The organism is Streptomyces sp. NPDC052301, assembly GCF_044593395.1.
Lineage (GTDB): Bacteria > Actinomycetota > Actinomycetes > Streptomycetales > Streptomycetaceae > Streptomyces.
This window is the reverse complement of the sequence record NZ_JBIUBE010000004.1, coordinates 371,245-428,915: the sequence shown is the minus strand read 5'-3', so window position 1 is coordinate 428,915 and position 57,671 is coordinate 371,245. Positions and strand designations below refer to the sequence as shown.

General features: G+C 71.4%; 49 protein-coding genes (1 of these 49 running past the window's edge). 17 read left to right on the top strand and 32 right to left on the bottom strand.

Annotated elements, in window-relative coordinates:
• From ACIHEJ_RS12925 to ACIHEJ_RS12915, 3 genes are all read right to left on the bottom strand, one after another.
• A protein-coding gene (locus ACIHEJ_RS12925; RefSeq protein WP_400134773.1) for an ABC transporter permease crosses the window boundary here: on the bottom strand, positions 1 to 656 show its 5' portion. It extends 166 nt beyond the left edge of the window; 656 of the gene's 822 nt are visible here — the first part of the coding sequence; the start codon lies at positions 654 to 656; its stop codon lies beyond the left edge, outside the window.
• Between the two features lie 76 nt (positions 657 to 732).
• Positions 733 to 1,746: an ABC transporter ATP-binding protein gene (locus tag ACIHEJ_RS12920; RefSeq protein ID WP_400134771.1), complete on the bottom strand. Its 1,014-nt coding sequence runs from the start codon at positions 1,744 to 1,746 to the stop codon at positions 733 to 735.
• A 73-nt stretch (positions 1,747 to 1,819) separates the two neighbouring features.
• Entirely contained in the window at positions 1,820 to 3,034 is a 1,215-nt protein-coding gene (locus tag ACIHEJ_RS12915; RefSeq protein ID WP_400134769.1) for an NYN domain-containing protein, read from the bottom strand.
• 225 nt (positions 3,035 to 3,259) lie between these two features.
• Between ACIHEJ_RS12915 and ACIHEJ_RS12910 the strand changes: the two genes are divergently transcribed.
• Positions 3,260 to 3,433 carry a hypothetical protein gene (locus ACIHEJ_RS12910; protein WP_400134767.1) on the top strand — a complete coding sequence of 58 codons (174 nt, stop codon included), beginning with the start codon at positions 3,260 to 3,262 and terminating at the stop codon, positions 3,431 to 3,433.
• A gap of 91 nt (positions 3,434 to 3,524) precedes the next feature.
• On the opposite strand, the gene dnaE is transcribed toward ACIHEJ_RS12910, so the two are convergent.
• Positions 3,525 to 7,064, bottom strand: a complete 3,540-nt coding sequence (gene dnaE, locus ACIHEJ_RS12905; RefSeq protein WP_400134765.1) for a DNA polymerase III subunit alpha — start codon at positions 7,062 to 7,064, stop codon at positions 3,525 to 3,527.
• A gap of 170 nt (positions 7,065 to 7,234) precedes the next feature.
• On the opposite strand from dnaE, the gene ACIHEJ_RS12900 reads away from it, so the two are divergent.
• The 5 genes from ACIHEJ_RS12900 to ACIHEJ_RS12880 all read left to right on the top strand — a co-directional run bounded on the left by ACIHEJ_RS12900 (position 7,235) and on the right by ACIHEJ_RS12880 (position 12,425).
• Positions 7,235 to 8,560 (top strand): DUF2252 domain-containing protein, encoded by a 1,326-nt coding sequence (locus ACIHEJ_RS12900; RefSeq protein WP_400134763.1) that lies wholly within the window; start codon positions 7,235 to 7,237, stop codon positions 8,558 to 8,560.
• Between the two features lie 67 nt (positions 8,561 to 8,627).
• Positions 8,628 to 9,317 carry a hypothetical protein gene (locus ACIHEJ_RS12895; protein WP_400134761.1) on the top strand — a complete coding sequence of 230 codons (690 nt, stop codon included), beginning with the start codon at positions 8,628 to 8,630 and terminating at the stop codon, positions 9,315 to 9,317.
• Between the two features lie 80 nt (positions 9,318 to 9,397).
• A complete protein-coding gene (locus tag ACIHEJ_RS12890; protein ID WP_400134759.1) occupies positions 9,398 to 10,210 on the top strand; it encodes a DsbA family protein in 813 nt (270 codons plus the stop codon).
• A 93-nt stretch (positions 10,211 to 10,303) separates the two neighbouring features.
• Positions 10,304 to 11,974, top strand: a complete 1,671-nt coding sequence (locus ACIHEJ_RS12885; RefSeq protein ID WP_400134757.1) for an alkaline phosphatase D family protein — start codon at positions 10,304 to 10,306, stop codon at positions 11,972 to 11,974.
• Between the two features lie 121 nt (positions 11,975 to 12,095).
• Positions 12,096 to 12,425 (top strand): hypothetical protein, encoded by a 330-nt coding sequence (locus ACIHEJ_RS12880; RefSeq protein ID WP_400134755.1) that lies wholly within the window; start codon positions 12,096 to 12,098, stop codon positions 12,423 to 12,425.
• Between the two features lie 18 nt (positions 12,426 to 12,443).
• Here ACIHEJ_RS12880 and ACIHEJ_RS12875 read toward each other — a convergent pair whose 3' ends face one another.
• Positions 12,444 to 13,022, bottom strand: a complete 579-nt coding sequence (locus ACIHEJ_RS12875) for a dienelactone hydrolase family protein (protein ID WP_400134753.1) — start codon at positions 13,020 to 13,022, stop codon at positions 12,444 to 12,446.
• 105 nt (positions 13,023 to 13,127) lie between these two features.
• Here ACIHEJ_RS12875 and ACIHEJ_RS12870 point away from each other — a divergent pair, with 105 nt between their 5' ends.
• The gene (locus ACIHEJ_RS12870) at positions 13,128 to 14,234 is read left to right on the top strand and encodes a mechanosensitive ion channel family protein (protein ID WP_400134751.1); all 1,107 of its coding nucleotides are present in this window, start codon (positions 13,128 to 13,130) and stop codon (positions 14,232 to 14,234) included.
• A 19-nt stretch (positions 14,235 to 14,253) separates the two neighbouring features.
• Here ACIHEJ_RS12870 and ACIHEJ_RS12865 read toward each other — a convergent pair whose 3' ends face one another.
• The 5 genes from ACIHEJ_RS12865 to ACIHEJ_RS12845 form a co-directional block, all read right to left on the bottom strand.
• Positions 14,254 to 15,840 carry a Na+/H+ antiporter gene (locus tag ACIHEJ_RS12865; RefSeq protein ID WP_400134749.1) on the bottom strand — a complete coding sequence of 529 codons (1,587 nt, stop codon included), beginning with the start codon at positions 15,838 to 15,840 and terminating at the stop codon, positions 14,254 to 14,256.
• Positions 15,841 to 15,913: 73 nt separating this feature from the next.
• Complete coding sequence (locus tag ACIHEJ_RS12860) at positions 15,914 to 16,381, bottom strand: GNAT family N-acetyltransferase (RefSeq protein ID WP_400134747.1); 468 nt, start codon at positions 16,379 to 16,381, stop codon at positions 15,914 to 15,916.
• Complete coding sequence (locus tag ACIHEJ_RS12855; protein ID WP_400134745.1) at positions 16,378 to 17,322, bottom strand: RluA family pseudouridine synthase; 945 nt, start codon at positions 17,320 to 17,322, stop codon at positions 16,378 to 16,380. The genes ACIHEJ_RS12860 and ACIHEJ_RS12855 overlap by 4 nt, the downstream gene beginning before the upstream one ends.
• Positions 17,323 to 17,385: 63 nt before the next feature.
• Positions 17,386 to 17,958 (bottom strand): signal peptidase II, encoded by a 573-nt coding sequence (lspA, locus tag ACIHEJ_RS12850; protein ID WP_400134743.1) that lies wholly within the window; start codon positions 17,956 to 17,958, stop codon positions 17,386 to 17,388.
• A gap of 67 nt (positions 17,959 to 18,025) precedes the next feature.
• Positions 18,026 to 19,033: a TraR/DksA family transcriptional regulator gene (locus tag ACIHEJ_RS12845; protein ID WP_400134741.1), complete on the bottom strand. Its 1,008-nt coding sequence runs from the start codon at positions 19,031 to 19,033 to the stop codon at positions 18,026 to 18,028.
• A gap of 13 nt (positions 19,034 to 19,046) precedes the next feature.
• On the opposite strand from ACIHEJ_RS12845, the gene ACIHEJ_RS12840 reads away from it, so the two are divergent.
• Complete coding sequence (locus ACIHEJ_RS12840; RefSeq protein ID WP_400134739.1) at positions 19,047 to 19,340, top strand: hypothetical protein; 294 nt, start codon at positions 19,047 to 19,049, stop codon at positions 19,338 to 19,340.
• Between the two features lie 549 nt (positions 19,341 to 19,889).
• Positions 19,890 to 23,033 (top strand): isoleucine--tRNA ligase, encoded by a 3,144-nt coding sequence (ileS, locus tag ACIHEJ_RS12835; protein WP_400134737.1) that lies wholly within the window; start codon positions 19,890 to 19,892, stop codon positions 23,031 to 23,033.
• Between the two features lie 155 nt (positions 23,034 to 23,188).
• Here ileS and ACIHEJ_RS12830 read toward each other — a convergent pair whose 3' ends face one another.
• From ACIHEJ_RS12830 to rsmH, 16 genes are all read right to left on the bottom strand, one after another.
• Positions 23,189 to 24,310, bottom strand: a complete 1,122-nt coding sequence (locus ACIHEJ_RS12830) for a DivIVA domain-containing protein (RefSeq protein ID WP_400134735.1) — start codon at positions 24,308 to 24,310, stop codon at positions 23,189 to 23,191.
• 52 nt (positions 24,311 to 24,362) lie between these two features.
• Positions 24,363 to 24,653 (bottom strand): YggT family protein, encoded by a 291-nt coding sequence (locus tag ACIHEJ_RS12825; protein WP_400134733.1) that lies wholly within the window; start codon positions 24,651 to 24,653, stop codon positions 24,363 to 24,365.
• A gap of 62 nt (positions 24,654 to 24,715) precedes the next feature.
• A complete protein-coding gene (locus ACIHEJ_RS12820; protein ID WP_400134731.1) occupies positions 24,716 to 25,357 on the bottom strand; it encodes a cell division protein SepF in 642 nt (213 codons plus the stop codon).
• A 128-nt stretch (positions 25,358 to 25,485) separates the two neighbouring features.
• Entirely contained in the window at positions 25,486 to 26,205 is a 720-nt protein-coding gene (locus ACIHEJ_RS12815; protein ID WP_400134729.1) for a YggS family pyridoxal phosphate-dependent enzyme, read from the bottom strand.
• 6 nt (positions 26,206 to 26,211) lie between these two features.
• A complete protein-coding gene (pgeF, locus tag ACIHEJ_RS12810; RefSeq protein WP_400134727.1) occupies positions 26,212 to 26,940 on the bottom strand; it encodes a peptidoglycan editing factor PgeF in 729 nt (242 codons plus the stop codon).
• Positions 26,937 to 28,142: a cell division protein FtsZ gene (gene ftsZ, locus ACIHEJ_RS12805; RefSeq protein ID WP_400134725.1), complete on the bottom strand. Its 1,206-nt coding sequence runs from the start codon at positions 28,140 to 28,142 to the stop codon at positions 26,937 to 26,939. The genes pgeF and ftsZ overlap by 4 nt, the downstream gene beginning before the upstream one ends.
• 279 nt (positions 28,143 to 28,421) lie before the next feature.
• Positions 28,422 to 29,216 (bottom strand): cell division protein FtsQ/DivIB, encoded by a 795-nt coding sequence (locus ACIHEJ_RS12800; RefSeq protein WP_400134722.1) that lies wholly within the window; start codon positions 29,214 to 29,216, stop codon positions 28,422 to 28,424.
• A 26-nt stretch (positions 29,217 to 29,242) separates the two neighbouring features.
• Positions 29,243 to 30,331, bottom strand: coding sequence for an undecaprenyldiphospho-muramoylpentapeptide beta-N-acetylglucosaminyltransferase (gene murG / locus ACIHEJ_RS12795; protein ID WP_400134720.1), 1,089 nt, complete (start codon positions 30,329 to 30,331; stop codon positions 29,243 to 29,245).
• A 6-nt stretch (positions 30,332 to 30,337) separates the two neighbouring features.
• Positions 30,338 to 31,699, bottom strand: a complete 1,362-nt coding sequence (gene ftsW / locus ACIHEJ_RS12790; RefSeq protein ID WP_400134718.1) for a putative lipid II flippase FtsW — start codon at positions 31,697 to 31,699, stop codon at positions 30,338 to 30,340.
• Positions 31,700 to 31,767: 68 nt separating this feature from the next.
• Positions 31,768 to 33,204, bottom strand: a complete 1,437-nt coding sequence (murD, locus tag ACIHEJ_RS12785; RefSeq protein ID WP_400134716.1) for a UDP-N-acetylmuramoyl-L-alanine--D-glutamate ligase — start codon at positions 33,202 to 33,204, stop codon at positions 31,768 to 31,770.
• Positions 33,186 to 34,259 (bottom strand): phospho-N-acetylmuramoyl-pentapeptide-transferase, encoded by a 1,074-nt coding sequence (gene mraY, locus ACIHEJ_RS12780; protein WP_400134713.1) that lies wholly within the window; start codon positions 34,257 to 34,259, stop codon positions 33,186 to 33,188. Before mraY ends, murD begins: the two co-directional genes overlap by 19 nt.
• A complete protein-coding gene (gene murF, locus ACIHEJ_RS12775; protein ID WP_400134711.1) occupies positions 34,256 to 35,662 on the bottom strand; it encodes a UDP-N-acetylmuramoyl-tripeptide--D-alanyl-D-alanine ligase in 1,407 nt (468 codons plus the stop codon). Before murF ends, mraY begins: the two co-directional genes overlap by 4 nt.
• A gap of 28 nt (positions 35,663 to 35,690) precedes the next feature.
• On the bottom strand, positions 35,691 to 37,211 hold the full coding sequence (locus tag ACIHEJ_RS12770; protein ID WP_400134709.1) for a UDP-N-acetylmuramoyl-L-alanyl-D-glutamate--2,6-diaminopimelate ligase: 1,521 nt from the start codon (positions 37,209 to 37,211) through the stop codon (positions 35,691 to 35,693).
• 165 nt (positions 37,212 to 37,376) lie between these two features.
• Positions 37,377 to 39,341, bottom strand: coding sequence for a peptidoglycan D,D-transpeptidase FtsI family protein (locus tag ACIHEJ_RS12765; protein ID WP_400134707.1), 1,965 nt, complete (start codon positions 39,339 to 39,341; stop codon positions 37,377 to 37,379).
• A 5-nt stretch (positions 39,342 to 39,346) separates the two neighbouring features.
• Complete coding sequence (locus ACIHEJ_RS12760) at positions 39,347 to 39,931, bottom strand: septum formation initiator family protein (RefSeq protein ID WP_400134705.1); 585 nt, start codon at positions 39,929 to 39,931, stop codon at positions 39,347 to 39,349.
• Between the two features lie 42 nt (positions 39,932 to 39,973).
• Positions 39,974 to 40,930, bottom strand: coding sequence for a 16S rRNA (cytosine(1402)-N(4))-methyltransferase RsmH (gene rsmH / locus ACIHEJ_RS12755; protein ID WP_400134704.1), 957 nt, complete (start codon positions 40,928 to 40,930; stop codon positions 39,974 to 39,976).
• 415 nt (positions 40,931 to 41,345) lie between these two features.
• On the opposite strand from rsmH, the gene ACIHEJ_RS12750 reads away from it, so the two are divergent.
• From ACIHEJ_RS12750 to ACIHEJ_RS12735, 4 genes are all read left to right on the top strand, one after another.
• Positions 41,346 to 41,894, top strand: a complete 549-nt coding sequence (locus ACIHEJ_RS12750) for a beta-class carbonic anhydrase (RefSeq protein ID WP_400134703.1) — start codon at positions 41,346 to 41,348, stop codon at positions 41,892 to 41,894.
• 257 nt (positions 41,895 to 42,151) lie between these two features.
• The gene (locus ACIHEJ_RS12745; protein WP_400134702.1) at positions 42,152 to 43,192 is read left to right on the top strand and encodes an AAA family ATPase; all 1,041 of its coding nucleotides are present in this window, start codon (positions 42,152 to 42,154) and stop codon (positions 43,190 to 43,192) included.
• The gene (locus ACIHEJ_RS12740) at positions 43,192 to 44,553 is read left to right on the top strand and encodes a DUF58 domain-containing protein (protein WP_400134700.1); all 1,362 of its coding nucleotides are present in this window, start codon (positions 43,192 to 43,194) and stop codon (positions 44,551 to 44,553) included. The genes ACIHEJ_RS12745 and ACIHEJ_RS12740 overlap by 1 nt, the downstream gene beginning before the upstream one ends.
• On the top strand, positions 44,550 to 46,937 hold the full coding sequence (locus ACIHEJ_RS12735) for a DUF3488 and DUF4129 domain-containing transglutaminase family protein (protein ID WP_400134698.1): 2,388 nt from the start codon (positions 44,550 to 44,552) through the stop codon (positions 46,935 to 46,937). Before ACIHEJ_RS12740 ends, ACIHEJ_RS12735 begins: the two co-directional genes overlap by 4 nt.
• Before the next feature lie 110 nt (positions 46,938 to 47,047).
• On the opposite strand, the gene ACIHEJ_RS12730 is transcribed toward ACIHEJ_RS12735, so the two are convergent.
• From ACIHEJ_RS12730 to ACIHEJ_RS12720, 3 genes are all read right to left on the bottom strand, one after another.
• Complete coding sequence (locus ACIHEJ_RS12730; protein WP_400134696.1) at positions 47,048 to 47,431, bottom strand: DUF3040 domain-containing protein; 384 nt, start codon at positions 47,429 to 47,431, stop codon at positions 47,048 to 47,050.
• A gap of 277 nt (positions 47,432 to 47,708) precedes the next feature.
• On the bottom strand, positions 47,709 to 48,479 hold the full coding sequence (locus ACIHEJ_RS12725) for a class I SAM-dependent methyltransferase (protein WP_400134694.1): 771 nt from the start codon (positions 48,477 to 48,479) through the stop codon (positions 47,709 to 47,711).
• Positions 48,480 to 48,604: 125 nt separating this feature from the next.
• Positions 48,605 to 49,168, bottom strand: coding sequence for an SAV_6107 family HEPN domain-containing protein (locus ACIHEJ_RS12720; protein WP_400134692.1), 564 nt, complete (start codon positions 49,166 to 49,168; stop codon positions 48,605 to 48,607).
• 166 nt (positions 49,169 to 49,334) lie between these two features.
• Here ACIHEJ_RS12720 and ACIHEJ_RS12715 point away from each other — a divergent pair, with 166 nt between their 5' ends.
• From ACIHEJ_RS12715 to ACIHEJ_RS12700, 4 genes are all read left to right on the top strand, one after another.
• On the top strand, positions 49,335 to 50,144 hold the full coding sequence (locus ACIHEJ_RS12715; RefSeq protein ID WP_400134691.1) for an ATP-binding cassette domain-containing protein: 810 nt from the start codon (positions 49,335 to 49,337) through the stop codon (positions 50,142 to 50,144).
• Complete coding sequence (locus ACIHEJ_RS12710) at positions 50,116 to 52,200, top strand: YhgE/Pip family protein (protein WP_400134689.1); 2,085 nt, start codon at positions 50,116 to 50,118, stop codon at positions 52,198 to 52,200. Before ACIHEJ_RS12715 ends, ACIHEJ_RS12710 begins: the two co-directional genes overlap by 29 nt.
• 47 nt (positions 52,201 to 52,247) lie before the next feature.
• Positions 52,248 to 52,877, top strand: coding sequence for a TetR/AcrR family transcriptional regulator (locus tag ACIHEJ_RS12705; protein ID WP_400134687.1), 630 nt, complete (start codon positions 52,248 to 52,250; stop codon positions 52,875 to 52,877).
• Positions 52,878 to 53,271: 394 nt separating this feature from the next.
• Positions 53,272 to 54,780, top strand: coding sequence for a phytoene desaturase family protein (locus tag ACIHEJ_RS12700; protein WP_400134685.1), 1,509 nt, complete (start codon positions 53,272 to 53,274; stop codon positions 54,778 to 54,780).
• Positions 54,781 to 54,794: 14 nt separating this feature from the next.
• Here the strand turns inward: ACIHEJ_RS12700 and ACIHEJ_RS12695 are convergent, their stop codons facing one another.
• The 3 genes from ACIHEJ_RS12695 to thiE form a co-directional block, all read right to left on the bottom strand.
• On the bottom strand, positions 54,795 to 55,730 hold the full coding sequence (locus ACIHEJ_RS12695; protein WP_400134683.1) for a hypothetical protein: 936 nt from the start codon (positions 55,728 to 55,730) through the stop codon (positions 54,795 to 54,797).
• 56 nt (positions 55,731 to 55,786) lie between these two features.
• Positions 55,787 to 56,710, bottom strand: coding sequence for a methylenetetrahydrofolate reductase [NAD(P)H] (metF, locus tag ACIHEJ_RS12690; protein WP_400134681.1), 924 nt, complete (start codon positions 56,708 to 56,710; stop codon positions 55,787 to 55,789).
• Positions 56,711 to 56,829: 119 nt separating this feature from the next.
• Positions 56,830 to 57,477, bottom strand: a complete 648-nt coding sequence (gene thiE / locus ACIHEJ_RS12685; protein WP_400134679.1) for a thiamine phosphate synthase — start codon at positions 57,475 to 57,477, stop codon at positions 56,830 to 56,832.
• Positions 57,478 to 57,671: the final 194 nt, after the last annotated feature.

Genomic DNA, 57,671 nt, shown 5'->3' with positions numbered 1-57,671 from the left:
GCCAGCCGGACGATCTCCGGCATCCGGTCGGCCGGCAGCACGCCGAGCAGCAGCGCCGCCGACATGCCCAGCTGCCCGAGCAGCGTGGCCAGTTCCTGCCGAGGCGCGAGCAGGCCGCAGGCGGCGCCGAGCCCGGAGAGCGCGGCCCCGGCGAGCGGGATGACGGCCAGCAGGACCCACAGGTTGGACAGCGGCAGCCCGAACAGCACGCACCCGAAGACGGCGGTCACCAGGGTTCCCGGCACGGTGAACGAGGCGTACGCCGCCGCCGCGCCCAGCACCACCGCGGCCGGCGGCACCGGCAGCGTGGCGTAGTGGTCGAGCCCGCCGCTGGCCCGCAGCTGCCCGAAGTACTGCGAGAGCAGATTCAGCGCCACGTACGCCACGACGAGCACCGAGGAGCCCGCCACCACCGACTGGGCCTCGGAGCCGCTGTCGACGACACCGCGCATCATCACGGCGATGCCTACGGACTGGAAGGTGGCCACGAACAGCAGCGGGATGCGGGCCACCCGGGCCCGGGACAGCTGCGCCCGGTACACGGCCGTCAGCGACGGCCACAGCCGCGCGGGCGGTCCGAGTTCGGCCGCGCCCCGTGCCGGCTCCGGCACGGCCGGGGCTCCGCCCGACAGGACCTCCGCGGGTACGACACTCACGTCGAGCTGCTCCTCTTCCCTACGGCAGGCGTGTGGACCGGCGTACAGACCCCTACGCATCGCCCGGCCACCGCGTTCACGCCTTCACCAGCCCCTGCCGGGCCGCCCCGCCGAGCGCCAGGTAGACGTCCTCCAGGCTGGGCGTGGCGAGCGTGAAGTCGTCCAGGGCGGCGAAGGCGGCCCCGCCGGTCACCGTGGCGACGGCGGCGCGGGCCTCCTCGGGGGCGAGCCGCAGCGTCCAGCGCCGGCCGGACTCCACGGCGCGCTCGCGCAAGCCGGCGACCTCGGGCACCTCCAGCGGCGCCCGCTCCCGCCAGACCAGCTCCACCCGCACCTCGCCGGCGACCTGTTCCTTCAGTCCGGCCGGGGAGTCGCAGGCGATGACCCGGCCCCGGTCGAGGACGGCGACCCGGTCCAGCACGGTCTCGGCCTCGATGACGTTGTGGGTGACCAGCAGCACGGTCGTACCGCGCTCGGCCCGCCGCCGGTCCACGGCGGCCCACACCGCGCGCCGGGCCACCGGGTCCATGCCGGTGGTCGGTTCGTCCAGCACGAGCAGCGGGCGCTCGCCGACGAGCGCGGCGGCGAGGCAGGCGAGCCTGCGCTGCCCGCCGGACAGCTTCTTCAGCGCCCGCCCGGCGATCGGGGTGAGGCCCAGCTCCTCCAGCACGGCGTCCCGCTCGGCCCGCGCCCGCGGCACGTCCAGGCCGCGCAGGCGTCCGGTGGTCTCGGCGGCCAGGGAGACGGTCAGCTCGTCCAGGGCGGAGGACTCCTGACCCAGGTACGCGAGGAGCCGGGCGGCCCGCTCGGGGTGCCTGACGATGTCGTGGCCGAGGATCTCGACGCTGCCCGCGTCCGGCCGCAGCAGCCCGGTCAGCTGCCGTACGAGGGTGGACTTGCCGGCACCGTTCGGTCCGAGCAGCCCGAAGATCTCGCCGCGGCGCACGTCCAGCTCGACCGCGTCGGTGGCCCGAACCTCGGGGGTGCCGGGTGCCCCGCGCCTGCTCTTGACGGCCGGGTAGGTCTTGCCGAGCCCGCGCACGCGTACGACCGCGTCATGCCGAAGTGCCTGTGCCGCGCGCGTACTCACAAGGGACGAGGGTACGGGGTCGGGGGCCTTTACTCGCCTTTGGGGCCACTTCTGTACGGAGACCGGTGAGGGATCACTCTCCGGTACCGGCGTGCTCGGCGGCGGCCGGAACATCGACTTCCCGCCAGAAGCCCGCCCGGATGGCGTAACGGTCGTGCTCGTCGATCTGGTCGTCCTTGTGGGCCAGCAGTCCGAACCGGGCCGCGTACCGCAGCAGCTCCCCGTCGATCCGGTGCGGGATGCGCGGGTACATCTGGGACAGCTTCTGCAGATTGTTCTGGTCGCCGAGCCGGGACATCCAGCGGCGGGCGAAGACCTGTCCGACCTCGTACGGGTCGCCGCCGACGGTGGTGATGTCCTCCTCGCGGTCGGCCCACCGCTGCTCGGCCGTCGTGAGCTGGGCCAGCGTCGGCATGGAGGCGACGTCGGGCGGCTCGGTGACCACGCCCGGCCGGTCCACCCAGCCCTTGTCGGACGACCAGCGCAGGGTCGCGGTGGCGGGGTGCTGGGCGGACTGGGTGCCGGGGGCGCGCAGCGCGGCGAGGTCCTTGGGGGTGGGGACGCCCTTGGGGGCGGGGGCCCGCTCCTGGGCGCCGTTCCCGGTCGCGCCGGCCGTCGGCGCGACGGGTTCTGCGGGCTGCTCCGCCGCCGAGCCGAGCGAGGACTCGGGCAGCGGCGCGGAGAGGATCGCGGCGATCTCGGGGCGCGGCGCGGGCGGCGGCGCGCAGACGCCGGTCAGCTCCTTGACGCGGACGGCCTGGGTGATCCAGGCGCGGTCGAGGACACGCCGCTCGTCGGCCTCGGCGACCAGGTCCTCGGACTGGTTGTAGTCGCCGTCGGCGGCCTGGACGGCCCACAGGTGGACGGCGACGCCGTGCTCCTTGGCGGCCATCATGCCGGGCAGCAGATCGCCGTCGCCGGTGACCAGGACGATGTCGGAGCAGGCGCGGTTGCGGGCCAGCTCGGTCAGCTCGGCGTGCATGGCGGCGTCCACGCCCTTCTGTGCCCAGCGCCCGTCGCTGCGGGTGAGGGCGCCGAGCCGGACGGTGACCCGGGGCATCACGCGCAGCCGGCGATGCTCCGGCTGGGGGACGCGGTCGGGCGCGCCGTCGAACCAGTAGATGCGCAGCAGGGGACACTCGGTCTCCGACTCCGCACGGTCGCGCAGCGCCTGGATCAGCGCGGTGTGATCGACGGTGATCCGGGACCGCGAGGGCTCGCCGGCGAGGAGGCTGGCGGCGGCGCCCAGCAGATACCCGGCGTCCACCAGGACGATGCAGCGGTCCACGCGACTCACCCTCTTCCCGGGAGGCTTTGCTTCGGACTTCCTTCGAGTCTGCCCGACCACGCGGGGGTTAACGGCCCGAACTCGATCTTCGGCGTGGCGTTTGCGGATCCCGCTCGCCCACCACCCCTGTCACACACGGTAATTGTCCGACATGCGCCTGGTGTCAGCATATGTGAATCTGGTCGCGGCCCTGGCCCCTAGATCCCCCACAGGAGGCAGATCACCATGGCCAAGAACAAGAACCGCAAGCAGGGTGGCCCGCAGAACCGCGCTCCGCAGGCCGAGCAGGCACACGAGCGCGCCCCGCGTCCGTCGGAGGAGCACGAGGCTTCGATGCACGCTCCGGGCAACCCCTCGGATGTTGCTCGTAAGAAGCAGAAGAGCTTCGGCCACAACTAAAGGGCATGTGAAGCCCGTCAAGGGCATGTGAAGCCCAGGCACGCAGGAGGGGCGCACCCGTCACGGGTGCGCCCCTTCGCGCATGGGCGGTTCAGCCGGCCAGGCAGGACGGGCCGAGCAGCACCTTCAGATCGCCGAAGAGCGCCGGGTCGGGCTTGACCCGGTGCCGGTCCAGGCGCAGCACGGTGGTCTTGCGCGGGCCCTGGAGCTTGATCCGGACCTCGCTGTCGCCCTTGTGGTGGCTGAGGATCTCGCCGAGCCGGCTGACCATGGGCGGAGTGACCCTGGTGGCCGGGATGGTGAGGACCACGGGCGCGTTGGTGCCCGCGTTGGACAGGTCCGGGACCATCAGCTCCATGGCGACGAGCCGGGGCACGTCCTCGCGCTTGTCGAGCCGGCCCTTGACGAACACCACCGCGTCCTCGACGAGTTGGGTCGACACCAGCTGGTAGGTCGCCGGGAAGAACATGCACTCGATGGAACCCGCGAGGTCCTCGACGGTGGCGATCGCCCAGGCGTTGCCCTGCTTGGTCATCTTGCGCTGCAGGCCCGAGATGATGCCGCCGATGGTGACGACCGCGCCGTCCGCGTGCTCACCGCCGGTCAGCTGGGCGATACCCGCGTCGGCCTTGTCGGACAGCACGTGCTCCAGGCCGAAGAGCGGGTGGTCGGAGACGTACAGACCGAGCATCTCCCGCTCCTGGGCGAGCAGATAGGTCTTGTCCCACTCCTCGTCGGTGAACTGCACGTCGAGCCCGAAGCCCGGCTCGCTGCTGGTCTCCTCGCCCATGCCGCCGAACAGGTCGAACTGTCCCTCGGCCTCCTTGCGCTTGACCGCGACCACGTTGTCGATCATCGGCTCGTACTGCGCCGTGAGCCCCTTGCGGGTGTGGCCCATGGTGTCGAAGGCGCCGGCCTTGATCAGCGACTCGGTGGTGCGCTTGTTGCACGCGACCGCGTCGACCTTGTCGAGGTAGTCGGGGAAGGAGGCGTACTTGCCCTTCGCCTTGCGGCTCTTGATGATCGACTCGACCACGTTGGTGCCGACGTTGCGCACGGCTTCGAGGCCGAAGAGGATCACGTCGTCGCCCTGGGCGGCGAAGTTGTGCACCGACTCGTTGACGTTCGGCGGAAGCACCTTGATGCCCATGCGGCGGCACTCGTTGAGGTAGATCGCCGACTTGTCCTTGTCGTCCTTCACGGAGGTCAGCAACGCGGCCATGTACTCGGCGGGGTAGTTCGCCTTGAGGTACGCCGTCCAGTACGAGACCAGGCCGTACGCGGCGGAGTGGGCCTTGTTGAAGGCGTAGCCGGCGAACGGGACCAGCACGTCCCAGAGCGCCTGGATGGCTTCGTCGCTGTAGCCGTTCTTGCGGGCGCCGGCCTGGAAGATGGTGAAGTTCTTCGCCAGCTCGTCGGGCTTCTTCTTGCCCATCACACGGCGGAGGATGTCGGCCTCGCCGAGCGAGTACCCGGCGATGATCTGGGCGGCCTTCTGCACCTGCTCCTGGTAGACGATCAGGCCGTAGGTGACGGCCAGGACCTCTTCGAGAGGCTCCTCCAGCTCCTTGTGGATCGGCGTGATCTCCTGCTGCTTGTTCTTGCGCAGCGCGTAGTTCGTGTGGGAGTTCATGCCCATCGGGCCCGGGCGGTACAGGGCCGACACGGCGGAGATGTCTTCGAAGTTGTCGGGCTTCATCAGCCGCAGCAGCGAGCGCATGGGGCCGCCGTCGAACTGGAAGACGCCGAGGGTGTCGCCGCGCTGGAGCAGCTCGAAGGTCTTGGGGTCGTCGAGCGGGAGGCTCAGGAGGTCGATGTCGACCCCCTTGTTGGCCTTCACCATCTTGACGGCGTCGTCCATGATCGTGAGGTTGCGCAGGCCCAGGAAGTCCATCTTCAGCAGGCCGAGCGACTCACAGCTCGGGTAGTCCCACTGGGTGATGGTCACGCCGTCGGTGTGCCTGACCCAGACCGGGACGTGCTCGGTGATGGTCTCGCTGGACATGATCACGCCGGCGGCGTGCACGCCCATCTGCCTCACCAGGCCCTCCACGCCGCGCGCGGTGTCGATGACCTTCTTCACGTCCGGCTCGTTCTCGTACATCCCGCGGACCTCGCCGGCCTCGCTGTAGCGCGGGTGCTGCGGGTCGGTGATCCCGGACAGCGGGATGCCCTTGCCGAGGACGTCGGCGGGCATGGCCTTGGTGATGCGGTCGCCCATCGCGTACGGATAGCCCAGCACGCGCGCGGAGTCCTTGATCGCGTTCTTGGCCTTGATGGTGCCGTACGTGCCGATCATGGCGACCTTGTCGGCGCCGTACTTCTCGGTCACGTAGCGGATCACCTCGACGCGCCTGCGCTCGTCGAAGTCGATGTCGACATCGGGCATCGAGATGCGCTCGGGGTTGAGGAACCGCTCGAAGATCAGACCGTGCGGGATCGGGTCGAGGTCGGTGATGCCCATGGCGTAGGCGACGATCGAACCGGCCGCGGAGCCTCGGCCGGGGCCGACGGCGATGCCGTTGTTCTTGGCCCACATGATGAAGTCGGCGACCACGAGGAAGTAGCCGGGGAAGCCCATCGAGATGATGACGTCCATCTCGTAGTCGGCCTGCTTCTGGCGGTCCTCGGGGATGCCGCCGGGGAAGCGGCGCTCCATGCCGCGGCGCACCTCCTCCTTGAACCAGGTGACCTCGGTGTAGCCCTCGGGGATGTCGAACTTGGGCATGAGGTCGCGCTTCTCGAACATGCCGGTGGTGTCGACCATCTCGGCGACGAGGAGCGTGTTGGCGCAGCCCTCCTGCCAGGCGTCCGAGGAGTCGATGGCGTACATCTCGTCCGTGGACTTCAGGTAGTAGCCGGTGCCGTCGAACTTGAAGCGGTCCGGGTCGGAGAGGTTCTTGCCGGTCTGGATGCACAGCAGGGCGTCGTGCGCCCCCGCCTCGTGCGCGTACGTGTAGTGCGAGTCGTTGGTGACCAGCGGGGGGATGCCGAGCTTCTTGCCGATCTCCAGCAGGCCGTCGCGGACCCGGCGCTCGATCTCGATGCCGTGGTCCATCAGCTCCAGGAAGTACCGGTCCTTGCCGAAGATGTCCTGGTAGTCGGCGGCGGCCTTGAGGGCCTCGTCGAAGTGGCCGAGGCGCAGCCGGGTCTGCACCTCGCCGGAGGGGCAGCCTGTGGAGGCGACGATGCCCTCGGACCACTGGGCGATGGTCTCCTTGTCCATCCGGGGCCACTTCTGCAGCCAGCCCTCGGCGTAGGCGTCCGAGGAGAGCCGGAAGAGGTTGTGCAGGCCGGTCCTGTTCACGGCCCACATCGTCTTGTGGGTGTAACCACCCGAACCGGAGATGTCGTCCCGCTTCTGGTGCGGCTGGCCCCAGAGGATCTTGCGCTTGTTGCGCCGGGACTCGGGGGCGACGTACGCCTCGATCCCGATGATCGGGGTGACCCCGGCCTTCTTCGCGGAGTGGAAGAAGTCGTACGCCCCGTGGAGGTTGCCGTGGTCGGACATGGCGATGTGCGTCATGCCCATCTCGTTGCACGCGTTGAACATGTCCTTGAGCCGCGCGGCACCGTCCAGCAGCGAGTACTGGGTGTGGACGTGCAGGTGCGTGAAGGGCGGCTTTGACACGGTATGGCCTCCAACGGAAACACTGGGCGACGGGGCGGCGGACAGTTCTGGGGTCAGCGTCGAAGTCTATGCCTCGGGACTGACACCCGACGGGCACTCCCACGTACCTTCGTGCGTTGGGTACGGCAGAAACGCTGTCGTACAGGAAAAGCACCAGGAGGCACCCCGCGATGCCGGTCCCCCAGCTCAACGACGAGCAGCGCGGCGAGGAGATCCTCGCCGTCTTCGACACCGCCTTCGGCCGGCTCCTGGCCGCCGACCCGGCCGCCTTCCGGGTCAAGTTCCGCAAGATGGCTGCCTCGGCCTTCGCGTTCTACCGGGGTACGGCGTGCCTCTTCTACCACGACCTCGACGCGGAGAAGCGCGGTGGCCCTTTCCTGGACGAGCGCACCTCGCGGGTGTGGATCCACGGCGACCTGCACGCGGAGAACTTCGGCACGTACATGGACTCCAACGGCCGGCTGGTCTTCAACGTCAACGACTTCGACGAGGCCTACGTCGGCCCCTTCACCTGGGACCTCAAGCGCTTCTCGGCCTCCGTCGCGCTCATCGGGTACGCGAAGGCGCTCAGCGACGAGCAGATCAGCGAGCTGGTGACGGTCTACGCGGCGGCCTACCGCGAGCGCATCCACGCGCTGGCCACGGGCGCCAAGAGCGACGAGGTGCCGCCCTTCACCCTGGACACCGCCGAGGGCCCGCTGCTGGGCGCCCTGCGGGCCGCCCGCTCGCTGACCCGGTTCGAGCTGCTGGAGTCGATGACCGAGATCCGCGACTTCGAGCGCCGCTTCGCGCCGGGCGGCGGCTCCATCGAGCTGGACGCGGCGACCCGCTACAAGGTGCTGGCGGCCTTCGACGGCTACCTGGAGACGCTGCCGGACTCGTCCCTGGCCCGCCCGGACTCCTACCGGGTGAAGGACGTCGTCGGCCGCCGGGGCATCGGCATCGGCTCGGCGGGCCTGCCGTCGTACAACATCCTCCTGGAGGGTCACAGCGACGCCCTGGAGAACGACGTCGTGATCTACATCAAGCAGGCCCAGACCCCGGCCGTCTCCCGGCACATCACGGACCCGGCGATCGCCGGCTACTTCCGGCACGAGGGCCACCGCACGGTGATCTCCCAGCGCGCCCTGCAGGCGCACGCCGACCCGTGGCTGGGCTGGACCGAGCTGGACGGATCCGGCCAGCTGGTCGCCGAGGTCTCGCCGTACGCCGTCGACCTCGACTGGGGCGACATCGACGACCCGGAGGAGATCGCGGCCGTCGTCGCCGACCTGGGCCGGGCCACCGCCACCATGCACGCGGCGGCGGACGACACCTCCGGGGAGTCCCTGGTGCCGTTCTCGACCGAGCGGGCCATCGACGCGGCCCTCGCGGCCGACGAGGAGAGCTTCGCGCCGCTCCTGGTGGACTTCGCGCACAGCTACGGCGCACGCGCGCGTGCGGACCACCAGATCTTCGTCGACCTGTTCCGCAACGGCCGGATTCCGGGGCTGTGACCTTCGCACCGCACAGGGACCCTTTAGGGGTCCCTTACCCGCCTACGTGACAGACTCTCCCTTCGCTATGGACATATCCGGGACCCAGCTCAGAACCGTGCGCGCGGTGCTGTTCACGGCCTTCGTCGTGACGCTCAGCACCGCGTCGCACGTGCTGCTGTCCCGGGCCCCGCTGCCGGCGGCGACCGTGAGCGCGGTCGCCGCCGGGGTCTTCGTCACCGCGTACGCGCTGGCGGGCCGCGAGCGCGGCTTCGGCCGGATCGCCGCCCTGCTCGTCCCGCTGGAGCTGGCCGCCGACACGGTGTTCACCACGGGCCAGCACGCCTGCTACGGCCGCGCGGGCGGCCCGGTCGCCGGCCCGCTGCACGCCTTCGGCTTCAAGGTGCTGTGCGAGGGCGGCGCGGTCGGCACGCCGCTGGCCCAGGTGACCGGGGCGCCCGGCCGCCCCGAGGCGTTCCTCGTGCACGCCAGTCCGGCCGCTGCCTGGCTGCTGCTCGCCGGGCACGTCGGCGTGGGCCTGCTCGCAGCCGCCTGGCTGCGCCGGGGCGAGCGGGCGCTGACCCAGCTGCTGCGCGCGGTCGCCGCCACCACCTTCCGGCCGCTGCTGCTCGCCGCGGCCGTGGTCGCCGTGACGCCGGCCCCGGTGCGCCCGGCGGCGCGCCCGGCGCCGCGCCCCTCCGCAGCCCGCGGCCGGCTTCTCGTGCACTCCCTGGGACGGCGTGGACCGCCGTGCTCGCCCGCTCTCGCCGCCGGCTGAGCGGCGAGGCCTGAGCACCTCCAGTCCCCCTTACGTATTCCGCGTACGACGTGTGCGCGTCCCCCATGGAGATCACCCCTATGAGCAAGCGGAACAGCCAGACGGCGAAGACGGCGGCCCGGGAGCGGCTGCGCCAGGAGCGCGAGCGGCAGGCCAAGCGCGACAAGACCAAGCGGACTGTCATCGTGGCGGCCTCGGCGGCGGCCGTCCTGGCCGCCGCCTTCGGCATCAGCTACGCGGTCATCCAGATGAACAAGCCGACCGGTTGGGACGCCGCGAAGACCAAGCCTCTGGTCAAGCCGGCCCACACCACCGGGGCGGACGGCACGATCGTCGTCATCGGCAAGAGCACCGCCAAGAAGACCCTCACCATCTACGAGGACCCGCGCTGCCCGGTCTGCGCCGCGTTCGAGCAGAGCGTCGGCTCGACGGTGAAGAAGGACATCGACAACGGCACCTTCAAGCTCCAGTACGTCGGCGCCACCTTCCTCGACAGGAACCTGCCCGGCGTGGGTTCCAAGAACGCGCTCAGCGCCCTCGGCGCCGCGCTCGACGTCAGCCCGGAGGCGTTCCTCGAGTACAAGTCGGCGATGTACTCGGCGAAGTGGCACCCCGCCGAGACCGACGACAAGTTCAAGGACGACGCCTACCTGCTCAAGATCGCCGACACGGTCCCCGCGCTGAAGAGCAACGCGGCGTTCCGGAAGGCCGTGAAGGACGGCACCTACGACAGGTGGGCGCTGGAGGAGTCCAAGATCTTCGACAAGGACGGCATCCAGGGCACCCCGACCCTGAAGATGGACGGCAAGACGCTGACGGGCGCCGACGGCAAGAACGCGCCGTCGAACCCGGCCGAGTTCAACAAGGCCCTCGACGCGGTCCTCAAGGGCTGACGGCCCCTCATAAGCCGGACCCGGCGTGAAGAGCGGGCGAACTTTCGGAGTTCGCCCGCTCTGGCTCAATACCGATCAGTAACCTGATCGGTCGTGACCAGTCGATACAGATCATCCAAGGCTTCCCAGGGCCTCGACTCCCTTTCTCCCCGGCGCCGTACGGTCGTCAAGGCCGCGGCGGCGACCGCTGTCCTGGCCGGCCCGCTGGCCGCCGCGCTGCCGGCCCGCGCCGCCACGGACACCCCCTCCTTCCTGCACGGCGTCGCCTCCGGCGACCCGCTGCCCGACGGGATCCTGCTGTGGACCCGAGTGACCCCGACCGCGGAGGCGATACCTGGCTCGGGGCTCGGCCCGGACACCGAGGTGAGCTGGGTCGTCGCCAAGGACAAGGCCTTCACCACCGTCGTCGCCAAGGGCTCCACCACCGCGACGGCCACCTCCGACCACACCGTGAAGGCCGACATCCGCGGCCTGGAGCCGGCCACCGACTACTGGTTCCGTTTCTCGGCCGGCGGCACCGACTCCCCGGTGGCGCGCACCCGCACCGCGCCGGCGGCGAACGCGGACGTCAGCGGCCTCCGCTTCGGCGTGGTCTCCTGCGCCAACTGGGAGGGCGGCTACTTCTCCGCCTACCGCCACCTCGCGGCCCGCAACGACCTGGACGGCTGGCTGCACCTCGGCGACTACATCTACGAGTACAAGTCCGGCGAGTACGCGGCCCGCGGCACGGTCGTCCGCCCGCACGCGCCCGCGAACGAGATCATCACGCTCGCCGACTACCGGACCCGGCACGCCAAGTACAAGACCGACCCCGACCTGCAGGCGCTGCACCTGAAGGCACCGGTCATCGCGATCTGGGACGACCACGAGTTCGCCGACAACGCCTGGTCGGGCGGCGCGGTCAACCACACCGAGGGCGCCGAGGGCACCTGGACGGCCCGCAAGGCGGCCGCCAAGCAGGCCTACTTCGAGTGGATGCCCGTGCGCCCGGCCGTCGAGGGCACCACCTACCGGCGGCTGCGCTTCGGCAAGCTCGCCGACCTGTCGCTGCTGGACCTGCGTTCCTTCCGCTCCCAGCAGGCCTCCACGGCCAGCGGCTCGGTGGACGACGCGAACCGGACCATCACCGGGCGCGCGCAACTCGACTGGCTCAAGGCGGGGTTGAAGGCCTCCGACACCAAGTGGCGGCTGGTGGGCAATTCGGTGATGATCGCGCCGTTCGTCATCGGCTCCCTCACCGCCGACCTACTCAAGCCGCTGGCCAAGCTGCTCGGCCTGCCGCAGGACGGCATCGGCATCAACACCGACCAGTGGGACGGCTACACGCACGACCGCCGCGAACTCCTGGACCACCTGCGCTCGAACGCCATCGGCAACACCGTCTTCCTGACCGGTGACATCCACATGGCGTGGGCCAACGACGTGCCGGTGGACGCGGGTACCTACCCGCTGTCGGCGTCGGCCGCCACCGAGTTCGTGGTGACCTCGGTGACCTCCGACAACCTCGACGACATCGTGAAGGTCCCCGAGGGCACGGTCTCCGCGGTCACCGCGCCCGTCATCGAGGCCGCGAACCGGCACGTCCACTGGGTGGACACCGACCGGCACGGCTACGGCGTGCTGGACATCACCACCGCCCGGGCGCAGATGGACTACTACGTCCTGTCCGACCGCACCGACCCGAACGCGACCTCCAAGTGGGTGCGGTCCTACCGCACCCGCAGCGGCACGCAGAAGGTCGAGCGGACGTACGACCCGGTGTAGCCGGACTCTCCGGCGCCGGCCGAGGCAACCCGCACCAGGTTTCCTACGTCAGACGGCTTAGGTGACGGATCGTCGTCACCATGACCCCGATAGGAGACACATGGCCACCCCCCAAGGTGCCTTGAAGAAAACCGCGACGATCGCGGCCGCGATGGCCTTCGCCGGGCTCGCCTCCGTCGCGACGGCGCCGGAGGCCTCGGCGGCGCCGGCCTTCGTCAACCTGACCGTGTGGGACGTCCACGGCGCTCCCATCTACAGCGAGCCCAGGGACTCGTCCCACAGAAGCCATGTGGAGCCGTACAAGGCGACCCTGCGGATCGCGTGCTCGACCAGCAAGACCCCCTCGGGGGCCCTGTGGTTCAGGATCTACGACTCCCAGCCGCCGGCCTGGGTCTGGTCCGGCCACTTCCAGTCGCTGGTGCACCCGCCCAAGGAGTGCTACCCGGGCTGACATGTCCCTGACCGTCGGTCAGGCGGTCTGCAGCCCTTCGAGGAAGCCGAGCGCCACCCGCCAGGTGGCCTCGGCGGCCTCGCGGTCGTAGTCCGGCAGGTCGGGGTCGGTGTAGAGGTGGCCGGCCCCGGCGTACCGGTAGACCTCCACGTCGGCGCCGGCCCGGCCCATCTGCAGGTACCAGGCGGTCAGCCAGTCGTCCGTCTCGAACGGGTCCGGCTCCGCCACATGCAGCTGCACCGGCAGCTCGTCCACGTGCGCCGTCGGCGCGATGTCCGAGGTGCCGTGCAGGAGCAGCAGCCCGCGGGCCTTGTCGTCACCGAGTGCCAGGGTCTGGGCGATGGAGGCGCCGAGCGAGAACCCGGCGTACACCAGCCCGCGGTCGGAGTACGGCGCCGCCGCGAGCACGGCCCGCTTCAGCAGCTCCTCCTTGCCGACCTCGTCCTTGAACTCCATGCCCTCCTCGACGGTGTCGAACGTGCGCCCCTCGAAGAGATCCGGCGTCCACACCTCGTGGCCCGCCGCGCGCAGCCGGTCCGCTGCGTCGCGCACCGCGGGCCTGAGCCCGTAGGTCGAGTGAAAAAGCATGATGTTCATGAGGCCATGGTGCCAGCCGGGTACGACAGTGCCGGTGCCGCCGTACCCAGGAACGCGCCGAACTCACATGTTCATGGCCGCCGCGCGCCGGTTAGGAGCGCAGGCATGGAAGCCGTACTACGCCCCCTGATCGTGCTCGGCGGCTCGGTGCTGCTGACCCTGGCCATCGGCTGGGGCACCGACCGGCTGCTGTGCAAGGCCGACGCACGCGACCACGACACCCCCCTGTGGGGGCTGCTGCGCCGTGCCCGCATCCCTTACCAGCTCGTGCTGTGCGCCGCCCTGCTGCGCGGCTCGTACGACCAGGCGAAGCTGCTGGAGCGGCACCAGGTCGGCATCGGCCGGACGCTGACGCTGACGCTCATCGGGTCGGCCGCCTGGCTGGTGATCCGGATCGCCGCGGCGATCGTCGAGACGACCTACACGCGATACGCGCGCGCCCATCGCGACGCGGCCCGGGTGCGCCGGGTGCGCACCCAGGTGGAGCTGATCATGCGGGTCGTGTCCGCGATCGTCATCGTCGTGGCCGCCGCCTCGATGCTGCTGACGTTCCCGGCGATGCGCGCGGCCGGTGCCTCGCTGCTGGCGTCGGCCGGCATCCTCGGCATCGTGGCCGGTGTCGCCGCCCAGTCGACGCTGTCGAACATGTTCGCGGGGCTGCAGATCGCCTTCGGTGACATGGTGCGCATAGGCGACACCGTCGTGGTCGACGGCGAGTGGGGCACCGTCGAGGAGATCACCCTCACCTTCCTGACGGTACGGACCTGGGACGAGCGGCGGATCACCATGCCGGTGTCGTACTTCACCTCCAAGCCGTTCGAGAACTGGTCCCGCGGCACGCCGCAGATGACGGGCATCGTCTACTGGCACCTGGACCACAGCGCACCGATCGAGGCGATGAGGGAGAAGCTGCGCGACATCCTGCGCCAGTGCCCGGCCTGGGACGGCCGCGCCTACGGCCTGGTGGTGACGGACACCACACCGAACACCCTCCAGGTGCGCGCCCTGGTGACCGCGAAGGACGCCGACGACATCTGGACGGTGCGGGTCACGGTCCGCGAACAGATGATCACCTGGCTGTCGACGGAACACCCCTACGCCCTCCCCCGGGTCAACACCACGGAGGCCGTACACCCGCCGACCCGCATCCCGCCCCCCGACGGCACCTCACTGCGCAAGGCCTACGACTTCCCCCGCACGGGCCGCGGCTGACAGCGCACGCCGTGGGAGATCACCGCAGGCTGCGCACGTCGAGATGGCGCAGCACCCGGTCCACGATCTCCGGGTCCGCACCCGACTCGCTCCGCGCGGCCAGCACCGCGTGCCGGGCGGCACTCAGCATCTCCGCCTGGATGCGCCGCACCCGCTTCAGCCGCCTGACCCGTTGGTGCTGCGCCTCTCGCCGCTCCTCCTCCCCCATGTCCGGGCTGATGCGGATCCCGATCTCGAAGGCCCGCCGCAGCATCTGCTCGGACAGCTCGTCGGGCAGCTCCTCGACCTGTTCGATCTCCCGCAGCCGCCGCTTCGCGGCCTTCGCCGCCCGCACCGCCAGCTCCTTCTCGAACTCCTTCTCCCGCTCGGAGTCGGCCCGCACCCCCAGCCGCCGCACCAGCCAGGGCAGCGTCAGCCCCTGCAGCACCAGGGTGACGATGATCACCCCGAAGGCGATGAAGACGAGGACGTCCCGCTGCGGGAACGGCGCCCCGGCATCGGTCCGCAGCGGGATCGCGAGGACCAGCGCCACCGAGGCCACCCCGCGCATCCCGGACCACCACATCACCACGGTCTCCCGCCAGCTCACCGGGATCTCCTCGTCGTAGTCCCGGCGGGCGTGCAGCCGCTTGGTCAGCCAGGTCGCGGGCAGCAGCCACAGCAGCCGTACGACGATCACCACGCCCACCACGACGGCGGCCCAGCCGAGCAGCTGGCCCCAGCGTCCCTGCGCCGTGCGGATGGCGTTGTGCAGCTCGAGGCCGATGAGCCCGAAGGCGACGCCCGTGACGAGCGTGTCGATGATGTCCCAGAAGGTGTGCCCGGCCAGCCGGGTCATCACGTCGTCGGCGTCGGTGGCGTACTCGGCGAGGAAGAGTGCCGTGGTGAGCACCGCGAGCACCCCGGAGCCGTGCAGCTTCTCGGCGAGCACGTAGGAGGCGTACGGCACCAGCAGGGTCATGCCGATCTGCAGGGTCGGGTCGCCCAGCAGATCCATCAGTTTGTTGGCGCCCCAGCCCAGCGCCAGGCCGACGACCAGCGCGACGACGGCGGACAGCACGAGGTCGAGGCCCGCCTGCCACGGCGAGAACGTACCGCTGAGGGCCGCGGCGATCGCGACGTGGTAGAGCACGATGGCCGTGACGTCGTTGAACAGCCCTTCGCCCTCCAGGATCGACACCAGCCGGCGGGGCAGCCCGAGCTGCCCGGCGACGCTGGTCGCGGCGACCGGGTCGGGCGGGGCGATCAGCGCACCGAGCGCGACGGCGGCGGCGACCGGCAGCCCGGGCACGATCGCCTGGGCGACGGCGGCCACGCACACCGTCGTCACGAACACCAGGGCGACGGCCAGCAGGAAGATCGGACGGACGTTGGCCGCGAACTGCCGCCAGGAGGTGCGCCGTACGGCGGCGTAGAGCAGCGGCGGCAGCAGCGCGGGCAGGATCAGCTCGGGCGGGATGTCCACGTCGGGCACGAAGTCGGCCACCGCCAGCACCCCGCCGAACAGCGTCATCAGCACCGGCGCCGGCACCCCGAACCGGTCACCCACCGGGACGCTCACCAGGGCCCCGAGCAGCAGGGCGAACAACAGGGCCAACTGGTCCACGGCCGGCGCTCCGGGGGTCGACGATCACGGCAGGCCTCAAGCCTGCCACGGGCTCCGCCGGGGAAGCGTGCTGCTAGAGGGCGCGGCGCATCGCCCGGTGCGGTATGCCCGCGTCCGGGAACTGCGGGCCGTAGGCCACGTAGCCGAGACGCTCGTAGAAGCCCAGGGCGTGAGTCTGCGCGTGCAGGTCCACGGCCGTGAGGCCACGCGCGCGGGCCGCGTCCTCGATGGCCCGCACCAGGGCCGCACCGACTCCGAGGCCGCGCGCGTCCCGGGAAACGGCGAGCCGTCCCAGGGAGCCCACCATCGGGTCCCCGCCGGTCTTCCCGGCCGCCGCCTCGCCGTGCAGCAGCCGCCCGGTGCCGAGCGGCACGCCGTCCTCGCGGACCGCCAGCACATGCACGGCGACCGCGTCGTAGGCGTCGTACTCGATGTCCTCGGCGACGCCCTGCTCCACGACGAAGACCTCCTTGCGGACCGCGAAACAGGCCTCGCGGTCGGCCGGGTCCTCGGCGGTCCGGACGGTGTACGGCCCGCTCACGCCCAGGTCTCCTCGCGGACCTGGTCCAGGGCCTGCTGCAGGTCCTCGGGGTAGACGCTCTCGAACTCCACCCACTGGCCGTCGCCCGGGTGCTCGAAGCCGAGCCGGACGGCGTGCAGCCACTGGCGGGTCAGGCGCAGCCGCTTGGCCAGGGTGGGGTCGGCGCCGTAGGTGAGGTCACCGACGCAGGGATGGCGGTGGGCTGCCATGTGGACGCGGATCTGGTGGGTGCGGCCGGTCTCCAGCTTCACGTCCAGCAGGGAGGCGGCGCGGAACGCCTCGACGAGGTCGTAGTGCGTCACGGAGGGCTTGCCCTCGGCCGTGACCGCCCACTTGTAGTCGTGGTTCGGGTGGCGGCCGATGGGCGCGTCGATGGTGCCGCTCGTCGGGTCCGGGTGGCCCTGGACCAGGGTGTGGTAACGCTTGTCGACCGTGCGCTCCTTGAACTGGCGCTTGAGCGAGGTGTACGCGCGTTCCGACTTGGCGACCACCATCAGGCCCGAGGTGCCGACGTCGAGGCGGTGCACGATGCCCTGGCGCTCGGCGGCGCCGGAGGTGGAGATCCGGTAGCCGGCGGCGGCGAGACCGCCGATGACGGTGGGACCGCTCCAGCCCGGCGACGGGTGCGCCGCCACGCCGACCGGCTTGACGATCACGACCACGTCCTCGTCGTCGTGCACGATCTCCATGCCCTCGACCGGTTCGGCGACCACCTGCACCGGCGCGGGCGCCTGCGGCATCTCGACCTCGAGCCAGGCACCGCCGCGCACCCGCTCGGACTTGCCGACCACAGCGCCGTCGACCTGCACCTTGCCTGCCGCGGCCAGCTCGGCCGCCTTCGTACGGGAGAAGCCGAACATGCGGGAGATGGCGGCGTCGACGCGCTCGCCCTCCAGGCCGTCGGGCACGGGCAGGGTACGGATCTCGGGAACTGTGCTCACCCGTCGAGTATGCCGGACGGCTCCGACACCCCCGCACGAGCCTGTGGACAAGTGACCCGCGGCTCAGTCCTTGTGGACCGTGCCGTCCGGGTCCAGGCCGCGGAAGGACAGCAGCACGATCAGGATTCCGCCGCACACGATCGCCGAGTCGGCGAGGTTGAACACCGCGAAGCCCTTGGGCGCGATGAAGTCCACGACCTCGCCCTCGAAGACGCCGGGCGCCCGGAAGACGCGGTCGGTGAGGTTGCCGAGCGCGCCGCCGAGGAGCAGCCCGAGCGCGATCGCCCACGGGAAGCTGTAGAGCTTGCGGGCCAGCCGGATGATCACCACGATCACGGCCGCGGCGATCAGCGTGAAGATCACCGTGAAGGCGGCACCGAAGCCGAAGGCCGCGCCCGGGTTGCGGATGGCGTGCAGCTCGAGCCACTCGCCGACCAGCCTGATCGGCGCGTGGCCCTCCAGCTCGGCGACCACGAGCGTCTTGCTGATGAGGTCGAGGGCGTACGCGAACGCGGCCACCGCGAACAGCACGGCGATCCGGCGCCCGCGGCCAGCGGGCCGCTGCGCCGGGGCCTGCTGCTCGCCGCTGTCGTCCGGGGTGTCCGGCGTACCGATGATGCGCTCCGCCTCTGCCACGTGAGTCCCTCAACCTAGGTGCCTGACTGAGGACGAGGGTACGGCACGCCCCGGCGGACGCTCACGCTCAGGAGCGACGTTCCTGCTTCTGTTTGCACTCCACGCACAGGGTGGCCCTCGGGAAGGCCTGCATCCGCGCCTTGCCGATGGGGTTGCCGCAGTTCTCGCACAGGCCGTAGGTGCCCGCGTCCAGCCGTTCCAGGGCGCGCTCGGTCTGGGTCAGCATCTCGCGCGCGTTGGCGGCCAGCGCCAGCTCGTGCTCGCGCGTGATGTTCTTGGTGCCGGTGTCGGCCTGGTCGTCGCCCGCGCCGTCCCCGGAGTCCCGCATGAGGCCGACCAGGGACGCCTCCGAGGAGCTGATCTCCTCCCGCAGCCGCTCCATCTCGGACTGCAGCTCCGCGCGGGCCTCGCCGACCTCTTCCACGGTCCACGGATCCTCGCCGGGGCGCACCGCCAGTTCGCCGGGGTCCGCCGCGCCGACCCGTGCCTTGGGGACGGCGGTCTTGGCCGTGGCCGTGCCAGGAGTCTTCTTCGCAACCACTGTCGTGGCTCCCGTCTGCTTCGCGGCCCGCGCCGCGCCCGCTTTCTTGGCCGTGCTCTTGCCGGCCGCCTCCGAGGCGACGGCTTCACCGGCCGGCGTCCCACCGCCGGCCCTGTTCGCGACTGCCTTTCTGACCGCTGCCTTCCTGGCCGCTGCCTTCCTGGCCGGTTTCGCGGCGGCCGCCTTCTTGGCGGCCGTCTTCCCCGTGGCGGCCGTCTTCCCCGTGGCCGCCTTCCCCGCCGTGCCCGCGTGCTGCGCTGCCGCCTCCTCGACGGCCGTCTCCTCGGTCACCGCCCTCTTCTCCTGAACCTTCTTCGCCGGGATCTTCTTCTCCGCCGCTTCCTCGGCCGCATGCCGGTCGGCGGGCGCCCTCCCGACCGGCGCCTCCCGCGGTGCCGTCTCCCCGGCGGCGGTCTTCCCGGCGGCCGTGTCCTTCGAAGCGGTCCGCCCGGCGATCGTCTTCCCGGCGTCGGTGTTCCGGGTGACCGCCTCCTTCGTGGCGGTCTTCTTCGCGGCCGTCTTCCTGACAGCCATGTTCTTGACAGCCGTGTTCTTGACAGCCGTGTTCCTGACGGCCGTCTCCTTCGCGGCCCTCTCCTTCGCGGCCCTCTCCTTCGCGGCCCTCTCCTTCGCGGCCGTCTTCTTCGCGGCCCCCGCGCGCGTGCTCTTCGTCCCGGCCGCTCCCTCGGCCTCGCCACCGGGGGCAGCCGCGTCGCCGGAGGCGGCCGCGCCCCTGGGCCGACCGGTCGCCGGCTGCTGTACGGCGGTCCTCTTCGCCACCATGGCCGCGGCCCCTTCACATATTGTGATCTTGCTCGCGAATCGCGTGCTGGGACGATAAATCGACTTGAGTCCCGCGGCAACGGGGCACACCGCCCGATTCGCCCGCCCGCACCCCCCGCGCAGCGGGCCTGCATCCGTTGTGCCCAGCTCCCCGCCGGGTAATCCGCCGGGCGGCGCCTCCCCGGATCCGAGCGCCCGCGCCCTGGCCATTCGGGTCATCGCGGCCGGTCACCCGGGGCCCGCGCCCGGCGCACCGAAAACCGGTCAGCCACTGTCCGCGCGGCGCCGTACACTGGGCGGAGCGAAAAGCGTGGATGGGGACGAGTAGCGGCGTAGGCAGCCCAGAGCGACCCGGGGACGGTGTGAGCCCGGGGGCGAGCGCGTCGTGAAGATCACCCCGGAGCCGCCGGAAGAAAGCCGCAGCCGCGAGGCCGGGGCGAGTAGAGCCGGCTTCGCGACCCCAATGAGGGGGCTCACCGGCGTGTACGGCGCGGCGGAGGGCCAAGGAGGGTGGTACCGCGGGAGCGCGCCGCACACGGCGTGGACAGGATCGAAGGCTCTCGTCCCTCCGACGGAAGACAGCAAGTCCGTTGGAGGATGCTCGCAGATGACAGCGCCGACGTACCGCCAGGTGCCCGCACAGGTCGACCTGCCCGCTCTTGAGCACGCCGTGCTCGACTTCTGGCGCGACCAGAAGATCTTCACCAAGAGCCTGGAGCAGTCCGAGGGCCGCCCCGAGTGGGTGTTCTACGAGGGTCCGCCCACGGCGAACGGCATGCCCGGCGCCCACCACATCGAGGCGCGCGTCTTCAAGGACGTCTTCCCCCGCTTCCGCACCATGCGCGGCTACCACGTGGCCCGCAAGGCCGGCTGGGACTGCCACGGCCTCCCGGTGGAGCTGGCCGTCGAGAAGGAGCTGGGCTTCTCCGGCAAGCAGGACATCGAGGCGTACGGCATCGCCGAGTTCAACGCCAAGTGCCGCGAGTCCGTGACCCGGCACACCGACGCCTTCGCCGACCTGACGACCCGCATGGGCTACTGGGTCGACCTGGACGACGCCTACCGCACCATGGACCCCGAGTACGTGGAGTCGGTCTGGTGGTCCCTGAAGGAGATCTTCGGCAAGGGCCTGCTGGTCCAGGATCACCGCGTCGCCCCCTGGTGCCCGCGCTGCGGCACCGGCCTGTCCGACCACGAGCTGGCGCAGGGCTACGAGACGGTCGTCGACCCGTCCGTGTACGTCCGTTTCCCGCTCACCTCCGGTCCGCTCGCCGGCGAGGCCGCGCTCCTGGTGTGGACTACGACCCCCTGGACCCTGGTGTCCAACACGGCGGTCGCCGCGCACCCCGAGGTCACCTACGTCGTCGCGACCGACGGCCAGGAGAAGATCGTCGTCGCCGAGCCGCTGGTCGCCAAGGCGCTCGGCGAAGGCTGGGAGACCACCGGCCAGTCCTTCACCGGCGCCGAGATGGAGCGCTGGACCTACCGGCGTCCCTTCGAGCTCGTGGAGTTCCCGGAGCCGGCCCACTACGTGGTCAACGCCGACTACGTGACCACCGAGGACGGTACGGGTCTGGTCCACCAGTCCCCCGCCTTCGGTGAGGACGACCTGAAGGTCTGCCGCTCCTACGGCCTGCCCGTGGTCAACCCGGTCCGCCCGGACGGCACCTTCGAGGAGGACGTCCCGCTGGTCGGCGGCGTCTTCTTCAAGAAGGCCGACGAAAAGCTCACCGAGGATCTGCAGCAGCGCGGCCTCCTCTTCAAGCACCTGCCGTACGAACACAGCTACCCGCACTGCTGGCGCTGCCACACCGCGCTGCTCTACTACGCGCAGCCCTCCTGGTACATCCGTACGACGGCGATCAAGGACCGCCTCATCCAGGAGAACGAGGGGACCAACTGGTTCCCGGAGACGGTCAAGCACGGCCGGTTCGGCGACTGGCTGAACAACAACATCGACTGGGCGCTCTCCCGCAACCGCTACTGGGGCACCCCGCTGCCGATCTGGCACTGCGAGGACGACCACCTCACCTGCGTCGGCTCCCGCGCGGAGCTGACCGAGCTGACGGGCACCGACCAGTCGGGCCTCGACCCGCACCGCCCGTACATCGACGAGGTCACCTTCGCCTGCCCGCACGAGGGCTGCGGCAGGACCGCCACGCGCGTGCCGGAGGTGATCGACGCCTGGTACGACTCGGGTTCGATGCCGTTCGCGCAGTGGGGCTACCCGCACAAGAACAAGGAGCTGTTCGAGAGCCGGTACCCGGCGCAGTTCATCTCCGAGGCGATCGACCAGACCCGCGGCTGGTTCTACACGCTGATGGCCGTCGGCACGCTCGTCTTCGACAAGTCGTCGTACGAGAACGTCGTCTGCCTCGGCCACATCCTCGCCGAGGACGGCCGCAAGATGTCCAAGCACCTGGGCAACACCCTGGACCCGATCCCGCTCATGGACCGGCACGGCGCGGACGCGGTGCGCTGGTTCATGGCGGCCGGCGGTTCCCCGTGGGCGGCCCGCCGGGTCGGTCACGGCACCATCCAGGAGGTCGTCCGCAAGACCCTGCTGACGTACTGGAACACGGTCGCCTTCCAGGCGCTGTACGCCCGTACCTCCGAGTGGGCGCCGAGCGCGGCCGACCCGGCCCCGGCCGACCGCCCGCTGATCGACCGCTGGCTGCTGTCCGAGCTGCACGCACTCACCGACCAGGTGACCCAGGCGCTGGAGGCTTACGACACCCAGCGCGCCGGCAAGCTGCTGTCCGCGTTCGTCGACGACCTCTCCAACTGGTACGTCCGCCGCTCGCGGCGTCGCTTCTGGCAGGGCGACAAGGCCGCGCTGCGCACGCTGCACGAGGTGCTGGAGACGGTCACCAAGCTGATGGCGCCGATCACCCCGTTCATCACCGAGCGGGTGTGGCAGGACCTGGTCGTGCCGGTGACCCCGGGCGCCCCGGACTCGGTCCACCTGGCCGCCTGGCCGGAGGCCGACCTCTCCGCCATCGATCCGGAGCTGTCGAAGCAGATGGTCCTCGTCCGCCGGCTGGTGGAGCTGGGCCGCGCCACGCGCGCGGAGTCGGGCGTGAAGACCCGTCAGCCGCTGTCCCGCGCGCTGATCGCCGCGAGCGGCTTCGAGACCCTGGACCCCGAGCTGCACACGCAGATCACCGAGGAGCTGAACGTGTCCTCGCTGGCGTCGCTGAGCGAGGTCGGCGGCTCCCTGGTGGACACCACCGCCAAGGCCAACTTCCGTGCGCTGGGCAAGCGGTTCGGCAAGCGGGTCCAGGACGTGGCCAAGGCGATCGCGAACGCGGACGCCGCCGCACTGTCCCTCGCCCTGCGTGAGGGCACGGCGTCGGTGGAGGTCGACGGTGAGACGGTCACGCTCGCCCCGGACGAGGTGATCATCACCGAGACCCCGCGCGAGGGCTGGTCGGTGGCCTCCGACTCCGGTGCCACGGTCGCCCTGGACCTGGAGATCACCGAGGAGCTGCGGCAGGCGGGCCTGGCCCGTGACGCGATCCGGCTGATCCAGGAGGCCCGCAAGAACAGTGGGCTGGATGTGGCCGACCGGATCGCTCTGCGGTGGACCTCGACGGATGCCGCGGTGGTCGCCGCGCTGACCGAGCACGCGGAACTGATCGCCGAGGAGGTCCTGTCGACGGACTTCCAGCAGGGCGACGCCGACGACACCTTCGGTGAGACGTTCACCGACGAGGGGCTGTCCCTCGCGTTCCGGCTGCGCAAGGCGTAGGCGCCGAGCGGTTCGAGAGGGCCCGGTCTCCGCTGCGGAGGCCGGGCCCTTCTCGCGTCAACCCGCGTAAAAAGGGCGGGGCCCCCGGACCGATGTCCAGGGGCCCCGCCCTTGTTGAGCGCTGCCGACGCCGTTGTCGTACTAGTGCCCGGTGATCAGTTGTCGTCCTCGTCGATCAGGAACCCGCGCATCGGCGAGGGCGCCTGACCCATCGGGGACGGACCCTGCGGACGGACCGGGGCCATGGGCTGGGTCATGGCCGGGGTCATCTGCTGCTGGCCGCCGTAGGACGGGGCGGACGGGGCGGGGTTGCCGCCCATCGTCTGGTTGCCGCCGTAGGACGGGGCGCTCGCGCCGGCCGGGGCCATGGAAGGCGCCGGGGACGGCGGCAGCGACGCGGTGGCCGGGGTGCGCGGCGGGGCCAGGGAGTCGTCGGCCTGGGTCTCCAGCTGGCGCAGCTGGGACTCGAGGTACGACTTCAGGCGCGTGCGGTACTCGCGCTCGAAGCCGCGCAGGTCCTCGACCTTGCGCTCCAGCGTGGCGCGGGCGGACTCCAGGGAGCCCATCGCGACGCGGTGCTTCTCCTGCGCGTCCCGCTCCAGGGCGTCGGCCTTGGCACGGGCGTCACGCTCCAGACCCTCGGCGCGGCTGCGGGCCTCACCGACGATCTTGTTGGCCTCGGAGCGGGCCTCGGCGATCGCCTGGTCGGCGGTCTGCTGGGCCAGCGAGAGGACACGGGCGGCGCTGTCGCCACCGGGGCCCTGACCGTGGCCGCCCATCGGACCGCCCATGGGGCCGCCCATCGGGCCACCCATCTGCTGCTGCATGGGCGGCTGGCCGCCCATCGGGCCCTGACCCATCGGACCCTGGCCCATCGGGCCGGGACCCTGCGGGCCGCCCTGACCACCGGGACCGGCGGGCAGCTGCGGGGCACCGCTCGGCAGCTGGGGCGGCCCACCCATGGGGCCACCCATCTGCTGCTGCGGCGGGCCCGATATGCCGGCGGGCACCGGCGCGCCGGGACCTCGCATGCCCTGCTGCTGCGGGTGCTGCTGCTGGTCCTGCTCCGGAGGCTTGCGCATGTTCTGCTGGTTCTGGGCAGCAGCGCGCGTGGCCGCGGCCAGCTTGGCGCGCAGGTCCTCGTTCTCGCGGAGCAGACGGGTCAGTTCGGCTTCGACCTCGTCGAGGAAGGCATCGACCTCGTCCTCGTCATAGCCTTCTCGGAGGCGGACGGTCGTGAACTGCTTGTTCCGCACGTCCTCGGGGGTCAACGGCATCTCTTCACCTCAACGTAGTCATCGGCAGTCGGCAAGACCGTATCGTCCACCCTCATCTCGCGAAGCTCTGCACGATGGAGATGAGAATGTAGACGATGATCATCAGTACGAAGAAGGACAGGTCGAGCGCCACGCCCCCGAGACGCAGCGGCGGGATGAACCGCCGCAGAAGCTTCAGCGGTGGATCGGTGACAGTGTAGGTGGCCTCCAGTACGACCACCATCGCCTTGCCGGGTTGCCACGAGCGGGCGAACTGGAAGACGTAGTCCATGACCAGCCGGAAGATGAGCACGACGAGGAACACCATCAGCGCGATGTAGATCACCTGCGCGAACACGCTCATGGCCTGCGCTTCCCTCTCCCCTGTTTCCGTGCTTTTTCCGTGCTTCGATCGGGTCGTGCGTCTCAGCTCTGGTTGAAGAACCCGCCCTCTGCGATGCGGGCCTTGTCCTCCGCCGTGACATCGACGTTAGCAGGAGACAACAGGAACACCTTCTGCGTCACCCGCTCGATGCTGCCGTGAAGACCAAACACCAAACCGGCCGCAAAGTCGACAAGTCGCTTCGCGTCTGTGTCATCCATCTCAGTCAGATTCATGATCACCGGGGTGCCCTCACGGAAGTGTTCCCCGATGGTACGGGCCTCGTTGTAGGTCCGGGGGTGGAGCGTGGTGATCCGGTAAGGCTCTCGTTCGGACACGACCTTGGGCATGATCACCGGTGCGTTCTTCTCCAGGGACTGACGTTCTTGTGTGATGGACGCCACGGGCGCGATCCGCGCCGGGCGCCCGGATTCCGCGGGTAGCGAAGCGGAATGCGACACCGGTTCGCGGGGTGCCGGAGGCTGCACCACTCGCACCGAATCGTCTCTTTGCGACTGATGTGCGTTGTGCGACTGATGTGGCGATTCGTGTCGTCGGTGGTCCCGCTCGGGCTCCGGGTCCAGTTCGGGCTCGAAGTCGTCGTCGGGGTCGAATCCGCGGCCGTCGTACCCATCGTCCTCCACGAGGCCGAGGTAGACCGCCATCTTGCGCATCGCGCCGGCCATGCTCTGAGTCCTCCGCTCTGTGGTGGATCGACTGACGACTGCCAAGTGCCCGCGATCCACGTGGTCGTTGTGCCCAACTTCACGGGCATTGACCATATTTTCTGCTGTGGTCCGACTTCCTGGCGACGTTACCCGAGCCTGGGGCGGACTCCGAGTACCGCGGTACCGACGCGCACATGTGTCGCACCGGCGGCCACGGCCTGTTCGAGGTCCGCACTCATCCCTGCGGACACCATGGTTGCAGCCGGATGGGCTCGGCGCAGGTCAGTCGACAAATCCATGAGCCGCTGGAACGCCGCCTGTTCGCGTCCCGCGTACTCCCCGGTGAGCGGGGCGACGGTCATCAGTCCGTCGAGCCGCAGCCCGGGCGACCCGGCGACGAGGTCGGCCAACTCTTCGATTCCGCCCGGGGCCACGCCACCGCGCTCGCCCCTGCCGCTCGCACCGGCGTCCAGCGCGACCTGGATCAGACAGCCCACCTCGCGCTCCGCCCGCACCGCCTCCTTGGAGAGCGCGGTGACGAGCCGGGACCGGTCGACGGACTGCACGACATCGGCGTAACCGACCACGGAACGCACCTTGTTGGTCTGCAGCTGGCCGACAAAGTGCCACTTCAGGGGCAGATCCGCACAGGCCGCGGCCTTCGGTGCCGCGTCCTGGTCACGGTTCTCGGCGACATGGCGCACCCCGAGCTCCGACAGGATCCGCACATCGCTCGCCGGGTAGGTCTTGGTGACCACGATCAGGGTCACCTCCTCCCGCTCGCGCCCCGCCGCCACGCACGCGTCGGTGATGCGCTGCTCCACATTCGCCAGATTTGCGGCGAGTTCGGTCTTACGGTCCGTCATGCCCCATCAGTCCAGCCAGACGTAGCTCGCGAGCCGCCCGGTGGTGCGGTCGCGGCGGTAGGAGAAATGATCGCCCGACTCCAGCGTGCACACCGGCGACTGCGCCCGGTCGCACACCCCGAGCCGGTCGAGCTGCGCGTGCACCCCGGCGCTCACGTCGACCGCCGGCGTGCCCCAGCTCGTTTCGGCGTGCGCCGCCGGCTCGACCGCCGCCACCTCGGCGCGCATCGGCCCCGGCACCTCGTAGCACCGGCCGCAGACGGCCGGTCCGGTGCGGGCGACGATCCGGCCCGGTTCGGCACCGAGTCCGACCATGGCCCGTACGGCGGCGGGCACGACACCCTTGACCATGCCGGGCCGGCCCGCGTGGGCCGCCGCGACGACCCCGGCGACGGGGTCGGCCAGCAGCACCGGCACGCAGTCGGCGGTGAGGACGGCGAGGGCGAGGCCGCGGCGGGCGGTGACGATCGCGTCGACCTCCGGCACCGGGCGCTCCCCCCACGGCTCGTCCACCACGGCCACGTCGGCGCCGTGCACCTGGTTCATCCAGACGACCAGCCCGGGGTCCACACCGAGCGACTTGGCGGCGATGTCCCGGTTGGTGCGCACGGCCTGCGGGTCGTCGCCGACCGCGCCGCCGAGGTTGAGCTCCTCATACGGAGCGGCGCTCACCCCGCCCCACCGGTCGGTGAAGGCGAAGTGCGCGCCGCTCACGCTCTCGCGCCGTCCTATCACTTGAGGAAGTCCGGGACGTCCAGCTCCTCGGCCGCGCTGTCGGCGTAGGTGCGGGGGGCCGGCGGGGCCGGGGTGACCGGGATGTCGGCCACCGGCTCGGGCGCCGGCTCCGGGTCCTCCTTCGGCTTCACGCTGCCGAGCGAGCCGAAGGACGGGCGGCTGGGCTCGGCCGGCCGTACCGGAGCGGGCTCGTCGCGGCGGGCGGACGTCGACGCGGACGTCGAGCCGAGGACGTTGTCCCGGCGCGCCGGCGGCTGGCCGCCGTCGAAGCCGGCCGCGATCACGGTGACCCGGACCTCGTCGCCGAGGGCGTCGTCGATGACCGCGCCGAAGATGATGTTGGCCTCGGGGTGGGCGGCCTCGCTGACCAGCTGGGCGGCCTCGTTGATTTCGAACAGGCCGAGGTCGGAGCCGCCGGAGATGGAGAGCAGCACGCCCCGGGCGCCGTCGATGGACGCCTCGAGGAGCGGCGAGGAGATCGCCATCTCGGCGGCGGCCACCGCGCGGTCGTCGCCGCGGGCCGAGCCGATGCCCATGAGGGCCGAACCGGCCTCGGACATGACCGACTTCACGTCGGCGAAGTCGAGGTTGATCAGGCCGGGCGTGGTGATGAGGTCGGTGATGCCCTGGACACCGGAGAGCAGGACCTGGTCGGCGGACTTGAAGGCGTCCAGGACCGAGACCTGGCGGTCCGAGATGGACAGCAGCCGGTCGTTGGGGATGACGATGAGGGTGTCGACCTCTTCGCGCAGCTCGGCGATGCCGTCCTCGGCCTGGTTCGCGCGGCGCCGTCCCTCGAAGGTGAACGGGCGCGTGACCACGCCGATGGTGAGGGCGCCCAGCGAACGCGCGATGTTGGCCACGACGGGCGCGCCGCCGGTGCCGGTGCCGCCGCCTTCACCGGCCGTCACGAAGACCATGTCGGCCCCCTTGAGGACCTCCTCGATCTCCTCGCGGTGGTCCTCGGCGGCCTTGCGGCCGACGGCCGGGTTGGCTCCGGCGCCGAGTCCGCGGGTGAGTTCACGGCCGACGTCGAGCTTGACGTCGGCGTCGCTCATCAACAGCGCCTGTGCGTCGGTGTTGATGGCGATGAACTCGACGCCCTTGAGACCGACCTCGATCATCCGGTTGATGGCATTGACACCACCGCCGCCGACACCGATGACCTTGATGACTGCGAGGTAGTTCTGCGGTGCTGCCACGTCGAAGGCCTCTCGCCTCGAATTACGTTGTCGCCGCCGGGCGGTTCCCCGCACCGGGACGACGGATGCCGAATGGGACGGTCCGTAGCGCCGACCCGAACCCTAACCCTGAAGTTTAGGGTTACCAGTGTGTCTGTTCCCTGGAGTCTTCTGAACAGGACACTAAGTCGACAAGTGGCGCCCGTTCAACGAACACGCCGAACCTCCCGTTTTTCTTTTCACCCTATGTGATCAGCCGTAGCAGTGCCCAACCAGGGTGCTGGCCTGCGCTGATGTGCGTCAACTCGCCGATGACGCAGGGGCGGTGGGCACGCTGACATCGAAGTGCCGGGCGCCCGGAGCTGCTTTCATGAGTGCTGTGAGGGCCCGTGCCTTCGCGCGGCCGTTCTCGCCGCTGCCCCATGCGACCGTACGGCCGTCGCCCAGCTGCAGCGAGATGGCGTCGTAGGAACGGACTTGGACGTTCCGGGTGACCTGCGCGACGGTGTCCGGCAGTTCGCCGGCCACCCGGACCGCCTCGCGCACCAGCCGGTCGGTGCCGAAGCGCCTGAGGCTCGCGGCGGCCGAATCCGACCGGGAAACGGACAATTCCAGCATCGGAACGCCTTTCGGTGCCTGTGAAACCGTGGCGAACCGGACACCTTCGTCGTCGACTTCGACGAAGTCCCGGCCCTTTGCGACCAGCAGAACCGGAGTGCGCTCGGTCACTTTCAGGCCGATTCCACGGGGCCAGGAACGGACCACGTCCACGGTGTCAATTCGGGGCAATTTCCGGCGAAGTCTTGCCTCGATGGTGTCCGTGTCGACGGAAATCATCGGCGCCCCGACCGGCACGGCGGCGGCCTCCCGCACCTCGACGGGGGTCAGCACGCGCGTGCCGGACACCGAGACGTGCTGCACGCGCAGCCACTGCGAGCCGTACAACACCCAGACGCCACCGGCCCCGAGGAGCACGACGACCCCGGCCAGGATGACGATCGTACGAAGGCGCAGGCGTCCCCACCTGCGGGCGGGCGGCGGGCCGGACGACTCCTGCTGGCGTTCCCCGCGCTCGGCGGTCGTCGGTCCGGCCACGCTCACTGCCCTTTCGTCATACGGTCCTAACGGTGCGAGGCAATCGCCTCGTACACCATGCCGACGAGCAGGTCGTCGGCGTCCCGGCGGCCGAACTCGCTTGCCGCACGGGACATCTCGTACAACCGGTGCGGATCGGCGAGCACGGGCAGCACGTTCTGCTGCACCCACTCGGGCGTCAGCTCCGCGTCGTCGACGAGGAGGCCGCCGCCGGCCTTGACCACCGGCTGGGCGTTGAGCCGCTGTTCGCCGTTGCCGATGGGCAGCGGGACGTAGGCGGCCGGGAGCCCGACGGCGGAGAGTTCGGCGACGGTCATCGCGCCCGCGCGGCAGAGCATCATGTCGGCCGCGGCGTACGCGAGGTCCATCCGGTCCAGGTAACTTACCGGGATATAGGGGGGCATTCCCGGCATCTGGTGCACCTGCGGCAGTTCGTTCTTCGGGCCGACCGCGTGCAGGATCTGGATACCGGCCTGCTGGAGCCACGGCGCGACCTGCTGGACGACCTCGTTGAGGCGACGTGCGCCCTGGGAACCGCCGGAGACGAGCAGCGTGGGCAGGTTGGGGTCGAGGCCGAAGCGGTGGCGCGCCTCGGGGCGGACCGCTGCGCGGTCCAGGGTGGCGATGGACCGGCGCAGCGGGATGCCGATGTAGCGCGCGTTGCGGAGCTTGCTGTCCGGCGTGGAGACGGCGACCTGGGCGGCGTACCGGGAACCGATCTTGTTGGCCAGGCCCGGGCGGGCGTTGGCCTCGTGGATCACGATGGGCACACCGAGGCGCTTGGCGGCCAGGTAGCCGGGCAGGGCGACGTAACCGCCGAAGCCGACCACGGCGTCCGCCTTGGTGCGCTCCAGGATCTGCTCGGCCGCCTTGATCGTGCCGCGCAGCCGTCCCGGGACGGTGATCAGCTCCGGCGTGGGCTTGCGGGGCAGCGGCACCGCCGGGATCAGCGCGAGCTCGTAGCCGCGCTCCGGGACGAGCCGGGTCTCCAGGCCGCGCTCCGTGCCCAGGGCCGTGATCCCCACGGTCGGGTCCTGCCTGCGCAGGGCGTCCGCGAGGGCGAGCGCGGGCTCGATGTGGCCGGCGGTCCCCCCACCGGCGAGTACGACATGCACCGAAATTCACCGCTCTCCGGACGAACGCGCCACCGAGGCACGCCGTCGCATCGTGTTCCATCTCCGAGGCCCCCGCTCGGCACCGGAGCCTCCTGCCCGCTTTCTACCAAAGCGAGGTTGCCGCATCGCAAGCGCCGCCCGCACAGCGGGCTCGTCGCGCGCGAAGGCGATCAACAGCCCGATGGCGAACATGGTCGGCAGCAGGGCGGACCCTCCGTAGGAGAACAGCGGGAGAGGGACACCGGCGATCGGCAGCAGGCCGAGCACCGCACCGATGTTGATCACCGCCTGGGCGGTGATCCAGGTCGTCACGCCTCCCGCGGCGTACCTCACGAAGGGGTCCTCCGTGCGTCCGGCCACGCGGATACCCGCATAGCCTAGAGCCGCGAACAGGGCGAGCACCGACAGTGTCCCCGCCAGGCCCAGTTCCTCACCGGTGACGGCAAAGATGAAGTCGGTGTGCGCCTCGGGGAGTTGGCCCCATTTTTCCACACTCGCACCCAGGCCGGATCCGAAGAGTCCGCCGGAGGCGAGCGCGTAGATCCCGTGCACGGCCTGCCAGCAGTCGGCGACCCCGGCCTTGGGCTCGGTGGCGCCGATGCAGGCGAGCCGGGCCATGCGGTTGGGGCTGGTCTTGATGAGGACCCCGCCGATCAGGGCCGCGATGGTCAGCACCCCGGCGAACAGCCGGGTGGGCGCTCCCGCGAGCCACAGCAGGCCGAACAGGATCGCCGTGAGAATGATCGCGGTGCCCATGTCGCCGCCGAGCATGATCAGCCCGAGCAGCAGGAAGGTGACGGGCACCAGCGGCACCAGCATGTGCTTCCACTGGTTCAGCAGCTTCCTCTCCTGCTTGCGCGCGATCAGGTCCGCGCCCCACAGCACCAGGGCGAGCTTGCCGAACTCGCTGGGCTGGATCTGGAAGGAGCCGCCGAGGGAGATCCAGTTCTGGTTGCCGTTGACCGCCATCCCTATCCCGGGCACCTGCACCAGGGCCATGAAGAACACGGCGACGGCGAGAATCGGGTAGGCGAGCGCCCGGTGCAGCTTCACCGGCATGCGGGAGGCCGCGAACAGCAGTACGCCGCCCAGCACGGCGGCCAGCAGCTGTTTGCGGAAGAAGTACGACCCCGGCAGCGACATCTGCAGCGCGGTGATCTGGGAGGCCGAGTAGACCATCACCAGCCCCAGCACGATGATCAGCACGCTGCCGCCGGCGATCAGGTAGTAGGCGGTCAGCGGGCGGTCCCAGGCCTTGCGCGCACGCGTGAAGAACCGTTGGACGGGGTTCTCGCGCCTGGGCCGGGCGGCCGCGGGACGACGGGACGCCCGCTGCGCGGGCGGCCGGCCGGTACGGCTACTGGGCATCGGCGCCTCCACTGAACGTCGACCGTCCCACGCGTCCCTCCCAAGTTCCGCCCGGCAGGCGGCCGGGGTCAGGCTTCGAGTTCGCGGACCGCCGCCGCGAACGCGTCACCGCGCTGGTTGTAGTTGGTGAACATGTCCATGGAGGCACAGGCCGGGGCCAGCAGCACCGTGTCGCCGGGCTGAGCCAGCCGCTTCGCTTCCGTCACCGCCTGGAGCATCGCCCCAGTGTCGGTCCGGTCGAGGTCGACCACGGGTACTTCTGGGGCGTGTCGCGCGAGGGCGTCGCGGATCAGGCCGCGATCGGCACCGAACAGGACGGCACCGCGAAGCCGCTGCGCCGACTTGGCGACCAACTCGTCGAAGGTCGCACCCTTCGCCAGACCGCCCGCAATCCATACGATCGGTTCATATGCCGCCAACGAGGCTTCCGCGGCATGGGTGTTGGTCGCCTTGGAGTCGTCGATGTACGCGACCCCGTCGACGTCCGCCACGTGCTCGATGCGGTGCGCGTCGGGGCGGAAGGCCCGCAGGCCGTCGCGTACGGCCGTGGCGGGCACCCCGAAGGCACGCGCGAGGGCCGCCGCGGCAAGGGCGTTGGCGATGTTGTGCGGGGCCGGCGGGTTGACGTCGGAGACCTCGGCGAGCTCCTGCGCGTTCTTGTGCCGGTTCTCGACGAAGGCGCGGTCGACCAGGATGCCGTCCACGACGCCGAGTTGGGAGGGGCCGGGGGTGCCGAGGGTGAACCCGACGGCCCGGCAGCCCTCTTCGACGTCGGCCTCGCGGACCAGGTCCTCGGTGAGCTTGTCGGCCACGTTGTAGACGCAGGCGACCCGGTTGCCCTCGTAGATGCGGCCCTTGTCGGCGGCGTACGCCTCCATGGAGCCGTGCCAGTCGAGGTGGTCCGGGGCGAGGTTGAGGACGACCGCCGAGTGGGCGCGCAGGGAGGGCGCCCAGTGCAGCTGGTAGCTGGACAGTTCCACGGCGAGCACGTCGTACGGCTCGTCGCCGAGGACCGCGTCCAGCAGCGAGACGCCGATGTTGCCGACGGCGGCCGTGCGCAGGCCCGCCGCCTTCAGGATCGACGCCAGCATCTGCACCGTCGTGGTCTTGCCGTTGGTGCCCGTGACGGCCAGCCAGGGAGCCGCGTCGGGGCCCCGCAGGCGCCAGGCCAGCTCGACGTCGCCCCACACGGGCACGCCCGCCCGCTCGGCCGCCAGGAACAGCGGCTTGTCGGGCTTCCAGCCGGGCGCGGTGACGATCAGCTCGGTGCCCTCCGGCAGGGTCGCGCCGTCACCGAGGCGCACGGTGATGCCGAGCGCCTCCAGTTCCGCGGCCTGCTCACGCGCGCGTGCGTCGTCGCCGTCGTTGACGACCGTGACGATCGCCCCGCGCGCGTGCAGCACCTTGGCCGCCGGGACGCCGGAGACACCGAGCCCGGCGACGGTGACGTGCGTGCCCTGGAAGTCGGAGGACACCGAGGAGGTGGTCACTTGTCCGCTGCCCATCCTGCGTAGAAGAGGCCCAGTCCGACGATCACACAGATGCCCTGGATGATCCAGAACCGGACCACCACCAGGACTTCGGACCAGCCCTTGAGTTCGAAGTGGTGCTGCAGTGGTGCCATCCGGAAGACGCGCTTGCCGGTGAGCCGGAAGGAGCCGACCTGGATGACGACCGACATGGTGATGAGGACGAACAGGCCGCCCATGATGGCGAGCAGCAGCTCCGTGCGGGAGAGGATGGCCAGACCCGTGAGGACACCGCCGAGGGCGAGCGAGCCGGTGTCGCCCATGAAGATCTTCGCCGGCGAGGTGTTCCACCACAGGAAGCCGAGGCAGGCACCCATCAGCGCGGAGGCGATCACCGCGAGGTCGAGCGGGTCGCGCACCTCGTAGCAGGCGGCCGGGTTGGTCAGGGTCAGCGCGTTGGCGCAGGACTCCTGGAACTGCCAGACGCCGATGAACGTGTAGGCGCCGAAGACGAGCACGGAGGCGCCGGTGGCCAGGCCGTCCAGACCGTCGGTGAGGTTCACGCCGTTCGACATCGCGAGGATCATGAACAGCGCCCAGACGACGAACAGCACCGGGCCGATCGTCCAGCCGAAGTCGGTGATGAACGACAGCTTGGTGGAGGCCGGGGTGTTGCCGCGCGCGTCGGAGAACATCAGCGACAGCACGGCGAAGGAGATGCCGACGATCAGCTGCCCGGCCATCTTCGCCTTGGCCCGCAGACCCAGCGAACGCCGCTTGACGATCTTGATGTAGTCGTCGAGGAAGCCGACCAGGCCCATGCCGAACATCAGGCCGAGGACCAGCAGCCCGGAGTAGGTGGGCGGGTAACCGGTGATGAGCTTGCTCAGGAAGTACGCGGCGATCGTCGCCAGGATGAACGCGATACCGCCCATCGTCGGCGTACCGCGCTTGCTGGCGTGCTCGCGCGGGCCGTCGTCACGGATGTACTGGCCGTAGCCCTTGCGGGCCAGCAGCTTGATCAGCAGCGGGGTGCCGACCAGCGTCAGGAAGAGGCCAATGACTCCCGAGAACAGGATCTGCTTCATCATCGGGCGGCAACCTCACCCTCGGCACCGGTCTCGAGCAGCGCCTGGGCAACGCTCTCGAGCCCCACCGAACGGGACGCCTTCACGAGCACGACGTCCCCCGGGCGCAACTCGCTGCGCAACAGGTCGACCGCCGCCTGTGCGTCGGACACGTGCACCGACTCCTCACCCCACGAACCCTCGTTATATGCGCCCAGTTGCAGCCAGGAGGCCTCAATCCCCCCGACGGCGACGAGCTTGCTGACGTTGAGCCGGACGGCGAGCCGTCCGACGGCGTCGTGCTCGGCGAGCGCCTCGTCCCCCAGCTCGGCCATCTTGCCGAGCACCGCCCACGTACGCCGTCCGTTGCCCATGGCCGCGAGCGCCCTCAGGGCGGCCCGCATGGACTCGGGGTTGGCGTTGTAAGCGTCGTTGACGATGGTCACGCCGTCCGGGCGCTCGGTGACCTCCATGCGCCAGCGGGAGAGGGAGCCCGCCTCCGAGAGCGCGAGGGCGATCTCTTCCGCGGACATGCCCAGCTCATGGGCGACGGCGGCCGCGGCGAGCGCGTTCGACACGTGATGCTCACCGTACAGGCGCATGGTCACATCACATGCACCGGAGGGTGTGTGAAGCCTGAAGGCCGGCTGTCCACTGTCCGTGAGTCGTACGTTCTCGGCGCGTACGTCCGCTTCGGCCGACTCTCCGAAAAGGACCACCTTCGCCTTGGTACGGGAGGCCATGGCGCGGACCAGCGGGTCGTCGGCGTTGAGGATCGCGGCCCCGTCCTCCGGAAGCGCCTCCACCAGTTCGCCCTTGGCCTGGGCGATCTGCTCGCGGCCGCCGAACTCCCCGATGTGGGCGGTGCCGACGTTGAGGACCAGGCCGATCCTCGGCGGGGTCAGCTCGGTGAGGTAACGGATGTGCCCGATGCCCCGGGCGCCCATCTCCAGGACGAGGAACCGGGTTTCCGCGGTCGCGGACAGGGCGGTCAGCGGCAGCCCGATCTCGTTGTTGAGCGAGCCGGGCGTGAACACCGTCGGCGCCTTGCGCCGGAGCACCTGCGCGATCAGGTCCTTGGTGCTGGTCTTGCCCGCCGAGCCGGTCAGGGCGACGAGGGTCGCGCCGAGCCGGCGTACGACGTGGCGGGCGAGGGCGCCGAGGGCGGTCTGCACGTCCTCGACCACGATCGCGGGCACGCCGACCGGGCGCGACGCCAGTACGGCGACCGCGCCCGCCTCGACGACCTGCGGTGCGTAGTCGTGGCCGTCCACGCGTTCGCCGACGAAGGCGGCGAACAGGCTGCCGGGCACCACTTCGCGGGAGTCCCGGACGACCGGACCCGTCACCTGGACGGACGGATCCGGTATGTCGTGCGTCTGCCCGCCGACGACTGCTGCGATCTCGGCGAGGGAGAGGGCGATCACAAGTTCATCCCCTGGGTCTTCTGGATTTTCATCCCTGGGTCTTCTGGATGGCTTCGCGGAGCACCTGGCGGTCGTCGAAGGGACGGACCACGCCGGCGATGTCCTGGCCCTGCTCGTGGCCCTTGCCCGCGACCAGCACGGTGTCACCGGCCTGGGCGCGGCCCACGGCAGCGGCGATGGCGGCGGCCCGGTCCTCGAACAGGAGCACCTCGCCGCGCTCGTGCGCGGGCACGGAGGCCGCGCCCTGGAGCATGGTCGCGAGGATCGCGAGCGGGTCCTCGGAACGGGGGTTGTCGGAGGTCAGTACGGCCGTGTCGGAGAGGCGGGCCGCGGCGGCGCCCATCGGGGCGCGCTTGGTCCGGTCGCGGTCGCCGCCGCAGCCGAGGACGATGTGCAGCCGGCCCTTGGTGACCTTGCGCAGCGCCTTGAGCACGGACTCGACGGCGTCGGTCTTGTGGGCGTAGTCCACGACCGCGAGGTAGGGCTGTCCCGCGTCGACCCGTTCGAGGCGGCCGGGGACGCCCGGTACGGCGGCGATGCCGTCCGCGGCGGCCTGCGGGTCGAGACCGGCCGCGGCGAGGGCGACGACGGCGGCGAGGGTGTTCGCCACGTTGAACGGGCCGGCGATCGGTGACCTGGCGTGGATCCGCTCGCCGTTCGGGCCGACGACGGTGAACGTCGAGTCCATCGGGCCGACCTCGACGTGCTCGGCACGCCAGTCGGCGTCGGGGTGGCCCTCGGCGGAGAAGGTGACGACCGGGACGGTGGCCTCCGCGGCGAGCCGGCGGCCGTACTCGTCGTCGGCGTTGACCACGCCGAGTCTGCTGCGTTCCGGCGTGAACAGCTGCGCCTTGGCCCGGAAGTAGTCCTCCATGTCGGAGTGGAACTCCATGTGCTCCGGGCTGAGGTTGGTGAACACGGCGATGTCGAAGACGCAGCCGTCGACCCGGCCGAGGACCAGGGCGTGGCTGGAGACCTCCATGGCGACCGCCTCGACACCGCGTTCGCGCATGACGGCGAACAGGGCCTGGAGGTCGGTGGCCTCGGGGGTGGTGCGCTCGGACTTGATGCGCTCGTCGCCGATGCGCATCTCGACGGTGCCGACGAGGCCCGTGGCCTTCGCGGTCCGCAGGCCGCCCTCGACGAGGTAGGCGGTGGTGGTCTTGCCGGAGGTGCCGGTGATGCCGATCTGCAGCAGGTCGTGGCCCGGGTGGCCGTAGATGCCGGCCGCGAGTTCGCCCATCCGTGCGCGCGGGTCGTCCACGACGAGGACCGGCAGTCCGCTCGCGGCGGCGCGCTCGGCGCCCGTCGGGTCGGTGAGCACGGCGACCGCGCCGAGCCCGGCGGCCTGGGTGACGAAGTCGGCACCGTGCAGGCGGGCGCCCGGGAGGGCGGCGTACAGGTCGCCGGGGCGGACGGCGCGCGAGTCGTGGGTGATCCCCGTGACCTCGGCGGAGCCGGCCGGAGCGGCGGCACCCAGCTGATCGGCCAGTTCCGCGAGGGGTGTGGCGGAGACCTCGACCGGTCGCGGCGGTCCCGGGTATGTCACGGAAGCGCCCTTCTGGGTGGTTTGGGACTGATCAGCGTGTGGCACGGCGGTGAGCGTACCGGGCGTACCCGCTCCGGAGCGAAGTGAGGGGCTGGCGGAGCCCTGGTTCCCGGGGTCGGGGGTGATCGTTGTCACGAGTGCGTTCCTGGTGTTCCGGTGTGCTGATCAGGGCTTGTAGTCGACGGGAAGGTTCGCGGGCCGCGCGCCGGTCGGCGGGACCTGGAGGGTCTTCAGAGCGAACTCCATCACCTGCTTGTAGATGGGGCCGCAGATCTGGCCGCCGAAGTAGCTGCCGGCGGTGGCGTTCTGGATGGCGCAGTAGACCGTGATGCGGGGGTTGTCCGCGGGGGCGAAGCCGGCGAACGACGAGGTGTAGCCGCGGTACCGGCCGGTGGCCGGATCCACACGGTTGGCCGTGCCGGTCTTGCCCGCGACCCGGTACCCGGGGATGCGGGCCTTGATGCCGGTGCCCTGCTCGTCGTCCACGACGGACTCCAGCATCTGGGCGACCGCTTTGGCGGTCTTCGCGCTGACGACCCGGCTCTGCTCGGGCTTCGGGGCCGGGGTGAAGCGGCCGTCGGCGCCCTTGCTGCCGCGCACCAGAGTGGGCTGGACGCGCACGCCGCCGTTGGCGATGGTCGAGTACACGGAGGCGGCCTGCATCGCGCTGAGGGAGAAGCCCTGGCCGAAAGGGATCGTGTACTGCTGCGAGGTGGACCACTTCTGGTAGGGCGCGAGGATGCCCCGGGTCTCGCCGGGGAAGCCGAGGCCGGTGTAGCTGCCGATGCCGAACTTGCGCAGGTACGAGTACAGGACCTTGTTGACCTCGGGCTGGGTCCTGCCGAGCTGCCCGGTGGCGAGGATGGTGCCGATGTTGCTGGACTTCGCGAGCACGCCGTTGAGCGTGAGGTACCAGGTGGCGTGGTCCACGTCGTCCGAGAAGAGCCGGTCGCCGCGGTGCAGCCGGTTGGGTACGACGACGTGGGTGAGCGGGGTCGCGGCGTGCTGCTCCAGCACGGCCGCCATGGACATCACCTTGGCGGTGGAGCCGGGCTCGTAGGCGTCCTGCACGGCCGCGTTGCCCATGGCGTCGCCGTCGGCCTTCGACAGGTCGTTCGGGTCGAAGCCGGGCGAGTTGGCCATCGCGAGGATCTGGCCGGTGCGGGTGTCCTGGACGACGACGTAACCGCGGTCCGCCCTGGACTTCCTCACCTGCTCGCTGATCGCGTTCTGCGCCGCCCACTGGATGTCGCGGTCGATGGTCAGCTCGACGTCGGAGCCGGGCACGGCGGGGGTCTCCGTGGACCCCACGGTCGGCACCTCACGCCCGCCGGACTGGGCGTAGCGGATCTTGCCGTCCTTGCCGGACAGCTGCTTGTCCAGCGCCTGCTCGATGCCGCCGCCGCCCTTGCCGTCGGCGTTGACCCAGCCCAGTATCCCGGCGGCGAGGTCGCCGTTGGGGTACACGCGCTGGCTGCTGGGGTCGGCGAAGACGCCGGCGAGCACGTTGGCGGTGTTCCTGTCGGTCTCGGCCTTCTTGGCGAGCGCGTTCTTCAGGTCCTTGATCTGCTTCCAGACCTGCGGGGTCTGCCGGATGGCGAGCCGGGCGTACCGGGAGTTGCCGTTCTTCGGGCGCAGCTTCTTCACGAGCGCGGCCTGGTCCTGCCCGAGGATCGGCGCGAGCAGCGCGGCGGCCTGCTCGGGACCGTTGTCGATCTTCAGCTGCTTCTTGTTGAACATCGTCGGGTCGGCGGTGATGTCGTACGCGTCCTCGCTGATGGCGAGGGCCACACCGTTGCGGTCGGTGATCCCGCCGCGGGCGGCGGCCAGCGTGTGCACGACATACCGGTTCTGTTCGGCCCGCGCCGCGTAGGCGCTGGCATCGACGGCCTGCACCTGGAGCAGCCGTACGACGAAGGCGATCAGCACCAGGGTCAGGGCGAGGCTGACCATGCGCAGCCGGGGCCGCGGGCTGCCGAGCCGGAGCGGGCGCGGCGGCATGGGCCGGCCCCCGCTCGGCCGACGGGCGGGCCGAGCGCCGGGCCCGGGCTGCCGCCGCACGGCACTGCGCGGCCGAGGAGGCTTCGCGGGCGCGGGCACTCGGCGGCGCGGCGGTTCCCTGTCGGACACTTCCGTCACCTGCCGGGGGTCGGGGTGGGGGCGGGCTGGGGGGTGGTCGCCGCGAAGGGGGCGGCGGTGGGGACGGCTGCTGCGGTGTCGGCTGCGGTGGGGAGGCTCCGGGCCGGGGACGGTACGGCGGTGAGGGGCGTCGCGGGCGCCGTGGCAGCCGGGGGTGCGAGGAGCGGGACGGCGGGGTCGGCCGGGGACTCGGGGGCCGTGAGCGCCGCCGGGTCGGGGGTGGCGGCGCCCGGGACGCCCTTCACCCTGCCGTCGGGGGCGAGGAATGCCGGGTCGCCGCCGGGGATCATGCCGAGCGCCTGCGCGCGGCGCTGGAGGGCGTCGGGGGCGGAGTAGGCGTCGATGTCGCGCTGCAGGGCCTGCTCCTCGTCGGTGAGGCTCTTGGTCTGCTTCTGCAGGTCGGCGAGTTTGAACGAGCCTTCGCTGAGCGCGGAGTTGAGCACCAGCAGCCCGATGAGACCGCCGCCGAGGAGCAGGACGACGAGCAGGACGAACGGGGTGCGGGCCGCACGGGCACGGCCGGCCGGGAGGAGCCGGGCGAGCCGGGCGGCCCTTCCCTTCAGTTGGGGTTTCCTACTCACGCCGCCCCCCGTGAGTTCGGGAATCCAACCGACCCGTCTCGGTCACTCGACGTCCTCCCTGATCCGCTCGGCGCCACGCAACCTGGCCGGTGCGGCCCGGCGGTTCTCGGCGACCTCTTCCTCGGTGGGAAGTTCGGCACCGCGCGTGAGCAGCTTGAGCCGCGGCTGGTAACGCTCGGGCACGACGGGCAGCCCGGGCGGCGCGGTGGACGTGGCACCGGCCGCGAACACCTGCTTGACCAGCCGGTCCTCCAGCGACTGGTACGACAGCACGGCGACACGCCCGCCGACGTCGAGCGCCTTCACGGCGGCCGGGATCGCCCGCTCCAGCACGGACAGTTCGCCGTTGACCTCGATGCGCAGCGCCTGGAAGGTGCGCTTGGCCGGGTTGCCGCCGGTGCGCTTGGCGGCCTGCGGCAGGGCGTCCCGGATCAGCTCGACCAGGCGCGCGCTGTTGCTGAAGGGCTCCTTCTCGCGCTCGCGGACGATCGCCGCGACGATCCGCTTGGCCTGCTTCTCCTCGCCGTACGCGCGCAGGATGCGCACGAGTTCGCCCGCCGGGTAGGTGTTGAGGACCTCGGCGGCGCTGATGCCGGTCGTCTGGTCCATGCGCATGTCGAGGGGCGCGTCCTGGGCGTAGGCGAAGCCCCGGTCGGCCTCGTCCAGTTGCATCGAGGAGACCCCGAGGTCGAACAGCACGCCCTGCACGCGCGCGATGCCGAGCCTGCGCAGGACGTCGGGCAGCTCGTCGTAGACGGCGTGCACCAGGGTGGCGCGCTCGCCGAACGGCGCCAGCCGCTCGCCGGACAGGCGCAGCGCCTCCTTGTCCCGGTCGAGGCCGATCAGCCGCGCCTCGGGGAACCGGGCGAGCAGCGCCTCGCTGTGGCCGCCGAGACCGAGGGTGCAGTCGACGACCACCGCTCCCGGGCGCTCCAGCGCGGGCGCCAGCAGATCCAGGCACCGCTGGAGCATCACCGGGACGTGTCGACTCTGGCTCAAGGGGGCCTCTCAGTTCCGGCGGGCCGCACGCACCGCCGGGCCCCCGCCTGCTCGTGAACGGGGGACGGGCCGGCGCCGGAAGCGTCAGCCGACCGGGAGCGGGAGGAGGCCGAGCCGTACGTACGCGCCGCGCACGCGGGGAGACGGTCCGGGCGGGTGCCGGGTCTCCGGGGTTTCACCAGCAGGGAGAGCCACGCCTCCCGCTTCGCGCCACTTTAGTCCACCCTGTCTCGCGGTCAATCAACCGGCCTGCGCGTCGCGCACCGCCGCACGAGGGAAGCCGCGATTCGAACGGATTCACCCGTCCGGCCCAGGTTTTCCCTCCGTGTGGGTTCGCTCACAACAAGCCACGATGACGTTCTTTGTCCCGTCTCACAGCGGGCCGGGCCGCCCGGTGACCAGTAACGTCGTCGGCATGACGACTTCTGCAGCTGCTCCCACCGGACCCGAAGACGCCATATCCACCGGCGGCGCCGTCACGGACCGCCTGGTGGAGGCCAACCAGCGGTACGCCGCCGAGTTCTCCGACCCCGGAATGGATGCCAAGCCCGTCCTCAAGGTCGCCGTCGTGGCCTGCATGGACGCCCGTCTCGACCTGCACAAGGCGCTCGGCCTGCAGCTCGGCGACTGCCACACCATCCGCAACGCCGGCGGTGTCGTCACCGACGACGTGATCCGTTCCCTGACCATCAGCCAGCGGGCGCTCGGCACCCGCAGCGTGGTGCTCATCCACCACACCGGCTGCGGCATGGAGACCATCACCGAGGACTTCCGGCACGACCTGGAGATGGAGGTCGGCCAGCGCCCGGCATGGGCGGTGGAGTCCTTCCGGGACGTCGACCAGGACGTCCGCCAGTCGATGCAGCGGGTGCGCACCTCGCCGTTCCTGCTGCACACCGACGACGTGCGCGGCTTCGTCTTCGACGTGCGCACCGGCTCGCTCCGCGAGGTCGACCCGGCCTGACGGGACGCACCGGCCGGCCGCCCCGACGGCATCCCGCCCTCCATGCCCCGCTCTCTATCGAAAACACGGCCGAAAAGGCCGTAAGACCGACATCGTGCGGGCAGTTGTCCACAGGCGAGTGACACGAATCGGTAACGGCAGCAAGAATGCGGGGTGTGGCATCACGCGGAACTGTTTCCGCGTGGTGTCCGTGTTTCGGGGTGGGCCGGTTTCGCACGGATGCGTCGGCCCGGAAAGAACGGGCCGAGGAGGGCCGGGTGACGACCTATGACGATCGAGCGAGCCTCACTGATCTGACCGCCACGGTGGAGCGGGTACGCGGTTCGGTGGAGGGCGTGATCGAGGGCAAGCCCGAGGTCGTACGGCTCGCGCTGACCGTGTTGCTCGCCGAGGGCCACCTGCTGATCGAGGACGTCCCCGGGGTGGGCAAGACGATGCTCGCCAAGGCGTTGGCGAGGTCCATCGACTGCTCGGTGCGGCGCATCCAGTTCACGCCGGACCTGCTGCCCTCGGACATCACCGGCGTGTCCATCTGGGACCAGCAGCGCAGGGACTTCGAGTTCAAGCCGGGCGCCATCTTCGCGCAGATCGTGATCGGCGACGAGATCAACCGCGCCTCGCCCAAGACCCAGTCGGCGCTGCTGGAGTCCATGGAGGAGCGGCAGGTCACCATCGACGGGCAGACGTACGAACTGCCCAGCCCCTTCATGGTGGTGGCCACGCAGAACCCGGTCGAGATGGAGGGCACCTACCCGCTGCCCGAGGCCCAGCGCGACCGCTTCATGGCGCGCGTCTCCGTCGGCTACCCGAGCGTGGAGGCCGAGCTGCAGATGCTCGACATCCACGGTGGGATCAGCCCGCTGGAGGATCTGCAACCGGTGGCGCACGCGCACGAGATCGTGAAGCTGATCGAGGCGGTGCGCGGGGTGCACGTCGCCGAGCCGGTGCGGCGGTACGCTGTGGAGCTGGTCGCCGCCACGCGCTCGCACCCCGACCTCAGACTCGGCGCCTCCCCGCGCGCGACGCTGCATCTGCTGCGCGCGGCGAAGGCGTCCGCGGCCCTCGCCGGCCGGGAGTACGCGCTGCCGGACGACGTCCAGGCGCTGGCCGTGGCCGTCCTCGCGCACCGCCTGCTGCCCACGGCGCAGGCGCAGCTGAACCGCCGTACGGCCGAGCAGGTGGTGCAGGAGATCCTGCACCACACCCCGGTGCCCGCGGAGCCGGGCCGACAGAGCGGATTCGGCGGCCTGGGCCGGAACATCCCGGGCTATCCGCAGCAGCCGCCGCGAGGTCTGTGATGAGCGCCGGGGGGACCGGGCAGCCGGAGGCGGACCGCGGGGACGCGGGCGGCCTCCGTACGGCCCTAGCGGGGCTGACCACCCGTGGCCGCTCCTTCCTGGCGGCCGGGATCGCCGCCGCGATCTGCGCCTACGTACTGGGCCAGAGCGATCTGCTCCGGGTCGGCCTGCTGCTGGCCGCGCTGCCGCTGATCTGCGCGACCGTGCTGTACCGCACCCGCTACCGGGTGGCCGGCACCCGCCGGCTCTCCCCCGCACGCGTGCCGGCCGGCAGCGAGGCCCGGGTGCATCTGCGGATGAACAACGTCTCCCGGCTGCCCACCGGCCTGCTGATGCTGCAGGACCGGGTGCCCTACGTGCTCGGGCCGCGCCCCCGCTTCGTCCTGGACCGGGTGGAGCCGGGCGGCCACCGCGAGGTGTCCTACCGGGTCCGCTCCGACCTGCGCGGCCGGTATCCGCTGGGCCCGCTCCAGCTGCGCCTGACGGATCCCTTCGGGATGTGCGAACTGACCCGCTCCTTCTCGGCGTACGACACCCTGACGGTCATCCCGCGCGTGGAGCCGCTGGCACCGGTCCGCTTCAGCGGTGAGGCCAAGGGCTACGGCGACGGACGGCAGCGCTCGCTGGCCCTCGCCGGCGAGGACGACGTGATCCCGCGCGGCTACCGCCACGGCGACGACCTGCGCCGGGTGCACTGGCGGTCCACCGCGCGCTACGGCGAGCTGATGGTGCGCCGGGAGGAGCAGCCGCGGCGCTCCCGCTGCACCGTCCTGCTGGACACCCGGGCCGTCGGCTACGAGGGCGCGGGCCCCGACTCGGCCTTCGAGTGGGCCGTCTCCGGCGCCGCCTCGGCGCTGGTGCACATGCTGGAACGGGGCTTCTCGGTCCGGCTGCTGACCGACAGCGGCAGCGCGGTGCCCGGCGAGGGCGGCGACGGGTTCGCGGGCACCGGCCAGGAGACCGCGGACGCGGCCGGGCTGATGATGGACACCCTCGCGGTGATCGACCACTCCGACGGCACGGGCCTGTCCCGGGCGTACGACGTGCTGCGCGGCGGGAACGAGGGACTGCTGATCGCCTTCCTGGGCGATCTCGACGAGGAGCAGGCCGCGACGGTCGCCAAGATGAGCCGGCGCAGCGGCGGCGCCGTCGCCTTCCTGCTGGACCCGGACACCTGGGTGCGGGAGCCGACCGACGCACCGCGGCCGGGGGACCGGCACGGCGAGCGGTTGCGGATGCTGCGCGAGGCGGGCTGGACGGCGCTGAGCGTGCCGCGCGGCGCCGCACTGAACGCACGGTGGCAGCAGGCGGACCGGGAACGCTCGGGCCTGGCCGGCGTGAGCGGGGAGGCAGCGGTATGAGCGGGCGGGCACGACTGGCCCTGTGTGCCGCCGCGGCCACGCTGATGGCCTCGTGCGCTCTGCTGCCGCTGGTGGCCGAGCCGACCTGGCTGCTGCAGCTGATCCCGCTGGTGGCCGTGCAGACGGGGGTGGGCGCGGCCGCCCGGCGGGTGCCGCTCGGCCGGCCGCTGACCGTGGCGGTGCAGGCGCTGGTGACCCTGATGCTGCTGACCCTGGTCTTCGCCCGGCAGCAGGCGATCGTCGGACTGATCCCCGGTCCGGACGCCTTCCGGCACATCGCCGACCTGTTCCGGCAGGGCTCGGACGACATCAGCGTGTACGCGATTCCGGCGCCGCTCACCGACGGCATCAAGCTGATGCTGATCGGGGGCGCGCTGCTGATCGGGCTGCTGGTGGACACGCTCGCGGTGACCTTCCGCAGCGCGGCCCCTGCCGGGCTGCCCCTGCTCGCGCTGTACTCGGTGGCCGCGGGGCTGTCCGACGGCGGGGCCGACTGGCTGTGGTTCCTGGTGGCGGCGGCCGGTTATCTGATGCTGCTGCTCGCGGAGGGCCGGGACCGCCTCGCCCAGTGGGGCCGGGTCTTCGGCGGCGCGCCCCGCTCCCCTGGCGCTTCCCCGGACCCCGGTGCCGTGGCACCCGTACGTGCCGGACGCCGCATCGGCGCGGTCGCCCTCGGGGTGGCCCTGGTGGTGCCGCTCGCCCTGCCCGCGATGCAGGGCGGCCTGCTGGAGGCGGCCGGCACCGGCGTCGGGGCCGGCAACGGCAACGGGGGCACGATCTCCGCGGTCAACCCGCTGGTCTCGCTGCGCGACAGCCTGAACACGGACAACGACCGCCAGGTGCTGTCCCTGCGGACCAGCACGAGCGACCTGTCCGACATGTACCTGCGGATCGTCTCGCTGGACGACTTCGACGGCACCACCTGGAAGCCCGCCCAGCGGCACATCATGGGCGTGCCGGACGTACTGCCCACCCCCCTCGGGCTGAGCGGCGACGTCAAGCGCAGCAAGGTGCGCACGACGGTCACGGCGGCGCAGTGGTACGCCCAGGACTGGCTGCCGATGCCCTACCCGCCGAGTGAGGTGAGGATCAGCGGCCGCTGGCGGTACGAGCCCGTCGGCATGACCCTCGTCGGCGACCACGGCCAGACCACGCGGGGCGAGACCTACCAGGTGACCAGCCTGGACGTGCAGCCCACCGCGCAGCAGCTGGCTGCCGCGCCGCAGCCGGCGGCGGCCCTGAGACGCCAGTACACCAAGGTGCCGGCCACGCTGCCCAAGGTGGTGGCCAGGACCGCCGAGGAGATCACCGCGGGCGCCCACAGCCACTACGAGGAGGCCGTGAAGCTCCAGGACTGGTTCGCCGTCAGCGGCGGCTTCCAGTACGACACCCAGGTGGAGGTCGGCACCGGCCCCCAGGCCATCGCGAACTTCCTGAAGCGGAAGGAGGGTTTCTGCGTCCACTTCTCCTTCGCGATGGCGGCGATGGCCCGCACCCTCGGCATCCCGGCCCGGGTCGCGGTCGGCTTCGCGCCCGGCACCCCGCAGTCCGACGGCACGGTCGCGGTGAACCAGAAGGACGCCCATGCCTGGCCCGAGCTGTACTTCGAGGGCGTGGGCTGGACCCGCTTCGAGCCCACCCCGACCCGTGGCACCACACCTTCGTACACCCTTTCGGACACGCCCGGCACCTCGCTGCCGGACCCGGCCCTGCCGTCCAGGAACGCGTCCTCGGCGCCCTCGGCGGCGCCCTCGGCCAGCGAGAGCTGCACGAGCGAGCTGCGCAGGGTGCAGGGTTGCGACAGCCCGTCCGCGGCGGCGGCCCCGCACAGCGGCGGCAGCGGCAGCGGCCCGTGGTGGTATCTGCTGGCCGGACTGGGCGGGCTCGTGGTGCTGGCGCTGCCGCTGTCGCCGCTGCTGTGGCGGGCGCGGGTGCGCTCGGTGCGGCTGGGCGGGTACGCGCGGACCGAGGCGGGCGCGGTGGCGCACACCCTGGCCGCCTGGCAGGAGCTGACGGACAGCGCCTGGGACCACGGCATCGCGCCGGACGAGTCGCTGACCCCGCGCGGGGCCGCCGCCCGGATCGTCCGGCTCGGTCACCTCGACCCGGAGGCCGGGGCCGCGGTGCACCGGGTGGCGGACGCGGTGGAGCAGGTGCTGTACGCGCCCCGGCCGCGGCCCGCGACCGGAGCGGCCGGGGACGTGCGCCGGGTGATCGAGGGGCTGCGGGCCGCGGTGGGCACCGGTACCCGGCTGCGGGCGCTGTTCCTGCCACGCTCGTCGGTGCAGGTGCTGTGGGCGCTGTCGGCACGCTGGTCGGCGCTCCGGGCCCGGCTGGCGGCGGCCCTGCCGACGCTGCGCAAGCCGTCGCAGCAGCAGGGCTGAGACGGCCGCGGAGACACATGTGAGGGGCGGACACCATCCGGTGTCCGCCCCTCACTGAAGTCTGCCGTGTGCTCCGCCGCGGCCCGGGAGATGCCGGCCGGGGCAGCGGGTCAGTGGCCCTGTTCGTCCCGGCGGCGCTGCCAGCGCTGTTCGATCCGGTCCATCATGGAGCGCTTGGGCCGCACCTGGCGGCGGACGGCGACCGCCGGCTGCTCACCCGGTTTCGGGGTCTTGCGCCAGCCCGTGACGGCGAGCACGGCGCAGCCCAGCATGACGAGGAAACCCACCACGCTGACCCAGATCAGCTGCGCGACCATTCCGGCCATGAGGAGCGCGATACCCACGAGGAAGCCCGCGACCGCCTGGTAGACCCGCCGCCGGGTGTACGTCCGCAGCCCACTTCCCTCAAGCGCTGACGCGAACTTGGGATCTTCGGCGTACAGCGCTCGCTCCATCTGCTCGAGCATGCGCTGCTCGTGCTCCGAGAGCGGCACGGAGTCCTCCTCATCGTGCAGTCGCCGGGGCGACCCGGGGGGTCCCTTCAGGATAGGCAGGGAATCGCCCCCGTGAAACCCGCCCCTCTACGCCAATCGGCCAACCGAACTCCGTCATGGCCGTCCCGGCTCGCTGAGGCTTCCATTCCCCGGCGGCCGACCCGTCATGCCGGGTGGTGTACCTCGATCATACGGCGCAAACCCCTCGATCGGGGGTCTTGTGGCGTACTCCATCCGCCGCCGAGCCGCTGATCAGCGGCTCGTCCCGGCAGTGTGCTCAGGCCTCGGCGGCACCCGGCGTCTCTCCGAGCACGTGCAGCTGCGTGGCCACGGAGTGGAACGCGGGCAACTCGGCCGCCGCGGCCTCCAGCTTCAGCAGGGCGTCGAGGGCGCCGGGCTCGGTGTCCACCAGGACGCCGGGCACGAGGTCGGCGAAGACCCGCACGCCGTGCACCGCGCCGACCGCCAGCCCCGCGCCCTCGACGAGCGCGGTGAGCTGCTCGGCGGTGAACCGGTGCGGCACCGGGTCGCCGTCGCCCCAGCGGCCGTCGGGGTCCCGCAGCGCCTGCCGGGCCTCGGTGAAGTGGCCGGCCAGGGCGCGGGCGAGCACGGCACCGCCGAGCCCTGCGGCCAGCAGGCTGAGGACACCTTCGGAGCGCAGCGCGGCGACCGCGTTGCGCACGCCCTCGGCCGGGTCGTCCACGTATTCCAGGACGCCGTGGCAGAGCACGGCGTCGAAGCCGCCGCGCTCGACCACGTCGAACAGGCCGTGCGCGTCGCCCTGCACGCCCGTGACCCGGTCGGCGACGCCGGCCTCGGCGGCGCGGCGCTCCAGCGCGAAGAGCGCGTTGGGGCTGGGGTCGACCACCGTGACGCGGTGGCCGAGGCGGGCGAGGGGCACGGCGAAGTTGCCGCTGCCGCCTCCGGTGTCGAGGACGTCCAGCGACTCCCGTCCCGTGGCCTTGACCCGGCGGTCGAGAGCGTCCTGGAGGATCTCCCAGACCACGGCGGTACGCAGGGAGGCGCGGGGGCGGCTCGGGTCCGACACGGCAGTTGACTCCTCGGCAGGGCAGAAGGCTTCAGGCGAACTCCACCCTATTGCCTCCGCCGCCGTACCTGGTCACCGCGGCGGGGAACGGCCGTGTCCGTCTCGCTCGGCGGACCCGCCGGTGCTCAGCCCGCGTCCGGGAGGTCACCCCGGGCGCCCGGGCCGTCCCGCTCCTCCGGGTCCTGACGGGGCTGGGGCAGGACCGGCTGGAGGACCAGCATCCGCTCCACGAGGCGGATGAACATCGCCACGTCGCGTATCAGGTCGTCGGCGTCGCGCTGTCCGGCCGCGCCACGGATGCCGGCCTCGGCGCGGGCGCGGCGGGCGGCTCCGGAGGCGAACAGCGCGCTCCACTCGGTCAGTTCGGGGGCGATCTCGGGGAGCACCTCCCAGGCGCTGCGGATCCGGGCCCGGGGGCGCGGGGCGGTCTCGGGGCGACCCCGGGCGGCGAGCACGGCGGCGGCGGTGCGCAGGGCGGCGAGATGGGCCGTCGCATAGCGCTCGTTCGGCGTTTCCAGGACGGCGGCTTCCTCCAGTCCGGCGCGGGCCTGGGCGAGCAGGTCGAGGGCGGCGGGCGGGGCCGTGGTCCGGCGGAGCACGGGGTGCACGTCGCTCGCCGGGCCGGTCAGTGAGGGGGCAGGGCCGGTGGCGCGGCGCCGACGGGCGGCGGCTGCGGACGGGTTGGCCATGACGAACCTCCTGTCGTCTGGGTGACGGCACGGGTGCCGTATGTGCCCATCGTGAGGTATGGCACTGACAATCCGTTCTGACCTGCGCCTTTGCCTCGATCGTAGGTTCGGGCGTATTTTTGCACTGACCAGTCAGTTCAAATACGGCAAGCAGGCAGGGGAGCTTGTGGACGGCGCGCACGTCACGGCCGAGGGCCTCGGGCTCAGGGGTCCCCGGGGGTGGGCCTTCAGCGGCATCACCTTCGACGCGGAGCCCGGCTCGCTGATCGCGATCGAGGGACCGTCCGGCTCCGGCCGCACGTCCCTGCTGCTCGCGCTCACGGGACGGATGAAACCCACTCAAGGGGTTGCCACAGTCGGCGAGTTCAAACTCCCCCGGCACATGGCGGGGCTGCGCCGCGTCGCGGCGGTGGCCGCCGTGGCCGGGGTGACCGACCTGGAGCCGGCCCTGACCGTCGGCGAGCACCTGCGCGAACGGTCGCTGCTGCAGCGCCGGTTCGGCGACTCCCTGCGCGAGGTGCTGCGGCCCCGCGCCCAGCGCAGGCACGAGGCACGGCTGCGCGTCGACGCGGCCCTGGCCGCCGCCGGGCTGGACCTGGAGACGCTTCCCAAGGGCTCCCGGACGGCCGTGCGCGACCTGGAGCGGATCCAGGAGTTGCGTCTGTCCCTCGCGCTCGCCCTCCTCGGCCGGCCCCGGCTGCTCGGCGTGGACGACATCGACGTGAAGCTCTCGGACGCCGAGCGCGCCCAGGTCTGGGACCAGTTGCGCTCGCTCACGCGCGCGGGGACGACGGTCGTGGCCGTGTGCCGGACCGCCCCCGAGGACTGCGTCGCGGTGCGGACCGGGGATGCGGCCGCATCGGGCGAACGGCACTCCGCGGAGCGGCAGGACACGGAACAGCAGGACACGGAAGAGCCGGACACGGATCGGAAGGAGGAAGCCGGCGATGCGCTCACCGAAGCTGGCCGCGCTTGAGCTGAGGCGCTTCGGGCGGGGCAAGCTGCCGCGCGCCGCCCTCGTCGCGCTGCTCGTCCTGCCGCTGCTGTACGGCGCCCTGTACCTGTGGTCCTTCTGGGACCCCTACGGCCGTCTGGACCGGATCCCGGTGGCCCTGGTGAACGACGACAAGGGCGCCACGGCGAGCGGGAAGAAGATCTCCGCCGGCGACGACATCGTGGCCGGACTGCGCGACAGCCGCACCTTCGAGTGGCACGAGGTCAGTGACGCGGAGGCGCGCGAGGGCGTCGAGAACGGCACCTACTACCTGTCGCTGACCATGCCGGCCGACTTCAGCCGGCGCATCGCCTCCAGCTCGGGTGGCTCCCCTCAGGCCGGCGCCCTGAAGGTGCGCACCAACGACGCGAACAACTACATCGTCGGCCAGATCTCCCGCACCGTCTTCAACGAGGTGCGCTCGGCCGCGTCCAGCAAGGCCTCACGGACCTTCCTGGACAAGATCTTCGTCTCCTTCTCCGACATCCACGACAAGACCGTCACGGCCGCCGACGGCGCCGACAAGCTCAACGGCGGCATCGGAAAGGCGGAGAAGGGCTCCAAGGACCTCGCCGACGGGCTGAAGGACGCCAAGAGCGGCAGCGGCAAGCTGGCCAAGGGCCTGAAGAAGCTCGACGGCGGCGCCGACGACCTGGAGAAGGGCTCCCGGCAGGTCGCCGACGGCACGCAGCAGCTCGCCGACGACGTCAACGGCGTCTACGGCCAGGCCGGCCCGTTCCTGAAGGGCAACGAGAAGACCATCGGGGACACCGCCGAGCTGGTCGCCGACTCGGCCAAGACGGTCGAGGACAACCTGGACGTCCTGGTGAAGCTCGCGCCGGGAGCCGCCAGAACCGCCCACGCCTCCTCGGCCGTCCTGGACGACGTCTACAAGGCGCGCTGCGAGACGGCCACGATCCCCGACCCGGCCTGCCCGGAGCTGAAGAAGGCCGAGCAGGCCGCGGCCGACGTGGCCGCCGTCGCCGACGACCTCAACACGCTGATCGCCGACCAGGACGGCGACCTGAAGACGATGCGGGACAACCTCGGCACGCTCCAGAAGCAGGCCAAGGCCCTGGAGAAGCGCGCGCCGCACCTCTCCGAGGACGTCACCGACGCCGTCAAGAAGATCAACAAGCTCAACGACGGCGCGCACAAGGTCGCCGACGGAGCCGAGAAGCTGCACACCGGCCTCGGCACCGCCAAGTCCGGCGCGACCGCGCTGGACAAGGGCATCGGCACGGCCCGGACGGGCGCCCAGACCCTGAACGGCGGCCTGTACAAGCTGGCCGACGGATCCGGGAAGCTCGCCGGCGGGCTGCACGACGGCGCGAAGAAGATCCCGGACTACGACAAGCAGGACCGCGACAAGCGGACCGGCGTGATGGCCGACCCGGTCCAGCTGGCCTCGCACGACCTGCACAAGGCGCCGAACTACGGCACCGGGTTCGCCCCGTACTTCATCCCGCTGTCCCTGTGGGTGGGCGCGATGGTCGCCTACATGCTGATTCCGCCCCTCAACCGGCGTGCCCTCGCGGCCGGTTCGCCGGCCTGGCGGATCGCGCTGGCCGGCTGGCTGCCGGTGGTCGCCGTGGGCGTGCTGCAGGTGGTGGCGCTGATGGCCGTGCTGCACTGGGCGATCGGGCTGCAGATGCTGCGGGCGGCCGGCACGATCGGCTTCCTGTTCCTGGTCGCGGCGTGCTTCGGGGCGATCGTGCAGTGGCTGAACGCCCGATTCGGCGCGGCCGGCCGGATCCTCGTGCTGGCGCTGCTGATGCTCCAGCTGACCTCGGCGGGCGGCACCTACCCCGTGCAGACCAGCCCGGGCTTCTTCAACGCCATCCACCCGTTCCTGCCGATGAGCTACATCGTGGAGGCGCTGCGCCGGCTGATCACGGGCGGCGGGCTCGGCCCGGTCTGGCAGGCGTGCGGTGTGCTGGCCGCGTTCACCGCGGGCGCGCTCGCGCTGACCGCGCTCGCGGCACGGCGCCGCCAGGTGTGGACGCTGGACCGGCTGCACCCCGAGCTGAGCCTGTGATCTCCGGGAGGACCCCGCACACGCGCGTACCTGTGAGAATCGGGGCCATGGAAAGCAGCAGCACCAGGTCCGGCGGCAGCACGCGCCGCGAGGCCACCCGCCAGAAGCTCTACGAGGCGGCCGTCACGCTCATCGCCGAGCAGGGCTTCTCCGCGACCACGGTGGACGAGATCGCCGAGCGGGCCGGGGTCGCGAAGGGCACGGTCTACTACAACTTCGCGAGCAAGTCGGTCCTCTTCGAGGAGCTGCTGCGACACGGCGTGGGCCTGCTCACGGCCTCCCTGAGGGAGGCGGCCGAGCGGACGGCGGCCGAGGGCGGCAACAAGGTGGACGCACTGGACGCGATGGTCCGCGCGGGGCTGGTCTTCATCGACCGCTACCCGGCATTCACCCAGCTGTACGTGGCCGAACTGTGGCGCACCAACCGGGCCTGGCAGTCCACGCTGATGGTGGTCCGGCAGGAGGCCGTCGCGGTGGTCGAGGGAGTGCTGCGCGAGGGCGTGGCGGCCGGGGAGTTCAGCGACGAGATCGACGTGCAGCTGACGGCTGCGGCGCTGGTCGGCATGGTCCTGGTGGCCGCCCTGGACTGGAAGTCCTTCCAGCCGGAGCGGTCCCTGGACGACGTCCACGCGGCCCTGTCCCGGCTGCTCCAGGGCCGGGTGAGCGGCAAGGCCTGACCGGGCCTGGGCACGAGCGCACGGGAAGGGCGCCGGTCCGCTGCCGGGCCGCCGCCCTTCCCGCTCCCCGTACTCCCCCGTACGGTCTTCCCCCGTCGGTCCCCCGTGGGTGGTCGTCCCCCGGGTCCCCCGGCTCGCTTCCGCCGACGGATCGGCGGAAGGAGCGGCCGGCGGGCGGGCACCGTTCCGCCGCCCCGTGTCGGCGGTGCCGGGCCGCGCCCCCTGGCCTGCCCCCACTCTGCCGTCCGGGCGGCCCGTCCCCCATCCGCGCACGTACTCATCTCGCGTTCTGAGTACGGATACTCAGCCGCCCGCACGCGGACCCGCACCGCGAGACGGCCCGGGCGGCCGCCCGCGGGCAGGATGGTCGGTGGCGGTCGATAAAGTCGCAGGCATGGCACGGATTGCGGTGATCGGCGCCGGGATGGGCGCGATGGCGGCCGCTGCCCGGCTGGCCGTCGCGGGCCACCGGGTGGCGGTGTACGAGCGGACCAGGACGTACGGCGGTGCGGTGCGCCGTCTCGAGCGGGACGGGTTCGCCTTCGACACCGGCCCGGGGCTGCTGACGCTGCCCGCGGTGTACCGCGATCTGTTCGTGAAGACCGGCAAGCAGCCGCTGGAGGACTGCGTCGAGCTGGTCCAGGTCGACCCGTCGTCGCGGCACGTCTTCGCGGACGGCACCGAGGTGTCCCTGCCGAACGCCTCGCGCGCGGGCGTGGTCGCGGCGCTGGACGAGGCACTGGGCGCGGGGGCGGGCGAGCGCTGGGGAGACTTCCTGGTGCGGGCCCGCGAGGCCTGGGACCGCACGCGTCGCCCGCTGCTGGAGGAGCCGCTGTGGCCGAACTGGCAGGTGCTGGACGAGAAGGAGCCGTATCCGGGTGTTCCGCACAAGCGGCTCTGGCGCACGCGGCGCGCGATCAAGCTGCATGAGATCGGCTCCTGGGAGCTGCGCGACGCACGGCTGGCCCAGCTGTTGAACGACTGCGCGCTCGCGTACGGCGTCGATCCCGGGACCGCTCCGGCGAGCGCGGCCGTACTGCCCTACATGGAGCACGCCTTCGGCACCTGGTATGTACGCGGCGGGATCCGGGAGTTGGCGCGCGCGGTGTACGAGCGGTGTCTGCAACGGCGGGTGGAGTTCGTCTTCGACGCCGAGGTCGTCCGGGTGCTGGAGAAGGACGGCCGGGTGTCCGGCGTGGAGCTGGCCGGGGGCACGGTGGCCGAGGCCGACTTCGTCGTCGGCACCGGACCCTGGCGGCTGGGCGGCCTGGTCCCTGGCAGGGAGCTGTACGGCGCGCAGGACGTGCCTCCGGAACGCGAGGACCGCTACCCGGGCCGCATGGTGGTGTGCCTGGCGCTGCGCGGCGCGCGCGGGAGCGACGCCGTGCACCGCACGGTGGTGCACTCGGCCGACGGCGAAGGTGATCTCGACCTGTTCCGGCACGGGACGCCGCCCGAGCTGCCGACGGTGGTCGTCGACCGCCCGGACGACCCGGCGCTGCGTCCCGACGGGGAGCACGAGTCGATGGTGCTGACGTCGACGGTGCCGGCCGCGACGGAGTACGACTGGGCCGCACCGGGCGCCGCCGACGCGTTCGCGGACCGGATGACCGCAGCGGCCGAGCGTGCCGTGCCGGGGCTGCGCGAGCGCGTGCTGTGGCGGGAGGTCCGCACGCCCCTGGACACCGAGCGGGAGACGGGCGCGACGGGCGGTGCCGTCCCGCCGCCGGCCCTGGCCGCTCCGGAGGGTGTGCTGCACCCGGCCAACAGCACGGCGGTGCCGGGTCTTTTCACCGCAGGCGGCTGGTCACACCCCGGCGGCGGTCTGCCGCACGCGGGCATGTCGGGAGCGCTGGTGGCGGGGCTGATCGTGGAGGGCCCGGGTTTCCGGGGCTCGCGGTGATCCCGGGCTGAGGCTCAGAAGCGGTACTGCTCGTCGTACCCGGCGGTCCCGGGCTGCGGGTGCTGCGCGGGCCCCTGGGCCTGACCCTGGTAGGGGTACGGCTGCTCCTGCGGGAGTTCGCCGCCGTAGGTCTCGTCGGTGCGCTGCTGGGGCACCCACACCCCGCCGGCCGGGGTCTCGCCGTAGCCGCCGGTGGCGTACGGATCCTGTCCGTAGCCCTGCTGGCCGTACTGCTGGGCGTAACCCTGGTCATAGGACGCCCCGCCGTAGGACTGGCTGCCGATGTACGGGTCGGAGTAGTTGGCGTAGCCCTGGCCGCCGGCGTCGTAACCGTAGCCCTGCTGCTGGCCGTAGCCCGAGTAGTCGTAGGCGTAGCCCTGCTGCTCGCCGGCCTGGGGCTGGGCGGTGTGCGCGTAGGCGGTGTCGCCGTAGACGCCGTAGGAGCCGGTGTCCTCGGGCATGGGCTGGGGTTCGTAGACGGTGGTGGTCTCGGCGGCGCCCGGCTCGGGGCGGGCCGGGGTGAAGACGTCGTCGCGGTCGTAGTCGTCGTCGTACTCGCCCTGGCCGTAGGCGCCCTGGCCGGCGTCCTGGTCGTCGCCGGGGGCCGCGGGCTCCGGGCCGGAGTCCTCCAGGTCCTCGTCGCGCCGGTCGGCCTTGCCTCGGCGGCGCTTGCTGCCGCCGTCGGTCTCGGCGTCGGGGCGCTTGACCGCCCAGCCGGCGGCGAAGCCGCGGCGGAAGGACAGGGTGACGTACGTCTGACCGATCGCGAAGGCGATCGCGCCGACGCCGATCACGATCACGGAGGGCATCAGCACGCCGAGCACGACACCGAGGAAGCCGGCGAAGGCCAGCAGCCGCCAGCGCAGCCGCGCCTTGTACTGCAGCAGCACCTCGCCCAGCAGCCACAGTGCGACGACACCGAACGCGATGTAGAGGACCGTCCAGCCCATGTACGCCCCTCTCCCAGTGGCCGCTACGCAGTGTGTCGTATCGCGGGGCGGCCGGTCTAGGCCTGCGGGGGGTGGTGCAGGCCCAGGTTCTCGTAGATTTCCAGGGTCGCCGTGGAGTTGTTGAGCGTGATGAAGTGCAGTCCGGGCACTCCCTCGGCCAGCAGCCGTGCGCAGAACTCCGTGGCGAAGTCGATACCGATGGAGCGTACCGCCGCCGGATCGTCCTTCGCTGTGAGGATCCGCTCTTTCAGGGCGTCCGGGAAGTGGGCGTTGCTGAGCTTCGGCAACCGTTCCAGCATCTTCACGCTGGTGACGGGCAGGACCTCGGGGATGACCGGGGTGTCGCAGCCCGCGGCCACCACGCGGTCGCGCAGCCGGAGATACGACTCCGGCTGGAAGAACATCTGTGTGATGGCGTAGTCGGCGCCCGCACGGCACTTGTCCACGAAGTGGGCGACGTCGGAGTCCCAGTCGCTGGAGCGGGGGTGCATCTCGGGGAACGCGGCGACGCCCACGCAGAAGTCGCCCGACTCCTTGATGAGCCGGACGAGTTCGGCCGCGTAGGCGAGTCCCTTGGGGTGCGGGACCCACTCGCCCATCGGGTCGCCGGGCGGGTCGCCGCGCACGGCGAGCATGTTACGGATCCCGGCGTCCGCGTACTGGCCGATGATGTTGCGCAGCTCGGCGATGGAGTGGTCGACCGCGGTGAGGTGGGCGACCGGGGTGAGCGTGGTGTCGGCGACGATCTGCTGGGTCTCCTTGACCGTGCCCGCGCGGGTGGAGCCGCCGGCACCGTAGGTCACGGAGACGAAGTCGGGCGCGACCGCCTCGACCCGCCGGAGCGCGCTCCACAGGTTCCGCTCGCCCTTGGGGGTCTTCGGCGCCGAGAACTCGAACGAGTACGTCGTCTTGCCGGTGGCGAGGATGTCGCGCACGGTGCGTGCGCGATCAGTCCTGGTGGATGCGGTTCCGAGGGCCATACGGGCAGGTTAGCCAGGGGTGGGCGGTCCCCCAACCGGACGCCGGAAATTTGCCTGAATTGTCGGTATCCTGTCCACCCCTTGGACAGATTCCCGGACAGGGCCCCGAAAGAAGTTCCCTAGCCCTGCCGGAGCCGCTTGGCGAACTCCGCCGCGGCCGCACCCGGGTCGTCGGCCTCGGTGATCGCGCGGACGACGACCACCCTGCGGGCGCCCGCGTCCAGCACCTGGTCCAGGTTGGCGAGGTCGATGCCGCCGATGGCGAACCAGGGGCGGTCGGTGCCCAGCCCGGCCGTGTACCGGACCAGGTCCAGACCGGGCGCGTGCCGACCGGGCTTGGTGGGGGTGGGCCAGCAGGGGCCGGTGCAGAAGTAGTCCACGCCGTCCTGGACGGCGGCCGCGGCGGCCTCCGACTCCGCGTGCGTGGAACGGCCGACCAGCACCCCGTCGCCGAGGATCGCGCGGGCCGCGGGGACCGGCAGGTCGCCCTGGCCGAGGTGCAGCACGTCGGCGCGGGCGGCGTGGGCGACGTCCGCCCGGTCGTTGACCGCGAGGAGCTTGCCGTGCCGGGCGCAGGCCTCGGCGAAGACCTCCAGGTGCTCCAGTTCCTCAGCGGCCTCCATGCCCTTGTCGCGCAGCTGCACGATGTCGACACCGCCGGCCAGGACCGCGTCCAGGAACTCCGGCAGATCGCCCTGGCGCCGCCGGGCGTCCGTGCAGAGGTACAGGCGGGCGTCGGCGAGTGCGGCGCGGGCGGTGTCGGACATGGTGAGGTCCCCCCGTGATCGGTGTCCCTGGCGGTCGGCGCGGGGGGGGGGGGGGGGGGGGGGGGGGGGGGGGGCCCCCCCGGGGGGGGGGGGGGGGGGGCCGGCGCCGGGCGCCCCGGCCCCCCCCCCCCCCGGCGACGGTCAGCTGAGGGCCGACGCGCAGGTGGTGGCGGTGGCGTGGGCCGGGTCGAGCG

Coding starts and splice junctions, on each gene's coding strand:
- ACIHEJ_RS12700 (WP_400134685.1), top strand. CDS start 53,272: ATGGCACGGATTGCGGTGATCGGCGCCGGGATGGGCGCGATGGCGGCC.
- thiE (WP_400134679.1), bottom strand. CDS start 57,477: ATGTCCGACACCGCCCGCGCCGCACTCGCCGACGCCCGCCTGTACCTC.
- ACIHEJ_RS12750 (WP_400134703.1), top strand. CDS start 41,346: ATGACGACTTCTGCAGCTGCTCCCACCGGACCCGAAGACGCCATATCC.
- ACIHEJ_RS12735 (WP_400134698.1), top strand. CDS start 44,550: ATGAGCGGGCGGGCACGACTGGCCCTGTGTGCCGCCGCGGCCACGCTG.
- ACIHEJ_RS12870 (WP_400134751.1), top strand. CDS start 13,128: ATGGAAGCCGTACTACGCCCCCTGATCGTGCTCGGCGGCTCGGTGCTG.
- ACIHEJ_RS12910 (WP_400134767.1), top strand. CDS start 3,260: ATGGCCAAGAACAAGAACCGCAAGCAGGGTGGCCCGCAGAACCGCGCT.
- metF (WP_400134681.1), bottom strand. CDS start 56,710: ATGGCCCTCGGAACCGCATCCACCAGGACTGATCGCGCACGCACCGTG.
- ACIHEJ_RS12830 (WP_400134735.1), bottom strand. CDS start 24,310: ATGCCGTTGACCCCCGAGGACGTGCGGAACAAGCAGTTCACGACCGTC.
- ACIHEJ_RS12875 (WP_400134753.1), bottom strand. CDS start 13,022: ATGAACATCATGCTTTTTCACTCGACCTACGGGCTCAGGCCCGCGGTG.
- ACIHEJ_RS12710 (WP_400134689.1), top strand. CDS start 50,116: ATGCGCTCACCGAAGCTGGCCGCGCTTGAGCTGAGGCGCTTCGGGCGG.
- ACIHEJ_RS12705 (WP_400134687.1), top strand. CDS start 52,248: ATGGAAAGCAGCAGCACCAGGTCCGGCGGCAGCACGCGCCGCGAGGCC.
- mraY (WP_400134713.1), bottom strand. CDS start 34,259: ATGATGAAGCAGATCCTGTTCTCGGGAGTCATTGGCCTCTTCCTGACG.
- ACIHEJ_RS12900 (WP_400134763.1), top strand. CDS start 7,235: ATGCCGGTCCCCCAGCTCAACGACGAGCAGCGCGGCGAGGAGATCCTC.
- ACIHEJ_RS12845 (WP_400134741.1), bottom strand. CDS start 19,033: ATGGCTGTCAGGAAGACGGCCGCGAAGAAGACCGCCACGAAGGAGGCG.
- ACIHEJ_RS12695 (WP_400134683.1), bottom strand. CDS start 55,730: ATGGGCTGGACGGTCCTCTACATCGCGTTCGGTGTCGTCGCACTGTGG.
- ACIHEJ_RS12895 (WP_400134761.1), top strand. CDS start 8,628: ATGGACATATCCGGGACCCAGCTCAGAACCGTGCGCGCGGTGCTGTTC.
- ACIHEJ_RS12825 (WP_400134733.1), bottom strand. CDS start 24,653: ATGAGCGTGTTCGCGCAGGTGATCTACATCGCGCTGATGGTGTTCCTC.
- murD (WP_400134716.1), bottom strand. CDS start 33,204: ATGGGCAGCGGACAAGTGACCACCTCCTCGGTGTCCTCCGACTTCCAG.
- ACIHEJ_RS12820 (WP_400134731.1), bottom strand. CDS start 25,357: ATGGCCGGCGCGATGCGCAAGATGGCGGTCTACCTCGGCCTCGTGGAG.
- ftsW (WP_400134718.1), bottom strand. CDS start 31,699: ATGCCCAGTAGCCGTACCGGCCGGCCGCCCGCGCAGCGGGCGTCCCGT.
- ACIHEJ_RS12740 (WP_400134700.1), top strand. CDS start 43,192: ATGAGCGCCGGGGGGACCGGGCAGCCGGAGGCGGACCGCGGGGACGCG.
- ACIHEJ_RS12815 (WP_400134729.1), bottom strand. CDS start 26,205: ATGACGGACCGTAAGACCGAACTCGCCGCAAATCTGGCGAATGTGGAG.
- ACIHEJ_RS12720 (WP_400134692.1), bottom strand. CDS start 49,168: ATGGCCAACCCGTCCGCAGCCGCCGCCCGTCGGCGCCGCGCCACCGGC.
- ileS (WP_400134737.1), top strand. CDS start 19,890: ATGACAGCGCCGACGTACCGCCAGGTGCCCGCACAGGTCGACCTGCCC.
- ACIHEJ_RS12890 (WP_400134759.1), top strand. CDS start 9,398: ATGAGCAAGCGGAACAGCCAGACGGCGAAGACGGCGGCCCGGGAGCGG.